The 57671-nt window shown below is 32.2% G+C and carries 50 protein-coding genes (2 of these 50 only partly in view); 37 read left to right on the top strand and 13 right to left on the bottom strand.

Annotated features, from left to right (window positions below; all coding sequences use genetic code 11):
• Positions 1 to 1187, bottom strand: the 5' portion of a protein-coding gene (locus tag M3P09_RS05245) for a sulfatase-like hydrolase/transferase (RefSeq protein WP_249972292.1). Its footprint begins 130 nt before the window's first position; only the first 1187 of its 1317 coding nucleotides appear in the window; its start codon is at positions 1185 to 1187; the stop codon falls past the left edge of the window.
• Between the two features lie 112 nt (positions 1188 to 1299).
• Here M3P09_RS05245 and M3P09_RS05240 point away from each other — a divergent pair, with 112 nt between their 5' ends.
• The 15 genes from M3P09_RS05240 (at position 1300) to M3P09_RS05170 (ending at position 23839) form a co-directional block, all read left to right on the top strand.
• Entirely contained in the window at positions 1300 to 2514 is a 1215-nt protein-coding gene (locus M3P09_RS05240; protein WP_099564260.1) for an RsmB/NOP family class I SAM-dependent RNA methyltransferase, read from the top strand.
• A 319-nt stretch (positions 2515 to 2833) separates the two neighbouring features.
• Positions 2834 to 3226 (top strand): porin family protein, encoded by a 393-nt coding sequence (locus tag M3P09_RS05235; RefSeq protein ID WP_249972291.1) that lies wholly within the window; start codon positions 2834 to 2836, stop codon positions 3224 to 3226.
• Between the two features lie 289 nt (positions 3227 to 3515).
• A complete protein-coding gene (gene purL / locus M3P09_RS05230) occupies positions 3516 to 7178 on the top strand; it encodes a phosphoribosylformylglycinamidine synthase (RefSeq protein ID WP_249972290.1) in 3663 nt (1220 codons plus the stop codon).
• 159 nt (positions 7179 to 7337) lie between these two features.
• A complete protein-coding gene (locus M3P09_RS05225; RefSeq protein WP_249972289.1) occupies positions 7338 to 9182 on the top strand; it encodes a sulfatase family protein in 1845 nt (614 codons plus the stop codon).
• A gap of 14 nt (positions 9183 to 9196) precedes the next feature.
• Entirely contained in the window at positions 9197 to 10762 is a 1566-nt protein-coding gene (locus tag M3P09_RS05220) for a sulfatase family protein (RefSeq protein WP_249972288.1), read from the top strand.
• 71 nt (positions 10763 to 10833) lie between these two features.
• A complete protein-coding gene (locus M3P09_RS05215; protein WP_249972287.1) occupies positions 10834 to 12603 on the top strand; it encodes an AMP-dependent synthetase/ligase in 1770 nt (589 codons plus the stop codon).
• 122 nt (positions 12604 to 12725) lie between these two features.
• Positions 12726 to 13175, top strand: a complete 450-nt coding sequence (locus M3P09_RS05210; protein WP_099564266.1) for a MarR family winged helix-turn-helix transcriptional regulator — start codon at positions 12726 to 12728, stop codon at positions 13173 to 13175.
• A 10-nt stretch (positions 13176 to 13185) separates the two neighbouring features.
• The gene (locus M3P09_RS05205; RefSeq protein WP_249972286.1) at positions 13186 to 15594 is read left to right on the top strand and encodes a 3-hydroxyacyl-CoA dehydrogenase/enoyl-CoA hydratase family protein; all 2409 of its coding nucleotides are present in this window, start codon (positions 13186 to 13188) and stop codon (positions 15592 to 15594) included.
• A 103-nt stretch (positions 15595 to 15697) separates the two neighbouring features.
• Positions 15698 to 16891 (top strand): acetyl-CoA C-acyltransferase, encoded by a 1194-nt coding sequence (locus M3P09_RS05200; RefSeq protein ID WP_249972285.1) that lies wholly within the window; start codon positions 15698 to 15700, stop codon positions 16889 to 16891.
• 26 nt (positions 16892 to 16917) lie between these two features.
• The gene (locus M3P09_RS05195) at positions 16918 to 18726 is read left to right on the top strand and encodes an acyl-CoA dehydrogenase family protein (protein ID WP_249972284.1); all 1809 of its coding nucleotides are present in this window, start codon (positions 16918 to 16920) and stop codon (positions 18724 to 18726) included.
• A 106-nt stretch (positions 18727 to 18832) separates the two neighbouring features.
• Positions 18833 to 19570, top strand: a complete 738-nt coding sequence (locus tag M3P09_RS05190) for a nuclear transport factor 2 family protein (RefSeq protein WP_249972283.1) — start codon at positions 18833 to 18835, stop codon at positions 19568 to 19570.
• Positions 19571 to 19666: 96 nt separating this feature from the next.
• Positions 19667 to 20155 carry a DUF6265 family protein gene (locus M3P09_RS05185; RefSeq protein WP_249972282.1) on the top strand — a complete coding sequence of 163 codons (489 nt, stop codon included), beginning with the start codon at positions 19667 to 19669 and terminating at the stop codon, positions 20153 to 20155.
• 56 nt (positions 20156 to 20211) lie between these two features.
• Positions 20212 to 21546 carry a M28 family peptidase gene (locus M3P09_RS05180; protein ID WP_249972281.1) on the top strand — a complete coding sequence of 445 codons (1335 nt, stop codon included), beginning with the start codon at positions 20212 to 20214 and terminating at the stop codon, positions 21544 to 21546.
• Positions 21547 to 21608: 62 nt separating this feature from the next.
• Positions 21609 to 23261: a M1 family metallopeptidase gene (locus M3P09_RS05175; protein WP_249972280.1), complete on the top strand. Its 1653-nt coding sequence runs from the start codon at positions 21609 to 21611 to the stop codon at positions 23259 to 23261.
• 5 nt (positions 23262 to 23266) lie between these two features.
• The gene (locus M3P09_RS05170; RefSeq protein WP_249972279.1) at positions 23267 to 23839 is read left to right on the top strand and encodes a YdeI/OmpD-associated family protein; all 573 of its coding nucleotides are present in this window, start codon (positions 23267 to 23269) and stop codon (positions 23837 to 23839) included.
• 15 nt (positions 23840 to 23854) lie between these two features.
• Here the strand turns inward: M3P09_RS05170 and M3P09_RS05165 are convergent, their stop codons facing one another.
• On the bottom strand, positions 23855 to 24532 hold the full coding sequence (locus M3P09_RS05165) for a Crp/Fnr family transcriptional regulator (protein WP_099564538.1): 678 nt from the start codon (positions 24530 to 24532) through the stop codon (positions 23855 to 23857).
• 107 nt (positions 24533 to 24639) lie between these two features.
• Between M3P09_RS05165 and M3P09_RS05160 the strand changes: the two genes are divergently transcribed.
• The 8 genes from M3P09_RS05160 (at position 24640) to M3P09_RS05125 (ending at position 33440) form a co-directional block, all read left to right on the top strand.
• The gene (locus M3P09_RS05160; RefSeq protein WP_249972278.1) at positions 24640 to 27015 is read left to right on the top strand and encodes a heavy metal translocating P-type ATPase; all 2376 of its coding nucleotides are present in this window, start codon (positions 24640 to 24642) and stop codon (positions 27013 to 27015) included.
• 195 nt (positions 27016 to 27210) lie between these two features.
• Positions 27211 to 27399, top strand: a complete 189-nt coding sequence (gene ccoS / locus M3P09_RS05155; protein ID WP_099564275.1) for a cbb3-type cytochrome oxidase assembly protein CcoS — start codon at positions 27211 to 27213, stop codon at positions 27397 to 27399.
• 5 nt (positions 27400 to 27404) lie between these two features.
• Complete coding sequence (gene ccoN / locus M3P09_RS05150; protein WP_249972277.1) at positions 27405 to 29588, top strand: cytochrome-c oxidase, cbb3-type subunit I; 2184 nt, start codon at positions 27405 to 27407, stop codon at positions 29586 to 29588.
• 4 nt (positions 29589 to 29592) lie between these two features.
• Entirely contained in the window at positions 29593 to 29778 is a 186-nt protein-coding gene (locus M3P09_RS05145) for a CcoQ/FixQ family Cbb3-type cytochrome c oxidase assembly chaperone (RefSeq protein ID WP_099564277.1), read from the top strand.
• Positions 29775 to 30662: a cbb3-type cytochrome c oxidase N-terminal domain-containing protein gene (locus tag M3P09_RS05140; protein WP_249972276.1), complete on the top strand. Its 888-nt coding sequence runs from the start codon at positions 29775 to 29777 to the stop codon at positions 30660 to 30662. The genes M3P09_RS05145 and M3P09_RS05140 overlap by 4 nt, the downstream gene beginning before the upstream one ends.
• Positions 30663 to 30829: 167 nt before the next feature.
• Entirely contained in the window at positions 30830 to 32254 is a 1425-nt protein-coding gene (gene ccoG, locus M3P09_RS05135) for a cytochrome c oxidase accessory protein CcoG (protein WP_249972275.1), read from the top strand.
• A 26-nt stretch (positions 32255 to 32280) separates the two neighbouring features.
• A complete protein-coding gene (locus M3P09_RS05130) occupies positions 32281 to 32727 on the top strand; it encodes a FixH family protein (protein ID WP_099564279.1) in 447 nt (148 codons plus the stop codon).
• An 11-nt stretch (positions 32728 to 32738) separates the two neighbouring features.
• Positions 32739 to 33440, top strand: coding sequence for a sulfite exporter TauE/SafE family protein (locus M3P09_RS05125; protein WP_249972274.1), 702 nt, complete (start codon positions 32739 to 32741; stop codon positions 33438 to 33440).
• A 71-nt stretch (positions 33441 to 33511) separates the two neighbouring features.
• On the opposite strand, the gene M3P09_RS05120 is transcribed toward M3P09_RS05125, so the two are convergent.
• Both M3P09_RS05120 and hemN read right to left on the bottom strand, forming a co-directional pair.
• Positions 33512 to 34345 (bottom strand): universal stress protein, encoded by an 834-nt coding sequence (locus M3P09_RS05120; RefSeq protein WP_249972273.1) that lies wholly within the window; start codon positions 34343 to 34345, stop codon positions 33512 to 33514.
• Positions 34346 to 34363: 18 nt separating this feature from the next.
• Positions 34364 to 35728, bottom strand: a complete 1365-nt coding sequence (gene hemN, locus M3P09_RS05115; RefSeq protein ID WP_249972272.1) for an oxygen-independent coproporphyrinogen III oxidase — start codon at positions 35726 to 35728, stop codon at positions 34364 to 34366.
• Between the two features lie 125 nt (positions 35729 to 35853).
• Between hemN and M3P09_RS05110 the strand changes: the two genes are divergently transcribed.
• The 10 genes from M3P09_RS05110 (at position 35854) to M3P09_RS05065 (ending at position 45867) form a co-directional block, all read left to right on the top strand.
• Complete coding sequence (locus M3P09_RS05110; RefSeq protein WP_249972271.1) at positions 35854 to 36477, top strand: YceI family protein; 624 nt, start codon at positions 35854 to 35856, stop codon at positions 36475 to 36477.
• An 85-nt stretch (positions 36478 to 36562) separates the two neighbouring features.
• Complete coding sequence (locus M3P09_RS05105) at positions 36563 to 37735, top strand: LETM1-related biofilm-associated protein (protein WP_249972270.1); 1173 nt, start codon at positions 36563 to 36565, stop codon at positions 37733 to 37735.
• Between the two features lie 5 nt (positions 37736 to 37740).
• Entirely contained in the window at positions 37741 to 38307 is a 567-nt protein-coding gene (locus tag M3P09_RS05100) for a Crp/Fnr family transcriptional regulator (protein WP_249972269.1), read from the top strand.
• 98 nt (positions 38308 to 38405) lie between these two features.
• A complete protein-coding gene (locus M3P09_RS05095; protein WP_099564286.1) occupies positions 38406 to 38870 on the top strand; it encodes a carboxymuconolactone decarboxylase family protein in 465 nt (154 codons plus the stop codon).
• Positions 38871 to 38873: 3 nt separating this feature from the next.
• Positions 38874 to 39302 (top strand): DoxX family protein, encoded by a 429-nt coding sequence (locus M3P09_RS05090; protein ID WP_249972268.1) that lies wholly within the window; start codon positions 38874 to 38876, stop codon positions 39300 to 39302.
• Between the two features lie 160 nt (positions 39303 to 39462).
• Positions 39463 to 40455: a UDP-3-O-(3-hydroxymyristoyl)glucosamine N-acyltransferase gene (lpxD, locus tag M3P09_RS05085; protein WP_249972267.1), complete on the top strand. Its 993-nt coding sequence runs from the start codon at positions 39463 to 39465 to the stop codon at positions 40453 to 40455.
• 12 nt (positions 40456 to 40467) lie between these two features.
• Entirely contained in the window at positions 40468 to 41373 is a 906-nt protein-coding gene (locus M3P09_RS05080; protein WP_099564289.1) for a peptidylprolyl isomerase, read from the top strand.
• A gap of 215 nt (positions 41374 to 41588) precedes the next feature.
• Positions 41589 to 43871, top strand: a complete 2283-nt coding sequence (locus tag M3P09_RS05075) for a hypothetical protein (RefSeq protein ID WP_249972266.1) — start codon at positions 41589 to 41591, stop codon at positions 43869 to 43871.
• 178 nt (positions 43872 to 44049) lie between these two features.
• The gene (locus M3P09_RS05070) at positions 44050 to 45024 is read left to right on the top strand and encodes a DUF4365 domain-containing protein (RefSeq protein WP_249972265.1); all 975 of its coding nucleotides are present in this window, start codon (positions 44050 to 44052) and stop codon (positions 45022 to 45024) included.
• Positions 45025 to 45189: 165 nt separating this feature from the next.
• The gene (locus tag M3P09_RS05065) at positions 45190 to 45867 is read left to right on the top strand and encodes a hypothetical protein (protein ID WP_249972264.1); all 678 of its coding nucleotides are present in this window, start codon (positions 45190 to 45192) and stop codon (positions 45865 to 45867) included.
• 24 nt (positions 45868 to 45891) lie between these two features.
• Here the strand turns inward: M3P09_RS05065 and M3P09_RS05060 are convergent, their stop codons facing one another.
• The 6 genes from M3P09_RS05060 to M3P09_RS05035 form a co-directional block, all read right to left on the bottom strand.
• Positions 45892 to 46647, bottom strand: a complete 756-nt coding sequence (locus tag M3P09_RS05060) for a LytR/AlgR family response regulator transcription factor (protein ID WP_099564294.1) — start codon at positions 46645 to 46647, stop codon at positions 45892 to 45894.
• Positions 46648 to 46768: 121 nt separating this feature from the next.
• A complete protein-coding gene (locus M3P09_RS05055) occupies positions 46769 to 47104 on the bottom strand; it encodes a 2TM domain-containing protein (protein WP_099564295.1) in 336 nt (111 codons plus the stop codon).
• Between the two features lie 11 nt (positions 47105 to 47115).
• Positions 47116 to 47418, bottom strand: coding sequence for a 2TM domain-containing protein (locus M3P09_RS05050; protein ID WP_099564296.1), 303 nt, complete (start codon positions 47416 to 47418; stop codon positions 47116 to 47118).
• Between the two features lie 100 nt (positions 47419 to 47518).
• Positions 47519 to 48862: a histidine kinase gene (locus tag M3P09_RS05045; RefSeq protein ID WP_249972263.1), complete on the bottom strand. Its 1344-nt coding sequence runs from the start codon at positions 48860 to 48862 to the stop codon at positions 47519 to 47521.
• Positions 48863 to 48887: 25 nt separating this feature from the next.
• A complete protein-coding gene (locus tag M3P09_RS05040; protein ID WP_249972262.1) occupies positions 48888 to 49511 on the bottom strand; it encodes a 2-hydroxyacyl-CoA dehydratase family protein in 624 nt (207 codons plus the stop codon).
• A gap of 9 nt (positions 49512 to 49520) precedes the next feature.
• Positions 49521 to 49937 (bottom strand): DUF2141 domain-containing protein, encoded by a 417-nt coding sequence (locus tag M3P09_RS05035; protein WP_249972261.1) that lies wholly within the window; start codon positions 49935 to 49937, stop codon positions 49521 to 49523.
• A 163-nt stretch (positions 49938 to 50100) separates the two neighbouring features.
• Here M3P09_RS05035 and M3P09_RS05030 point away from each other — a divergent pair, with 163 nt between their 5' ends.
• Both M3P09_RS05030 and M3P09_RS05025 read left to right on the top strand, forming a co-directional pair.
• The gene (locus tag M3P09_RS05030) at positions 50101 to 51351 is read left to right on the top strand and encodes an alpha/beta hydrolase-fold protein (protein WP_099564300.1); all 1251 of its coding nucleotides are present in this window, start codon (positions 50101 to 50103) and stop codon (positions 51349 to 51351) included.
• A gap of 2 nt (positions 51352 to 51353) precedes the next feature.
• On the top strand, positions 51354 to 51755 hold the full coding sequence (locus M3P09_RS05025) for a hypothetical protein (protein ID WP_249972260.1): 402 nt from the start codon (positions 51354 to 51356) through the stop codon (positions 51753 to 51755).
• A 63-nt stretch (positions 51756 to 51818) separates the two neighbouring features.
• Here M3P09_RS05025 and M3P09_RS05020 read toward each other — a convergent pair whose 3' ends face one another.
• Entirely contained in the window at positions 51819 to 52547 is a 729-nt protein-coding gene (locus M3P09_RS05020; RefSeq protein WP_249972259.1) for an energy transducer TonB, read from the bottom strand.
• A gap of 129 nt (positions 52548 to 52676) precedes the next feature.
• Between M3P09_RS05020 and M3P09_RS05015 the strand changes: the two genes are divergently transcribed.
• Positions 52677 to 54293, top strand: a complete 1617-nt coding sequence (locus tag M3P09_RS05015; RefSeq protein ID WP_249972258.1) for a sulfatase family protein — start codon at positions 52677 to 52679, stop codon at positions 54291 to 54293.
• Positions 54294 to 54295: 2 nt separating this feature from the next.
• Here M3P09_RS05015 and M3P09_RS05010 read toward each other — a convergent pair whose 3' ends face one another.
• Positions 54296 to 56449 carry a TonB-dependent receptor gene (locus M3P09_RS05010; protein ID WP_249972257.1) on the bottom strand — a complete coding sequence of 718 codons (2154 nt, stop codon included), beginning with the start codon at positions 56447 to 56449 and terminating at the stop codon, positions 54296 to 54298.
• A 129-nt stretch (positions 56450 to 56578) separates the two neighbouring features.
• Here M3P09_RS05010 and M3P09_RS05005 point away from each other — a divergent pair, with 129 nt between their 5' ends.
• Positions 56579 to 57247 carry a lysoplasmalogenase gene (locus tag M3P09_RS05005; RefSeq protein WP_249972256.1) on the top strand — a complete coding sequence of 223 codons (669 nt, stop codon included), beginning with the start codon at positions 56579 to 56581 and terminating at the stop codon, positions 57245 to 57247.
• Positions 57248 to 57312: 65 nt separating this feature from the next.
• On the opposite strand, the gene M3P09_RS05000 is transcribed toward M3P09_RS05005, so the two are convergent.
• Positions 57313 to 57671, bottom strand: the 3' end of a protein-coding gene (locus M3P09_RS05000) for an NAD(P)/FAD-dependent oxidoreductase (protein WP_249972255.1). 919 nt of this gene lie beyond the right edge of the window; the window shows 359 of its 1278 coding nt (coding positions 920–1278); its start codon lies off the right edge, out of view — the gene reads right to left on this strand; its stop codon occupies positions 57313 to 57315.

Here is a 57671-nt window from a genome sequence, read left to right as displayed (position 1 = left end):
AAAGCTTCTGAATTATCTGAAAACTTGATATACTTATATATGTTATCTCTTATTGCATAATCTGAAGTGCCATTATTGTGGCCAACCTCAGCATATATATAATCTCTTATATTTTCATTGGAAGCAGATAACATAGGTTTAAAACTTTTACTATCATTCATTTCGGTAGTATTTGTACCTGCTATATCTGCAATAGTTGAAAATAAATCTGTAGTATTTATTAAAGCATCTTCTGTCGCTCCTACCCTTTCTACATTTTTTCCAGAAATTATCATAGGTACATTTACACCTCCTTGATAAATACTTCCTTTAGCTCGCATACTTGGATAAGACTGTACAACTTGATTAGGTGTTCCATTATCTCCAATAAAAATAATTATGGTATTATTTCGCTCTTCCTCGCTTAGTGAGTTTAACAATCTTCCCATTTCTGTATCCATTGCCTCTAGCATAGCCATATAATAAGGCGTTGGATTTGCACTTATACTAGCCTCGTCTGTAGGTAAATTGCCTTGCGAATGCAAATTATTTGGAGGTAGATGAAAAGGCGTGTGTGGCGCATTATAAGCCAACCATAAAAACCAAGGTTCAGTTTGATTATCTATCCAATCAATCGCTAAATCTGTAAATTTTGTTGTTGTATATTCATTAGAATTAGACGTTTGCCCATTTTGAGTCAAGTTCCAATCAGAATAGGATTTTACACCTCCGCTTAAAACACCAGCATAATATCCTACACCCATATCGTTTGCATGATTAACGCTCTTTGATAAATGCCATTTTCCAATAACTGCATGATTATATCCAGAATTATTATTATCTAAATATTTCTGAATAGATGTCTCAGTAGTAGATAATTCGTCATCAACTTTAATAACTTGAGTTCTAAAACCATATTTACCAGTTAAAATACTAGCCCTTGTTGGTGTACATACCGAATAAGACCAAGTGTTAGTAAATCTTATCCCTTCACTAATCATGGACTCTAAATTTGGCATATTTGGTTTTATACTTCCAACATCATAACCTGGTGTAGCGTCTAGCCCCATATCATCAGCAATAACAAGCAGAATATTAGGTTTTGAACTATTAGAAACTTCATCATCAGTTGGACTAGAAATGACTTCAGTTTTGCTACATGAAAAAAGTGTAAATGCAAAAAATAGAATATAATAAGTTAGTTTCATTTTTGGGTGAATTTTATATTTAGACCACAGACCAACGAAAAAGTTTAATCCTTAAGTAATATTTTAAAACAAATAAACTTTTAACGTACCTTTGCGTGCTTAATATTTTACAATGCGATTACACAGAAATTTATGCTTTGCGGTTATTGATGGTTTAACTTTAATTTTTAATGAAGGGAAGTATGCCGATAAAGTTATTCAACAACTTTTAAAACGTGATAAACGTTGGGGTGCAAGAGACAGAGGTTTTGTTGCAGAAACTACATATGACATTGTACGATGGAAACGCTTATATGCAGAAATTGCTGATGTAAAAGAACCATTTGACAGAGACAACCTATGGCGTATGTTTGCTGTTTGGGCAACCTTAAAAGGTATAAAACTACCAGATTGGAAATATTTTGAAGGTACACCATTGCGTAAAATAAAAGGTCGCTTTGATGAGCTATCTAAAATTAGAAAGTTCAAAGAATCTATTCCAGATTGGATGGACGAAATTGGCAGAAAAGAGCTAGGTGATGCTGTTTGGAGTAAAGAAGTAGCAGCTTTAAACGAACAGGCCGATGTTATTTTAAGAGTTAACACACTTAAAACCACTAAAGAAAAACTTCAGGAAGTATTATTTGACTCAAACATTGAAACTGAGTTTTTAGAAAAATACCCTAATGCTTTAAAATTAAGAGAACGTGCTAATGTTTTTGCTACAGAAGCTTTTAAAAAGGGCTGGTTTGAAGTACAAGATGCCTCATCGCAACTAGTAGCTGAGTTTTTAAATGTAAAACCAGGGATGCGTGTAGTAGATACTTGTGCTGGTGCTGGTGGAAAGACTTTACATATTGCATCCTTAATGGAAAACAAAGGGCAAATTATTGCTATGGATATTTATAGTAATAAATTAAATGAATTAAAACGACGCGCTAAACGAAACGGTGCACACAACATTGAAAATCGTGTTATTGAATCGACCAAAGTTATTAAAAAACTTTATGATAAAGCCGATCGCGTTTTAATTGACGCCCCGTGTTCTGGTTTAGGTGTTTTACGAAGAAATCCAGATGCTAAATGGAAATTACAACCCGATTTTATTGAAAAAATAAAAATCACACAACAAGAAATTTTACAACAGTATTCTAGAATGGTTAAAGCTGGCGGGCAACTGGTATATGCAACTTGTTCTGTACTCCCTTCTGAAAACCAAAAACAAGTAAAAACTTTTTTGGCTTCTGAAGCTGGAGAAAATTTTACTTTAGTAAAAGATAAAAAAGTGCTAGCGCATCAATCTGGTTTTGATGGGTTTTATATGGCTCTTTTGGAGCGTAAAGCTTAATTTAAATTTCTAATTACGCTTTTAATTTAAGAATCTCTTATGTTAAAATAAGAAATGGTTCTGATAAAAATGGTTAAAAGTGTTAAAGCGGTTTTAAAAATAATCCTACACATAGAGAAAGTATTTGATTTGTTTTAAATAATCAAAAATTTAAAACAATGAAAAAACTATTACTAGTAACAGCTATCGCCGTTTTTGGGTTAGCACATGTTAACGCACAAGACGTTATATTTGGAATTAAAGGCGGTTTAAATTTCGCCACAATTACAGGAGACAACACCTCAAAAGACCAAACAGTAACCGGTTTTAATTTTGAGTTATGTCCGAAATTAAAATTTCAGAGAAATTCTCTTTTCAACCAGAATTATTATATTCTGGACAAGGTTATGACACAGGCATTAGCACTGAGGGTAATATAGCTCTAAACTATTTAAATATTCCTTTAATAGGAAAGTACTATGTTACAAAAAGATTGAGCCTTGAAGCTGGACCTCAAATTGGTTTTTTACTCTCTACTAAAGGGGGCACCAAAGATTATAAAGATCTTTTTAAAACAACAGATTTTGGTGTAAATTTCGGCCTTGGCTATAAACTAGATAATGGTCTTAATTTTGGAGCACGTTATGTTTTAGGTTTATCTAATATTAACGATGTTGGTAGTTTGAAAAATAAAAACGGAGTATTACAATTAAGTGTAGGTTACTTCTTTTAACACGTTATAATTTTCAATATTAAAAACCGTGGTTAATGAACCTCGGTTTTTTTATTTTGAATATAGAAATTCACTAACAAGTGCGTTAGGGATTGAGGCATTTGTTGAAGCTCCCCGACGTAGGAGGGAGCGACTGCCGAAAGCGCGACCCTTGTGGTAACGCCCAAATAATAAATGAATGTTCAAAACATCGTGAATAACTCTAAAATTAAGTGTGTTTTTTACTAAAAAGATACCACTAAAAAACCTAAATTTGCACTTTGTTAAACACAACACAATCTAAGACATAATGATTCATTTCTTTGGAAACACAAATAGCAAAATTTTTGCTGTTCAAACAACAAAAGAATTATCAACTGAAACCATCTCAAAATTAGTATGGTTATTTGGCAACCAGCCAAAAATAGAACAAGCATCACTAGATGCTTTTTTTGTTGGCCCGCGTGCAGCAATGATAACACCTTGGAGCACGAATGCTGTTGAAATAACCCAAAATATGGGCGTTTCTGATATTATCAGAATTGAAGAGTTTCAGGCAGTTTCAGAAGAGTTCAAAGATTTCGATCCTATGATTTCTGAAAAATTTAATGGATTAAATCAAGACTCATTTACTATTGATATTGAACCAGAACCTATTATAAATATTGAAGATATTTCTGCATACAATAAACAAGAAGGTTTATCATTAAGTGATGAAGAAGTTGAATATTTAGAAGGTGTTGCAAATAAAATTGGAAGGCCATTAACCGATTCTGAAGTATTTGGTTTTTCTCAAGTGAATTCAGAGCATTGTCGACACAAAATTTTTAACGGTACATTTGTAATTGATGGTGAAGAAAAGCCAGAGTCGCTTTTCAAAATGATAAAAGAGACTTCAAAAAAGAATCCAAATGATATTGTTTCTGCTTATAAAGATAATGTAGCCTTTATAAAAGGCCCTAGAGTTGAACAATTTGCTCCAAAAAGAGCAGATGTTCCGGATTATTATACTACAGAAGATTTTGATTCTGTTATTTCGTTAAAAGCAGAAACCCATAATTTCCCTACTACCGTAGAGCCTTTTAACGGCGCCGCTACAGGTTCAGGGGGCGAAATTAGAGATCGCCTTGCTGGTGGAAAAGGATCTTTACCCCTAGCAGGAACAGCAGTTTATATGACATCTTATTCGCGTTTAGAAAAAGATAGACCTTGGGAGCAAAAGTTTGAGGCTAGAGATTGGTTATATCAAACTCCAATTGACATTTTAATTAAAGCCTCTAATGGAGCTTCTGATTTTGGAAACAAATTCGGCCAACCTCTTATCTGTGGATCAGTACTAACTTTTGAACATGAACAAGATGGCAGGAAGTTAGGATACGACAAAGTGATTATGCAAGCTGGCGGAATTGGTTACGGAAAAGCAGACCAAGCTTTAAAAGATACACCTAAAAAAGGTGATAAAGTTGTAATTCTTGGCGGCGAAAATTATCGTATTGGAATGGGGGGAGCTGCTGTATCTTCTGCAGATACTGGAGAATTCGCTTCAGGTATCGAACTTAATGCTGTTCAACGTTCTAATCCAGAAATGCAAAAACGTGCAGCGAATGCTGTTCGTGGCATGGTAGAAAGTGATGAAAATTTTATAGTATCTATTCATGATCATGGTGCTGGAGGCCATTTAAATTGTTTAAGTGAATTGGTTGAAGATACTGGAGGAAAAATAGATTTAGACGCATTACCTGTTGGTGATCCAACACTTTCTGCAAAAGAAATTATTGGTAACGAATCTCAAGAGCGAATGGGATTGGTTATTTCAGAAGAACATATTGAAACCTTAAATAAAATAGCTGATCGTGAACGTTCTCCAATGTATACCGTTGGTGATGTTACTGGAGATGACCGTTTTACTTTTGAATCGAAAACCAAAGGTGACAAGCCTATGGATTTGGCTATGAATGATATGTTTGGTAGTTCTCCAAAAACCATCATGGTAGATTCTGCAATAAAGCGCCCTTACGATAGTGTAACTTATAATACGGATAAATTTTATGATTATCTACATCAACTATTACAGTTAGAAGCTGTGGCTTGTAAAGATTGGCTTACCAATAAAGTAGACCGTTGTGTTGGTGGAAAAGTAGCTAAACAACAATGTGCTGGACCTTTACAATTACCTTTAAATAATGTAGGTGTAATGGCATTAGATTATAAAGGGAAAGAAGGTATAGCAACATCAATTGGACACTCACCAGTTTCAGCTTTAATAAATCCAGCTGCCGGAAGTAGAAATAGTATTACTGAAGCTTTAACCAATATTATTTGGGCCCCTTTAAAAGATGGACTAAAGAGTGTTTCTTTGTCTGCAAACTGGATGTGGCCTTGTAAAAACAAAGGTGAAGATGCTCGTTTATATGATGCTGTAAAAGCCATTTCAGAGTTTTCAATAGATTTAGGTATCAACGTTCCAACAGGAAAAGATTCCTTATCAATGAAGCAAAAATATCCAGATGCAGAAGTGATTGCCCCTGGAACCGTTATTATTTCAGCTGCAGCCAATTGCGATGACATTACAAAAATTATTGAGCCCGTATTCAAAAAGAATCAAGGTAATATTTATTACATCAACTTATCTCAAGACGAATTTAAATTAGGAGGAAGCTCTTTTGCTCAAATAAATAATAAAATAGGAAGCGATACACCAACGGTTAAATCTGCTGAATATGTAAAGAATGTTTTTAACTGCATACAACAACTTATAAGAGACGAACAAATTGTGGCTGGCCATGATGTAGCTTCTGGTGGATTAATTACTACCTTACTAGAGCTTTGTTTTGCAGATAATAACCTAGGAGCCGAATTAGATATTACAGAATTAAATCAAAAAGACTCATTTAAAACTTTATTTTCTGAAAATGCTGGAATTGTAATTCAATCTAAAGATGCTTCAATAGAATCTGCCTTGAATAAAGCTGGAATTTCTTTTAACAACATTGGAAAAGTAACTGAAAGTGATGTTTTAAGTATTATTAATCACGCTGAAGTATTTACAATGACTGTGTCACGTTTACGTGATGTATGGTATAAAACATCTTACTTGTTAGACCAAAAACAAACCGCAAAAGGTTTAGCTGAAGACAGATTCAACAATTATAAAAATCAAACATTACAATATACGTTCCCAAATCAGTTTACTGGAAAACTTCCTGTAATTGATAAAAGCAAGCCAAGACCTAAAGCTGCTATTTTACGTGAAAAAGGAAGCAATTCAGAACGTGAAATGGCAAATGCCATGTATATAGCTGGTTTTGATGTAAAAGATGTACACATGACCGATTTAATTTCTGGTCGTGAGACTCTCGAAGATATTCAATTTTTAGGAGCCGTTGGAGGATTTAGCAACTCTGATGTTTTAGGCTCTGCTAAAGGATGGGCTGGAGCTATTAAATACAATAAAAAGGCGAATAAAGTTATTAATGATTTTTTTAAAAGAGAAGATACTTTATCTGTTGGTATTTGTAATGGGGCTCAATTATGGATGGAGTTAGATTTAGTAAACCCAGAACACGAAGTTCATGGCAAATTAACATATAACGATTCTGGGAAACACGAAAGTGCCTTTACCTCTGTAAAAGTTCAAGATAACAATTCGGTGATGCTTTCAACATTAGCTGGAACTGAATTGGGTGTATGGATTTCTCATGGAGAAGGAAAGTTTGACTTACCATATTCTGAAGACAAGTACGATATTGTTGCCAAATATAGCTACGAAGGTTATCCATCTAATCCTAATGGTTCAGACTTTAGCACTGCTATGATGAGCGATAAAACAGGTCGCCATTTAGTGACTATGCCTCATATTGAGCGTTCTACTTTTCAATGGAATTGGGCTTATTATCCTGAAGGCAGAAAAGATGAAGTCTCTCCTTGGATAGAAGCTTTTGTGAATGCTAAAAATTGGATAGAGAAACAATAAAATAAAACCTTATACAAATGCTCCTTTAGTTAAAATTACTTAAGGAGCTTTTTTTTCTTAAACAAATATGCTTTCTGTAGTATTAGATACGCTATTAGTCTAAAAAAGCATGAAATTAATTTATATTATTTTTAACTTTAATGAGTTACAAAATATTCTATGCAAATTAATTTCACTTCTCTTCTAAATAAAAAAAGCATTAATTTTCTTATTCTATTAATAGGTTTACAGTGCTTTTCTCAAAATAAACCTAATGTTATTATTATATATACAGACGATCAAGGTGCAGTAGATTTAGGTAGTTATGGCGCCTCAGATATTTACAGTCCAAATATTGATAAACTTGCGAAAGAAGGCACACGATTTACTCAAGCTTATGTTGCAGCTCCGGTTTGTGCACCATCTAGAGCTGCTCTACTAACAGGGAAATATCCTCAAAATGCTGGAGTAAATAGCAACACATCTCATGTTCCAGACTCTCATGGTATGCCAAACGATCAATATACACTTGCCGAACTTTTTAAAGATAATGGTTATAAAACTGGGCATATAGGAAAATGGCACTTAGGCATGAGTCAAGAAACATCTCCAAATGCTCAAGGCTTCGATTATTCCTTTGGCCATTTGCGTGGTTGTATCGACAATTATTCTCATTACTTTTTTTGGGCGGGTCCGAATATTCATGATCTTTATGAAAATGGAAAAGAAGTATTTTACGACGGGCAGTATTTTCCTGATTTAGCTTCAGACAGAGCTTTAAAATATGTAGAAGATAATAAAGACGATTCATTCTTTATGTACTACGCCATCAATATGCCTCATTACCCATACCAGCCAACAGATAAATGGAGAGAATTTTATAAAGATGTTGAAAAACCAAGAGGAGATTATGCTGCTTTCATTTCAACTATTGATGAAAGAATAGGCTTTTTAATTGACAAATTAGAAGCATTAGGCATAAGAGATAATACCATAATTGTATACCAATCAGATAATGGATATTCAACTGAAACACGAGCTTTTAACGGAGGTGGAAACTCTGGTCCTTACAGAGGAGCTAAGAGCAGCTTATTTGAAGGAGGAATAAGGCTTCCAACAATTATTAGTTGGAAAAATAGCTTACCTGAAAATATAGTAAACAATAAGTTTTTGGTTAATATAGATTGGCTACCAACTATAGCTAGTCTTTGTGGCATTAATTCTCCAAAAAATATTGATGGGTTAGATATGTCTAAAATGATTAAAGACCCAAACACAAGTTCTCCCAGAACTAGCGCTTATTGGAAATATGGGAATCAATGGGTTGTGAGAAAAGACAATTGGAAACTTATAGGCTATCCAAAAGACACCTCACACAAAGGTGAATTGGATTTAGAAAATGATGCTCTATTTCTATCTAATTTAGATGAAGATATATCAGAAATGAAAAATTTAGCAAGTAAATATCCTAAAATTGTTGAAGAATTAAAAGCTGAATTTTTATTATGGGAACATGGTCATGAAGCAGATATTCCAAAAAAAATGGTTACAATTAATCATCTAGGAAAGCATAAAATGATTAAGTCAACAAAAAAACTTAATAATAGATATAAAAACATTGAAATTCTTACGGACGGAAAGCGTGGCTATGTAGATTATAGCTCCGGTCAATGGATTGGTCAAGAGGGAAAAGATTTAGAATTTGTAATCGATCTCAATTCGAATAAATCAATATCAGAAATAAACCTTGGCTATTTACATAATCCATCCAATTGGGTTTTTTGCCCAAAACTCTTCGAGGCTAGTTTTTCAACTGATGGGTTATCATATAGCCAACCTATTTCTTCAAAGGCATCAACAAGAGTAAATGATAAAAACAATTTTATCGATACCATAAATTTACAGACAAAACAAAAAGCTCAGTTTATAAAAATAAACATAAAAGGCATTAAAAAAATTCCAGAAGGGCACCCTGGTGTTGGTAATCCTGGGTGGATTTTCATTGATGAAATAATAATCAACTAATTAAAACCATTAAAATGAAAAAGAATTTATTTAACCTAACATTTCTTTTTGTTGCATTAACAATACTATCAGCTTGCAAATCAGAAGAAAAACAAGACACAATAAAGCCAAATATTCTTTTTATAATGTCGGATGATCATACCTCACAAGCTTGGGGGATTTATGGTGGTATTTTAAAAGATTATGTTCAAAACAATAACATCCAACGATTAGCAAACGAAGGCATTACACTAAATAATGCTTTCTGTACCAATTCTATTTGTGTGCCAAGTAGAGCCAGTATTCTTACTGGACAATACAGTAATTTAAACGGTGTTTATACACTAAGTGATGCTTTAAACCCTGATAGTCTAAATATTGCCAAAGTGCTAAACAAGAATGGTTACCAAACTGCTATTATTGGTAAATGGCATTTAAAGAAGGAACCAAGTGGTTTTGATTATTATAATATTTTACATGATCAAGGACGTTATTGGGATCCTATTTTAAGAACTTCAGAAAATTTCCATAAACCTTCAGAAGAGTGGGATGTTCATAAAGGATTTTCAACTGACGTAATTACACAATTATCTATAGATTGGCTAAATCAAAGAGATAATGAGAAACCTTTTATGTTAATGACACATTTTAAGGCAACTCACGAACCTTTTGATTTCCCTGAACGTTTTAATGATTTGTATAAGGGTATTGAAATTCCTGAACCAGCTTCACTATTTGAGTTTTCTACAGAAACTTCGGGACGTAGTTTTCCTGGTCAGCAATTAGAAAACTTAAGTTGGCGTTACGAACAGGCGTCAAACGATCCAGATAAATGGTGGTGTAAATATCCAGGATTACCATTTTACACTAAAGATATGGACAGTGTTTCTGCCCGTAAAGCAACTTATCAAAAATTCGTCAAAGATTTTATGCGCTCTGGTGCAGCTATAGATGATAATATTGGTAAGCTTTTAGATTATTTAGAAGTGTCAGGTTTAGCAGAAAACACCGTTGTAATTTACACGGCTGATCAAGGTTACTTTTTAGGCGAACATGGCTTCTTCGATAAACGCTTAATATATGATGAATCGTTACGTATGCCTTTTGTTGTAAGATATCCTAAAGAAGTTCCTGCCGGAAAACGTATAGATGATATTATTTTAAACATTGACTTTCCTGCATTGTTTGCAGACTATGCTGGTATTGAAAAACCAGAATCTTTCCAAGGAGAAAGCTTTAGAGAGAACTTAAAAGGAAATACTCCTAACAACTGGAGACAATCTGCTTACTATAGATATTGGACAAACCATGCAAAAAGACCAGGGCATTTTGGAATTAGAAATAAACAATATAAACTTGCACTTTTCTATGGCCAATCTTTAGATATGACTGGTTCATCAAAAGAAAGCACAAAACCAGCTTGGGAGTTTTATGATTTAGAAAAAGACCCTAATGAAAATCACAATGCTTATAACGATTCTGAGTATTCAGAAATAATCAAGGACATGAAAAAAGAGTTAATAAAGCAGAGGGAAATATACAGAGATACTGATGAAAAATATCCACAGCTTCAAGATATTTTTAAAACCCACTGGAATTAACGCTTTTTTTATTCTATTTGAAAATCACTTTTAATTTCATACTTTGCAAGACTACAAAGTAAAAATACCAAATGGCAGAGATTACAAGAATTTTTGATTTTCCTTATTATCAATTAGAAACATACAATTTAGAAAAGGCATTCACCACAAAATACAATGGGGAATGGAAATCAATTTCAAGTCAAGAATATATAAATAAAGCCAACGCTATAAGCAGAGGATTATTGAAATTAGGCGTACAACCAAATGATAAAGTTGCAGTAATTTCGTCAACCAACAGAACAGAATGGAATGTTTTAGACATTGGTGTTTTACAAGTTGGCGCCCAAAATGTGCCCATCTACCCTACTATCGCTGCAGAGGATTACGAGTATATTTTAAACCATTCTGAAGCTATCTATTGTTTTGTATCAGATTCTGAAATTGTAAAAAAGCTAAATACTATTAAGGAAAACACAAAACTTAAAAATGTATATACTTTTGATGACATTAAGGGTGAAAATAACTGGAATGATGTTTTAAAATTAGGAGAAGACAACACCAATCAAAGTGAAGTTGAATCCAGAAAAAAAGCAGTTAAGCCAAACGATTTAGCAACCTTAATTTATACTTCAGGAACTACAGGAAAACCCAAAGGCGTTATGCTATCCCATAATAATTTAGTATCTAACGTTTTAGATAGTGAAAAAAGAGTGCCATTTGACTATGGCAAATCAAAATCTTTAAGCTTTCTTCCTGTATGCCATGTGTTCGAACGCATGATTTTGTATCTATATCAATATTGTGGTGTAGAAGTATACTTTGCAGAATCCATTGAAGCTATGAGTGATAATCTCAAAGAAATTAAGCCAAATGTTATGACAGCTGTTCCTCGCTTATATGAAAAAGTATATGATAAAATTATTGCAAAAGGAAGCGACTTAACAGGAATAAAAAAGAAACTTTTCTTTTGGGCTGTGGAGTTAGGTTTAAAATATGAGCCTTATGGCAAAAATGGCTGGTGGTACGAAAAACAACTTAAGCTAGCCAGAAAACTTATTTTTAGTAAATGGAAAGAAGGCCTTGGTGGTAATTTAGACTTAATGGTATCTGGTAGTGCCGCTTTGCAAGCAAGATTAACTCGAATATTTGCAGCAGCAGAAATGCCAATTATGGAAGGATATGGATTGACCGAAACATCGCCCGTAATATCGGTAAACGATCAGCGCAATGGTGGATTTAGAATTGGCACTGTTGGAAAAATTATAGATAATGTAGAAGTGAAAATTGCTGAAGACGGTGAAATTTTAGTAAAAGGCCCAAATGTTATGCAAGGCTATTTTAAAGATTCTAAAAAAACAGATGAAGTAATGACTGGTGATTATTTTCATACAGGAGATATAGGAGAAATATGTAACGAAGGTTTTTTAAAAATTACTGACAGGAAAAAAGAAATGTTTAAAACATCTGGTGGAAAATATGTGGCGCCAGCATTAATTGAAAATAGATTCAAACAATCTCGTTTTATTGAGCAAATAATGGTTATCGGTGAAGGTGAAAAAATGCCTGCGGCATTAATTCAATTGAACTTTGAATTTGTCGAAGAATGGGCAAAACGACATAATTTATCTTTTAATTCTAAAAATGAGATAATAATAAATGATAAACTTATTACTCGTATACAAGAAGAAATTGACGAAGCCAATACTCATTTTGGTAAGTGGGAACAAATAAAAAAGTTTGAAATCACACCAGACATTTGGTCTATTGATGCTGGACATTTAACACCAACCATGAAAATGAAACGCAAGGTAATAAAAGAGATATACAAAGATCTTATCGAAAAAATTTATAGACCATAACCTCCAAAACTCCTTAGTTCTTATCAGGGAGTTTTATATTTTTTATCAAAAGTTAAATTTATCAAATTTATTATGCACGCATAATAAATTTTTTATATATTTGAGGCACCAACTTCTCTCAAATGAAAGACAAAACTATTGATTACGTATTAAGAACCACATGGCTTACAGTACAAAAAATGTATAACGAAGAAGCCGCAAAGTTTGAAAGTACTATGGCAACCGGGTTTACTTTATTAAATATTGACCCAGAAAAAGGAACACCATCAACAGCTTTAGGTCCAAAAATGGGAATGGAGGCTACCAGTTTGTCAAGAATATTAAAAACCATGGAAGTTCGTGGTTTAATAGAAAGGAAATCCAATCCAAATGATGGTCGTAGTGTACTTATTCATTTAACCGAATTTGGTAGAGAAAAAAGAGATTTATCTAGAGAAAAAGTACTCAAGTTTAATGATGCTATAAGAAATCATATCTCTACAGAAAAACTAGATCATTTTTATGAAGTAGCTGAATTAATTAATGATATGGTAACGAATAAAAGAATATACAATCAAAACAACGATAAGTAGTTTAAATAAAATGAGCAAACGCAGAATAAAAAAAATAGCCATTATTGGTTCAGGAATTATGGGAAGTGGAATAGCTTGTCATTTTGCCAATATTGGTGTTGATGTTTTATTATTAGACATTATACCAAGAGAACTTAATGATAAAGAAAAAGCGAAAGGATTAACGCTTGAAGATAAAGTTGTACGCAACCGCTTAGTAAATGATGCCTTAACAGCTTCTTTAAAATCTAAGCCATCCCCTATTTATCATCAGTCATTTAAAAATAGAATTACTACTGGTAATTTAGAAGATGATATTGCAAAAGTGGCATCTGTAGATTGGATTATGGAGGTTGTAGTTGAAAGGCTTGATATTAAGCAACAAGTTTTTGAAAAACTAGAACAATATAGAACTCCAGGAACCTTAATTACATCAAATACCTCTGGTATTCCAATTAAATTTATGAGTGAAGGGCGCTCTGAAGATTTTCAAAAACATTTCTGTGGCACGCACTTCTTTAACCCTGCACGTTATTTAAAATTATTTGAAATCATTCCTGGACCTAAAACTGATGCTTCTGTTTTAGAATTTTTAAATGGTTATGGTGAACAATTCCTTGGAAAAACATCTGTAGTAGCTAAAGATACGCCTGCATTTATTGGAAATAGAATTGGAATTTTCAGTATCATGAGTTTATTTCATGCAGTTAAAGATTTAGATTTAACTATCGAAGAAGTTGATAAATTATCTGGACCGGTAATTGGTCGACCTAAATCTGCAACCTTCAGAACTGTAGATGTAGTAGGTTTAGATACGCTAGTGCATGTTGCTAATGGTATTGCTGATAACTGTAAAGAAGATGAACAATTAGAATTATTCAAATTACCAGATTTCATCAATACCATGATGGAAAATAAATGGTTGGGAAGTAAAACTGGACAAGGGTTTTATAAAAAAAATGTTTCGACTGATGGTAAAAAGGAAATCCTATCATTAGATTTAAACACTTTAGAATATAGAGAAAAAAAACGCGCAAAATTTGCCACTTTAGAAATGACAAAAACTATCGACAAAGTTGTTGATCGTTTCAAAGTATTGGTTAAAGGTAAAGATAAAGCTGGCGAATTCTATAGAAAAAGTTTTGCAGCATTATTTGCTTATGTCTCTAATCGTATTCCAGAAATCACAGATGATTTATACAAGATTGATGATGCTATGAAAGCTGGATTTGGCTGGGAACATGGTCCTTTTCAAATTTGGGATGCTATAGGCGTAGAAAAAGGAATTGAAATGATGAAGGCAGAAGGTTTAGAACCTAATGCTTGGGTAAATGAGATGTTGGCTTCAGGAAGTACTTCTTTCTATTCAATTAAAGAAGGTGCTACTTATGCATATGATATTCCGAAGAAAACACAAGAAAAAATTCCTGGACAAGATAGTTTCATCATATTAGATAATATAAGAAAGTCGAATGAGGTCTTCAAAAACTCAGGTGTTGTTGTTGAAGATTTAGGTGATGGAATTTTAAATGTAGAATTCCAATCTAAAATGAATACCATTGGAGGGGATGTTCTTGCAGGATTAAATAAAGCAATAGATTTAGCAGAAAAAGATTATCAGGGATTAATTGTTGGAAACCAAGGCGCCAATTTCTCAGTTGGCGCCAATATTGGTATGATTTTCATGATGGCAGCTGAACAAGAATACGACGAACTTAATATGGCTATAAAGTATTTCCAAGATACTATGATGCGTATGCGTTACTCCTCTATTCCAACTGTTGCTGCTCCTCACGGAATGGCTCTAGGTGGAGGTTGTGAGTTATCTATGCATGCTGATAAAGTTGTTGCAGCTGCTGAAACGTATATTGGACTGGTTGAGTTTGGTGTAGGTGTGATTCCTGGAGGTGGTGGCTCTAAAGAAATGGCTCTAAGAGCTCAAGATACATTCAAAAAAGGAGACGTAGAATTAAATACACTCCAAGAATATTTTTTAACTATTGGAATGGCTAAAGTAGCAACATCAGCTTACGAAGCTTTCGATTTAGGAATTCTTCAAAAAGGAAAAGACGTTGTTGTAGTTAATAAAGACAGGCAAATAGCTGTTGCTAAACAACACGCCAAATTAATAGCTGATATGGGATATACTCAACCTGTAAAGCGTAAAGACATAAAAGTTCTTGGTAAACAAGCTTTAAGTATGTTTTTAGTTGGTACAGATTCTATGGAAGCAAGTAAATATATTAGTGAGCATGATAAGAAAATTGCTAACAAATTAGCCTACGTTATGGCTGGTGGCGATTTATCTGAGCCAACTTTGGTTAATGAACAATACTTGTTGGATTTAGAGCGTGAAGCATTTTTAAGTTTATGTACAGAACGTAAAACTCTAGAAAGAATACAACATATGTTAACCAAAGGAAAACCTTTACGTAATTAAAAAATTACTAAGCTATTTGCCTTTAGCCTTTAACTATTGGCATATTTTAATAAACAATTTAGAGATGCTATAAGCCAAGAGCTAATAGCAAAAAGCATAAAAGATGAAAACAGCATATATAGTAAAAGCATATAGAACGGCCGTTGGGAAAGCACCAAAAGGTGTATTTCGCTTTAAAAGAACAGATGAGTTAGCAGCTGAAACTATTCAGCATATGATGAAGGAATTGCCGAATTTAGACCCAAAACGTATTGATGACGTTATAGTAGGTAACGCTATGCCAGAAGGTTCTCAAGGCCTCAATATGGCACGTTTAATCTCTTTGATGGGGTTAGAAGTTATAGATGTTCCAGGTGTTACAGTTAACCGTTTTTGCTCTTCTGGTGTAGAAACTATAGGTATGGCTACAGCAAAAATTCAAGCAGGTATGGCAGATTGTATCATTGCAGGTGGTGCTGAAAGTATGAGTAGTGTTCCTATGACAGGTTTCAAACCTGAATTAAATTATGACGCTATTGTAAAAGCTGGTCATGAAGATTACTATTGGGGAATGGGAAATACTGCTGAAGCAGTAGCAAATCAATTTAAAGTATCACGTGAGGATCAAGATGAATTTGCATACAATTCTCATATGAAAGCATTAAAAGCACAAGCTGAGAATCGTTTTCAAGACCAAATTGTGCCAATAGAAGTTGAGCAAACATACATAGATGCTAATGGAAAAAAAGCAACTAAAAAATATACAGTTACCAAAGATGAAGGTCCTCGTAAAGGCACCAATAAAGAAGCTTTAGCAAAATTACGTGCAGTATTTGCTCAAGGCGGAAGTGTAACAGCAGGAAATTCATCACAAATGAGTGATGGAGCAGCTTTTGTTATGGTAATGAGTGAAGATATGGTTAAAGAATTAAACCTTGAACCTATAGCAAGAATGGTAAACTATGCAGCAGCTGGAGTTGAACCTCGTATTATGGGAATTGGACCAGTAAAAGCTATCCCTAAAGCATTAAAACAAGCAGGCTTACAACAATCAGATTTAGAGTTAATTGAACTAAATGAAGCTTTTGCTTCACAGTCGTTAGCTGTTATTCGTGAATTAGATTTAAACCCTGATATCATAAATGTGAATGGTGGTGCAATAGCCTTGGGCCATCCTCTTGGATGTACAGGAGCCAAACTCTCTGTGCAATTGTTTGATGAAATGCGTAAACGTGGTATGAAAGGGAAGCATGGAGCAGTAACGATGTGTGTAGGTACTGGTCAAGGTGCTTGTGGAATATTCGAATTTTTAAATTAATAAAAAGAACAAAACAAAATATAGTAATGGAAGCAACAGAAAAAGATCTCTTAAGAGGTGGTCAGTTTTTAGTAAAAGAAACTAACTGCGAAGATGTATTTACTCCTGAAGATTTTTCGGAAGAGCAACAAATGATGAAAGAAGCGGTTATGGAATTTAACGACCGTGAAATTATTCCTCATAAAGATCGATTTGAGGCTAAAGATTACGCTTTAACTGAAGATGTGATGCGTAAAGCTGGTGAGCTAGGGTTTCTTGGTGTTGCAGTACCTGAAGCTTATGGCGGATTAGGAATGGGGTTCGTATCAACATGTTTGACTTGTGATTATATCTCAAGTGGTACTGGTTCTTTTAGTACAGCCTTTGGTGCGCATACAGGAATTGGTACTATGCCAATTACTTTATATGGTACAGAAGAGCAAAAACAAAAATACGTACCTAAGTTAGCAACTGGCGAATGGTTTGGTGCTTACTGTTTAACAGAACCTGGGGCTGGATCTGATGCTAATTCCGGAAAAACTACTGCCGAACTTTCTGCTGATGGTAAATCGTATAAAATAAACGGCCAAAAAATGTGGATATCTAACGCTGGTTTTTGCAGCCTTATGATAGTATTTGCACGTATTGAGGATGATAAAAACATTACTGGCTTTATTGTTGAGTATGATGGGAATAATCCTAATGGAATTACTTTGGGAGAAGAAGAACATAAATTAGGTATTAGAGCAAGTTCTACACGTCAGGTGTTTTTTAACGATACAATTGTACCAGTTGAAAATATGTTGGCTGGTCGTGGCGAAGGGTTTAAAATTGCTATGAATGCCCTAAACGTTGGACGTATTAAACTTGCTGCGGCTTGTTTAGATTCTCAACGTCGTATTTTAACAACTGCAGTAAATTATGCAAATGAGCGTAAGCAATTTAAAACACCTATTGCAAACTTTGGAGCTATAAAAACAAAATTAGCACAAATGGCAACTAGTGCTTATGCAGGAGAGTCTGCTACATACAGAGCAGCAAAGAACATTGAAGATCGTATAGCTATTCGTGAAGCTTCAGGAAACTCACATCAAGAAGCAGAACTTAAAGGCGTAGAAGAATATGCTATTGAATGTTCTATTTTAAAAGTAGCAGTTTCTGAAGATGTACAAAATGCGGCGGATGAAGGGATTCAAATTTTTGGTGGAATGGGATTCTCTGAAGAAACACCTATGGAAGCAGCTTGGAGAGATGCTCGTATTGCTCGTATTTATGAAGGAACTAACGAAATTAACAGAATGCTATCTGTTGGTATGCTAGTTAAAAAAGCTATGCGTGGCCATGTAGATTTATTAGGTCCAGCAATGAAAGTACAAGAAGAATTAACTGGAATTCCTTCATTTGAAACTCCAGACTATTCGGAATTGTTTTCTGAAGAAAAAGCAATGATTGCTAAGCTTAAGAAAATATTTTTAATGGTAGCTGGTGCTGCTGTGCAAAAGTTTGGGCAAGAATTAGAAGAGCATCAACAATTACTAATTGCAGCAGCAGATATATTGATTGAAGTTTATATGGCAGAATCAGCAATCTTAAGAACAGAAAAGAATACAAAACGTCAAGGAGAAGAATCTCAATCTGTTCAAATTGCGATGTCTAAACTATATTTATACAATGCCATAAACATAGTTGAAGATAAAGGTAAAGAAAGTATTATTTCTTTTGCTGAAGGCGATGAACAACGTATGCTATTAATGGGGCTTAAACGTTTTACAAAATATCAAAACTATCCAGACATTGTAGATTTACGCAATGAAATTGCTGAGAAAGTAAAAGCTGAAAACAAATATTGTTTTTAGTTTCTTAAAATATTTAGTGACTAACTCAAATGTGAAAAACGTTTCAGGAATAATCTTCTGAAGCGTTTTTTTATTTTATTATCTTTAGAAAATCAATCACTTTACAATGAAACTAAACCTGTTTATTTTACTCATTTTGCCACTATCTCTTTTTTCGCAATCAAACATTCAAAATAAAAAACTGAATGAAGAAATTGTACAAAAACATATAGAACCTTTTAACAATAGAAATTTAGAAGAATTCTCCAAAGCTTTTGATATTCAAGTTTTAGTTAGTCGATTTCCTAACGACACCATATCGCTAGGGCGTGAAGAGTTGAAAGAAAGCTATGCTCGCTTTTTTAATAAAAACAAAAAATCTAATGTAAAAGTACTAAATAGAATGTCTCTTAAAGATGTAGTCATTGATGAGGAGTTAGGTACTGTAAACTATTCAACTAACAGACATATTACTATTTACAAAGTCGCAAATAATAGTATAAAATCTATGACTTTTATTAATAATGCAAAAGTTACTTCTAACCCAGAAGCTATTGTAAACAAACAGTTAGAAGCTTATAACAAAAGAGATATTGATGCATTTGTTGAAACTTATACTGATAATATAAAATTATACACTTTTCCTAGTAATTTAATTTCTGAAGGTCATAATGCCATTAGAAAGCAGTATGCATCAATGTTTGAAAAAACCTCCGACTTAAACGCTCAAATTGTAAATAGAATGATTTTAGGCAATAAAGTGATTGATAAAGAAATGGTTACTGCTAATGGTAACACCTTTTATGCCATTGCGATTTACGAAGTACAAAATAAAAAAATATCAAAAGTAACCTTCATTCAATAAAATGAAGCGTTAATTCTAATAAAACTAAAAATATGTCCCAGTTATAAATATTACGAACGTCTTAATAGTATACAAACAATTTAAAAACTTAAGATTATGAAAGAATTTATTGTAATTATACTAACGGCCGTTATTTCATTTTTTAGTCTAACATGCAAAGCTCAAACAGAAAAAAAACTCGAACCCAAACTAGAAAATATTGCTTGGATTTCGGGGAGTTGGGAAGGCGAAGCTTTTGGTGGAAAAACTGAAGAGTATTGGGGTAAACCATCAGGTGGGTCTATAATGGGAGCTTTTAAATTAATAGTAAACAATAAAGTTTCCTTCTATGAATTTGTTATTATTAAAGAGGTTAAAGGTTCTTTAATTCTCCAATTAAAACACTTTAATGATGACCTAACTGGTTGGGAAACAAAAGATAAAACTGTAGATTTTCCACTAAAGGAAATAACAACAAAGAAAATAATTTTTGACGGACTATATTTTGAAAAAATTAATGATTTAGAAATGAATATTTATGTAGACATACGTCAAAAAGATGGTTCTGTAGAAACTATAAAGTTTAATTATAAAAAAAATAAATAGCTTTGCTATCCTGAGCTATTATCAGAATCTTATAAACCAAGTAGCATTATCAAAAAATGAAACATTTAATATCTTTTAGTCTTTGCTTTATAACTTTGACCGCTTTTTCTCAAACTAGCCAAAAAATCTATAATATTATAGATGCTGTTTCATCTGATAGAATTCAAAAAGACATACAAACTCTTGTAAACTTCGGAACAAGAAACACGTTTAGCGATACTATTTCTGACACAAGAGGTATTGGAGCTGCAAGGCGTTGGATTAAATCTGAATTTGAAGCCATTTCAAAAAATTGTGGCAATTGCATTGATGTTTTTTACCAAAAAGATTTTGTAACCAAATCTGGCAATCGTAGAGTACCACACGATGCTTGGGTAGTTAATGTAGTGGCAATTCAAAAAGGCACAAAATATCCTAATCGTTATGTTATAATGAGTGGAGATATAGATTCGCGTGCTAGCGATACCATGGATTTTACAACCGATGCTCCTGGAGCTAACGATAACGCTTCAGGAATGGCAGGAACAATTGAAGCAGCTAGAGTTTTATCAAAATATCAATTTGAAAGCAGTATTATATATGTTGGATTATCAGGAGAAGAACAAGGGCTCTTTGGTGGGGCTGGATTAGCAAAATATGCACAAGACAAAAATTGGGATATTATTGGGGTTTTAAATAATGATATGATTGGAAACATCAAAGGCGTAGATGGTATTATAGATAACAGAACCTTTAGAATTTTCTCTGAACCTGTTCCCCCTACCGAAACAGAAAGAGAACGAACTTTAAGACGCTTTTACGGAGGGGAAGTCGATGGAGTTTCACGTCAATTGGCCCGCTATATTTATAAAACTACTAAAGTATATATGCCAGAAATGAACCCCATGATGGTTTATAGGTTAGATAGATTTGGTCGTGGTGGGCATCACAGACCGTTTAACGATTTAGGCTTTTCTGGTATTAGAATTATGGAAGCTCATGAAAACTACACACAACAACATCAAGATATTAGAGAAGAAAACGGTATAAAATATGGAGATGTTATTGAACATGTAAATTTTGATTATGCAAAAAAACTAACCGCAGTAAATGCTATAAATTTAGCAAGTTTAGCTTCTGCTCCGCAACAACCAAAAAATGTTGCTATTGGTGGAATTGTACAACCAGCGGTTAAATTTAAATGGGATAAAGTTGATGATGCCATTGGTTATAAAATTTACTGGCGAGATACAACATCGCCTACTTGGGATAATAGTAGATATGTTGGTGATGTCTCAGAATTTACTCTAGATGGTATTGTTATTGACAACTATTTTTTTGGCATAGCATCAGTTGGGAAAAATGGGTTTGAAAGTGTTGTCGTTTTTCCAAATAAAGTATTTAGAGACTAGCTGGTTAATATTAACATTATCTTATGATTTTTTTTAATTAATTTTAGACAAAATTTATAACAATGCACTTCCGTTTTTACTTACTATTTGCTTTTTTAATATTTCCTTTAATCTCTATTCCTGCTCAAGATTTATTGTCTGAAATAAATCATTTAACAAGACAAGACACCTTGCGAGGTAGTATTACTCCAGAGCGCGCTTGGTGGGATTTAACCTATTATCATTTAGATATTAAAGTTAATCCTGAAGAGAAGTCCATTAAAGGAAAAAACACGATTCAATATAAAGTATTGAAAAATCATTCTGTTATGCAGGTAGATTTACAAGCGCCTTTAAAACTTACAAGAGCCACCCAAAACGGAAAAGATCTAGAAGTAAAGCACGATGGTAATGCCCACTTTATATCACTTCCTGATGAACAAAATATTGGTGATATTAATAATGTAGTTGTTTATTACGAAGGCATTCCAAAGGAAGCTATTCGTGCTCCCTGGGATGGAGGAGTATCTTGGAAAAAGGATAGCAACGGAAATCATTTTATAGCAACCTCATGCCAAGGTTTGGGAGCTAGCGTTTGGTGGCCAAATAAAGATCATATGTATGATGAAGTTGACAGTATGCTTATCAGCGTTAATGTTCCAAAAGACTTAATGAATGTTTCTAACGGCAGATTAAAGCTTGTTGAACAGATTGGTGACACAAAAACTTATCACTGGATTGTAAAAAACCCAATAAATAATTATGGTGTTAATATAAATATTGGCGATTATGTTAACTTTTCAGAGGTTTATGACGGTATGGCGGGAAACTTAAATTTGGATTATTATGTGTTACGAGATAATTTGGATAAAGCCAAAGAACATTTTAAAGATGCTCCAAAAATGATGAAGGCCTTCGAACATTGGTTTGGCCAATATCCTTTTTATGCCGATAGTTTTAAACTTGTAGAAGTTCCTTATTTAGGTATGGAACATCAAAGTTCTGTAACATATGGGAATCAATACAAAAAAGGGTATTTAGGCAATGATTTATCAGGAACTGGCTGGGGTTTAAAGTTTGATTTTATAATTATCCATGAAGCAGGACATGAATGGTTTGCAAACAACATTACCAATGTTGATATTGCAGACATGTGGATTCATGAAAGCTTTACAGCATATTCTGAAAACCTCTTTTTAGACTACCATTATGGTAAAGAAGCTTCTGCCGATTACGTTATTGGAACCCGAAGAAACATAAAAAATGATAAACCTATTATTGGAAAATATTATGGTGTAAATAAAAAAGGTTCTGGAGTAGATATGTATTATAAAGGAGCTAATATGCTACATACTTTACGCCAGCTTATTGAAGATGATGAAAAATGGCGACAGATTTTACGCAAAATGAACTTAGAGTTTTATCATCAAACAGTAACTACTCAGCAAATAGAAAATTTTCTATCTAAGGAAACAGGTATTGATTTAACTGAGTTTTTTAATCAGTATTTAAGAACAACTCAAATTCCAACTATACAATACTCTATTAAAAATAAAGAATTAAAATATCGTTGGACCAACATTGTTGATGGTTTTGATATGCCAATTCAAGTGAAAATTGGAGATAATGAACAATGGATTTTTCCTAACGCTGAATGGAAAACAATGCCTTTAGAATCTAATGACATTTCTTTCATTATTGACAGAGATTTTTATATTGATTCAAAAAAAATATAAGCATTTTGGAAATTCCTGAGCTTTATTTTAAAACTGATATTGAATGGCGTGAATGGTTACATACAAACCACGATAAAACCAAAGGCATCTATTTAATTTTTTATAAAGTAGAAAACAAAGAGCCTTCAATGCGCTGGGGAGATGCTGTAAAAGTAGCCCTTTGTTATGGATGGATTGACTCGACCGTTAAAAGTTTAGGAAATGGAAAACGCAGGCAATACTTCTCCCCTAGAAATCAAAAAAGTGTTTGGAGTGCATTAAACAAAAGATATATTATAGAATTAAAGGCTTCAAATTTAATGCATGAAAGCGGATTAAAAATTATTAAAATTGCAAAAGCAAATGGTAGTTGGACAGCTTTAGATAATGTTGAAAATGAAGTTATCCCAAAAGAACTTCAAAAAGAATTCGATAAAAACAAAGAGGCTTTTAATAATTATAAAAACTTTGCTCCTTCCTACAGAAAAGGTTATTTATATTGGCTAAATCAGGCTAAACGCGAAGCTACTAGAGAGAAACGTATTGCAGAAATTATAAAGCTTTGTAAAGCAAACATAAAAGATAGAGGCGGTTGGTAAATAATGCTTTTAAGCTTATTCAACACGCTTAAGCGCACCTATATTTTCTATTTTTATTTGTTTACCAATGGTAGAAATAAAGCCTTCTTTTTTAAATTGAGATAATACTCGAATAGCAGATTCGGTAGCAGTTCCAACTATATTGGCAAAATCTTCTCTAGAAAGTAAAACACTTAAAGTACCATCTGGGTTAACACCAAAACTATCGTGTATATAAACTAAAGCTTCAGCCAAACGCTGACGTACAGATTTTTGAGCCATATTAACAATTACATCATCAGCTTCTTTTAAATCATGTGCCATTTCTTTTAATACTTCAAAAGAAAATTTTGAGTTCTTTTGTAAGTCTCCAATGATTTCACTTTTAGGAATAAAACAAACTTCCATATCATTTAGCGCTACAGCTTGTAAGTTAGAACTTTCATCAGAAATAAGAGAGCGTTGCCCCAAAAGCTGCCCTTTAACAACCATCTTCACTATCTGATCTTTACCGTTGGCACTCAATTTTGATAGTTTGCAAATTCCATCCTTAACACAATAAACACCATTTAACGTTTCTCCTTCTTCAAAAATAACATCTCCTTTTTTTATAGTCATAGATGTTTTACAACTAGAAATACGTACTAACTCATCGGTAGTTAATGCCTTAAGAGAATTAAACTGTTTTATAATACATTGTTCGCACTTGCCCATAACTAATAATTGGTGGTTTTGTAAAAATAAATAAAACATGACAAATATCATATTTTAAAAGGACATCATTTGTGACTTTTGTTACAGGTATAAATGAGCAAATAATAATGAATAAAAACACATGTTTTCATTGTGGTTTAGATTCTACTTCTTCAAAAATCACATTTGATGATAAACCCTTTTGTTGTAATGGTTGTAAAACTGTTTACGAAATTTTCTCTACAAACGATTTAACTTGCTACTATGATTTACAAGAATCACCTGGTACAACGCCTAAAGAAATAGAAGGGAAATACAATTTTTTAGAAAACAAAAAAATTGTAGAGCAACTATTAGAGTTTAATGATGATGAAATACAAATTATAAACTTATACATCCCGAATGTTCACTGTAGTTCTTGTATTTGGATTCTTGAAAATTTAAATAAACTGAATGCTTCTATAAGCTCATCTATAGTCAACTTTGGGAAAAAGACAGTTAGAGTTACATACAACACTAAAACGTTTACACTAAAAAGCCTAGTAACGTTGTTAAGCAGTATTGGCTATGAACCGTATATAAGCTTAGACGATTATAGCATTGGTAAAAAACAGATTGATAGGTCACTTATTTATAAACTTGGCGTTGCAGGTTTTGCCTTTGGAAATGTAATGTTTCTTTCTTTTCCTGAGTATTTTCAAGTAAGTGGGTTTTGGATTGAACAATATGCTCCAGTTTTTAGGTGGCTTATGTTTGCTTTTTCTTTACCTGTTGTTTTTTATTCTGCACAAGATTATTTTATTTCGGCTTATAAAGGACTTCGTTCTAAAATTTTGAACATAGACGTTCCTATAGTACTTGGGGTATTAGTATTGTTTTTAAGAAGTTCTTTTGAAATAACATTTAACATTGGCACAGGCTTTTTTGATAGCTTAACTGGCTTAATTTTCTTTTTACTACTTGGTAAATTTTTTCAGCAAAAAACCTATTCATTTCTATCTTTTGAACGTGATTATAAATCTTACTTTCCTATCGGAATTACAAAAATAAATGCCGATAAGAAGGAAGAGTCCGTCCAAGTTTACGATATAAAAAAAGGAGATAAACTACTTATTAGAAACGAAGAATTAATTCCTGTTGATTGTATATTAATTAAAGGTAAAGCTCGAATAGATTATAGCTTTGTTACTGGTGAATCTAAAACGGTTTCTAAACAATCTGGTGATAAACTTTTTGCTGGTGGCAAACAACTTAACGGCACTATTGAAGTTGATGTTTTAAAATCTGTAGAGCAAAGTTATTTAACTCAGCTATGGAGCAACGATGTTTTTAAGACTAATAAAGAATTAGCATTTACAAACATAACTAACAGCATTAGTAAGCGTTTTACAATTATCATTTTAACAATAGCTATAATAGCTACTTCGTATTGGTTAATTTATGATTCTAGTAAAGCGTTAAATGTCTTTACATCTGTTTTAATTATTGCCTGCCCATGTGCTATTGCGCTTTCTGCTCCATTTACTTTCGGAAATATTCTGCGCATTTTAGGTAAGAAAAAATTTTACTTAAAAAATGCTAGTGTAATTGAACAGCTAGCAAAAATAAATACCATAATTTTTGACAAAACTGGCACTATAACAGCAAATAAGGAAACCTCTATTAACTATGAAGGAATAAAACTTTCTTTAAAAGAAGAGTCTCTTTTAAAAAGCACATTAAGAGGTTCTAATCATCCTTTAAGCAGGTCGCTATATAACCTTTTAAGTGAACATAATATTGTTTCGTTAGATGCTTTTGAAGAGCATTTAGGTGAGGGTATTGAAGCACAACACAAAGAAGAGCATATAAAAGTAGGCTCTGCTTCTTTTGTAGGCTATACAAATGATACAGCTACGTTAAATACAACCGTACATGTTAGCAGTAATAAACAATATAAAGGGAAATTTACCTTCTATAATGCCTATAGAAAAGGCTTATCTCAATTATTCAATGCATTAAAGAAGGAATATGATTTAGTTATTCTTTCTGGGGATAATTCAGGTGAAAAAGAAAATTTAACCAAATTATTACCAACAAAAACCAAGTTACTATTCAATCAAAAACCTGAAGACAAGCTTGAATATATAAAATACCATCAATCAGAAGGAGCACATGTGTTAATGATTGGTGACGGATTGAATGATGCCGGTGCATTAGCACAAAGCAACGTAGGTATTGCTATTTCAGAAAACGTGAATGTGTTTTCTCCTGCTTGTGATGCCATTTTGGATGCTTCAAAATTTAACCAATTATTTAATTATATAAAGGTTTCTAAATCAGCTATAAAAATTATAAAATGGAGCTTCCTATTATCATTCATTTATAACATTATTGGACTTTATTTTGCGGTAACAGGGCAATTAGCCCCTGTTGTCGCTGCAATTTTAATGCCCTTAAGCTCAATAAGTATTGTAGTATTTACAACTATTACTACAAATGTTTTAGGAAGGAATTTAAAATAGAAATGATAACTAAATTTTGCAAATGGGTGCGTTAGGGATTGCAGCAGCATCCTTTTTTAAGGCACGAAAAAAAGATATAGCGGAAAGCCCGACCCAATAGGGTAACGCCAAAAAGAAAAAACAAATGAAACATGACAAAAATCATGTTTTATAAAAGCATATGAAAGTAATTTTGAACCATAACTTCAAATAGGTATGAGTGTTATATATATTTTATTAAGTATCAGCATTATTGTTGCCATTGGCTTTTTTATTGCTTTTATATATGCCGTAAAAAAAGGACAGTTTGATGACAGCTATACACCTTCTGTTCGTATGCTTTTTGAAGACGAACTTATCAAAGAACAATCAAAACCATCATTAAAAACTAAAAAGACCAATTAATTATTATGGAAGTACAACAGTTTCACTACGATAACAAAATCGTTAAAAATTTCCTCTATGCTACCATGCTTTGGGGAGTTGTAGGTATGCTAGTAGGCTTACTACTAGCCTTTATGTTCTTATTCCCTAACTTAACCGATGGTATTTCATGGTTAAGTTTTGGACGCTTAAGACCATTACACACCAATGCTGTTATTTTTGCCTTTGTTGGTAATGCAATTTTTGCAGGTGTTTATTATTCCTCTCAACGTTTACTTAAAGCCAGAATGTTTAGCGATGCATTAAGTAAAATTAACTTTTGGGGCTGGCAACTTATTATTGTAGGGGCTGCAATTACATTACCTTTAGGCTATACTACATCAAAAGAATATGCCGAATTAGAATGGCCTTTTGATATTGCCATTGCACTCATTTGGGTGGTGTTTGGTTGGAATTTAATTGGTACTATTCTAAAAAGAAGACAACGCCATTTATATGTAGCTATTTGGTTTTATATTGCCACATTTGTAACTGTTGCAGTACTTCATATTTTTAATAGTTTAGAAATGCCTGTTAGTGCCATGAAAAGCTATTCAGTATACGCAGGTGTACAGGATGCTTTAGTTCAATGGTGGTACGGCCATAATGCAGTTGCATTTTTCTTAACAACTCCATTTTTAGGGTTGATGTATTACTTTGTGCCTAAAGCAGCAAACAGACCCGTGTACTCTTACAGGTTATCGATTGTTCACTTTTGGTCATTAATTTTTATATATATTTGGGCTGGACCTCATCACCTTTTATACACAGCATTACCAGAATGGGCACAAAACCTTGGTGTTGCATTTTCTGTAATGTTATTAATGCCTTCTTGGGGAGGGATGATAAATGGACTATTAACGCTTCGTGGTGCATGGGACAAAGTTAGAACAGACCCTGTTTTAAAATTCATGGTAGTTGCTATTACTGGTTATGGTATGGCAACCTTTGAGGGCCCAATGCTATCTCTTAAAAACGTAAATGCCATAGGCCACTTTACAGACTGGATTATTGCACACGTACACGTTGGTGCTTTAGCTTGGAACGGCTTTTTAACTTTTGGAATGATATACTACCTAGTACCAAAGTTATTTAAAACAAAATTATACTCTGTAGGATTAGCAAACTTGCACTTCTGGATTGGAACCTTAGGTATTATTATGTATGCTTTACCAATGTACGTTGCTGGATTTACTCAAGCTAGTATGTGGAAACAATTCAACCCTGATGGCACATTAACTTATGGTAACTTTTTAGAAACAGTTACTGAAATTATTCCAATGTATTGGATGCGTGCTATAGGCGGAACGCTTTTTATTGTAGGAATGTTAATTCTTGTTTACAACATCATTGTAACTATTAAAAATGGTAGTAAGGTGTCAGATGAATTAGCTGAAGCTCCAGCTTTACAAAACGTTTCAAAACGTCGTACAGCTAATGAAGGATGGCATACATGGTTAGAAAGAAAACCAGTTCAATTAACAATATTAGCAACTGTAGCTATTTTAATAGGAGGTATTGTACAAATTGTTCCAACTATAATGGTAAAATCTAATATACCAACAATAAGTAGTGTACAACCTTATACACCTTTAGAACTAGAAGGTCGCGACATTTATATTCGAGAAGGCTGTGTTGGATGTCATTCACAAATGATTAGGCCTTTTAGAAGTGAAGTAGAACGCTATGGAGAATATTCAAAAGCTGGTGAATATGTGTACGACCATCCTTTTCTTTGGGGAAGCAAACGTACAGGCCCAGATTTACATCGTGTAGGTGGAAAATATTCTGACAATTGGCACTTAAATCATATGTATGATCCTCAAAGTACCTCATCAGGTTCTATTATGCCAGCATATCAATGGTTAGTTCGCAATGAATTAGATAAGTCTCAAACTGAAGCTAAAATGAAAGCCATGGTATCCTTAGGTGTTCCATACACTGATGAAGATATTGCAAATGCTCAAAAGGCCATGCTAGATCAAGGTACTCAAATAGAGGAAAACTTATATAGCGATCCCGATTTCGCAGAAACTTACGAAGCAGATAAAACTGCTGGAGGTGCAAATTTTGTTGAGATGCGTAATCGTGAAATTGTAGCAATTATTTCTTATTTACAACGATTAGGAACCGATATTAAAGTAAATAATTTAGAAACCGCTCAAAACTAAAATCATGCTAAAATTTGTAAAAAACCATATGGAGAGCATCACAGGTATCGAGATATACCCAATTATTTCATTACTCATATTCTTCATCTTTTTTGTAGTTCTGTTTTGGTGGGTTTTCACGGCTAAAAAAGACTATATAAAAACAGTAAGTAACATACCATTAGACAACCAAAATCAAACAGAGTTATGAGAAATTTAATTCCATCTTGGGTAAGAGTACCTATTGTATTCTTTATCATCTTCGGACTAGTAGAATATTTTGTAGATTCTGGTGATAAGCCAGCATTTATAGAACAACCAATAGTATTATTATTTTTGTTATTAGTATTGTTAGTTCTTATAGCCATTGAAGCCATAGTTGCCTCTGTTGATAATATCTTATATCATAGCTTAGACGAAGAAGGCAAAGCAAGGTATGATGCCAAAAGAAGCAAAGTACCTGAATTTAAGTGGATAAAAAACACTTATAAAAAATTAGTTGGAGCTAGGCCAATTAAAGAAGAACACGAAATTATTTTAGACCACAATTATGATGGTATAAAAGAATTAGATAATAACCTACCTCCTTGGTGGATATATAGTTTTTACATTTCAATAATATTTGCTGCGGTTTATTTGCTTAGGTTCCACGTTTTTAATGGCGAAAATCAATATAGTGAATTAGAAACCGAATATGCCGAGGCCAAAATTGCAATAGAAAATTATAAAAAAACAGCTAAAGACTTAGTCGATTTTAATACCGTTGAATTATTAACTGAAGCATCTGATTTAAAAGCAGGTCAAACTATTTTCGAAACCAATTGTGTAGCTTGTCATAAAGCTGACGGCGGAGGTGGTATTGGCCCAAACCTAACCGATGAGAATTGGATACTAGGAGGTGGTATCAAAAATGTTTTTAAAACAGTATCTGAAGGCGGTCGTGATGGTAAAGGAATGATTGCTTGGAAACAAAGTTTAAAACCTGCCGAAATTGCTCAAGTATCAAGCTATGTATTACAATTTCAAGGTACAACACCTGCAGAACCAAAAGCAGCTGAAGGTGATATATGGGTAGAAGAAGCAACTAACGAGTAAATACAACTAATCTACAAGGTTTGTAAAAAAACCTTGTAGATTAAAAAAGTAAAACATTTTCAGTTGGAGTGTATAATAAAGAGAATAAATATTAATATCTCTTTTTAGGTACAAATATGTTGAGTGAAATTTTTACTTAGCATGACAAAAAAAATAAAGACAACACTTTGGAAGCACCAGAAAACGAATCGTTTAGAGACTCTATTGGCACTATTAATGAAGAAGGCAAACGTGCTTGGGTATATCCAAAAAAGCCAAGTGGTAAATATTATGAAAAGCGAAAAATAGTAAGTTATATTTTGCTTGTTTTTTTATTTGCTGCACCATTTATAAAAATTAATGGCAACCAGTTCTTAATGTTTAATATTTTAGAACGCCGCTATAACATTTTTAGTTTTCCTTTTTGGCCACAAGATTTCCACTTATTTGTAATCTCAATGATTATAGGTGTTATTTTTATTGCGCTTTTTACTGTTAGCTTTGGGCGTATTTTTTGTGGCTGGATTTGTCCACAAACCATTTTTATGGAAATGGTTTTCCGCAGAATTGAATATTGGATTGATGGAGACAGAAACAAACAACGCAAACTAGATAGGCAAAAATGGGATGCTGAGAAAATTAGAAAACGCCTATTAAAATGGTTTATATTTTTAGTCATATCCTTTCTAATTGCTAATGTATTTCTAGCATATTTAATTGGGAGTGACAAGCTTATAAAATATGTTACAGATGGTCCTTTAGAGCATTTAGGCACCATGTTTCCTCTAATAATCTTTACGGCAGTTTTCTATTTTGTATTTGCCTGGTTTAGAGAACAAGTCTGTATTATTGCCTGTCCTTACGGAAGGTTACAAGGCGTGCTACTTGACAACAAATCAATAGTTGTAGCTTACGATCATAAGCGAGGTGAAGGAGAAAGTGGTAGAAAAAAGTTTAGAAAAAATGAAGACCGAAAAGAACTTGGTCATGGTGATTGTATAGATTGCTTACAATGTGTACATGTATGCCCAACAAATATTGATATTAGAAACGGTACGCAATTAGAGTGTGTAAACTGTACGGCCTGTATAGATGAATGCGACCACATTATGGAAAGCATTAATTTACCAAAAGGATTAATTAGGTATGCAAGTGAAAATGAAATAGAGAAAAAAGAAAAGTTTAAGCTTACCGCCAGAATGAAAGGTTATATCGCTGTTCTTATAATTCTTATAGGAGTTTTAGCTGGTATGTTATCATTAAGAAATGATATAGAAGCTAGGGTATTACGATTACCAGGACAATTATACGAACATAAGGAAGGTACCATTATAAGCAACGTTTTCACTTATAAATTAGTTAATAAAACATCAAAAAATATTGAGAACATTAGCTTCAAACTTAGAAAGTATAAAGGTGAAATTAAATTAGTATCAGCAGCTAATAATTTTGTAGTACCAGAACAGGGTTTAGCAGAAGGTACATTATTTATTGAAATTGATAAAAACGAATTAAAAGGAGATAAAAACAAACTAACCATTGATGTATATAGTGGTGATACACTCATTGAAACCACTACAGTAAACTTTTTAGCACCAAGAAGCTATAATTAGCTGTTAGTTTTTAAAAAATAAAGATTATGAAATTTAATTGGGGAACAGGAATTGTATTAGCTTTTATTGGCTTTATTAGCTTTATCATGTATTTTATTGTTACTATGCATACTGATGCAAAATATGATCATGATTTAGTAACTGAAGATTATTATAAACAAGAATTAGAGTTTCAAAATGATATAGACAAAGAAAAAAACTCTAAAGATTTAACCTCAAATATTACTTGGAAAAAAACCAACGACGGTATATTAATAGTATTTCCTGAAGCACTTAAAGCAGAAAAAATTTCAGGAAAAGTGTTCCTATATAGACCATCCAATAAACAATTTGACTTTGATACTGCTATTTCATTGTCAAACCATAATTTGCTCATACCTGACAAACGTTTATTAGATGGTCGTTGGAACATTAAAGTAGATTGGGAATATAACGGTAAATCGTATTTATTCAAAAAAGAAATTGTGTATTAAAATTTAAAGTAATGCTTTGGTCTGCAATTATATTGGGTCTTTTAGGAAGTTTTCATTGCATTGGTATGTGTGGCCCTATTGCTTTTATGTTACCCGTAGACAGAAGTAATTCTACAAAAAAAATAATACAAATTTCTATCTATCATTTTGGAAGATTATTAGCATATAGCATCATTGGGTTAATTTTTGGTTTCGTTGGCAAAAGCCTTTATATTTTTGGATTGCAACAACAATTATCAATTATAATAGGTGTTATAATGATTGTTGTGATACTAACGCCTCTACACATTTTTAATAAGTACAATTTCTCAAAACCTATCTATAAAATAATTTCTAAAGTAAAGTCTGCACTAGGAAAAGCTCTAAAAAAGAAAACTTCTGACACCTTTTTAACCATCGGTTTTTTAAATGGGTTTTTACCTTGCGGTTTAGTTTATATGGCTGTTTTTGCATCTATAACAACTGCAAATGCCTTTCAAGGCAGTTTGTATATGTTGCTATTTGGCATAGGCACTATTCCACTTATGACGTCGGCCATTTATTTAGGTAAATTTTTAAACGCCACTATTAAACAACGTATCCAAAAAGCTATTCCTGTTTTTGTTGTTGTAATTGGATTGCTATTTATTATTAGAGGCTTAGGATTAGGTATTCCTTACATATCCCCTGCTCCTATTACTGAAATAGCTTCGAGTGCAATTGATTGCCATTAATTATTAAACGCCATAAAAAAAGGGAACAATAGATTTATTATTCCCTAGTTTTCAATAAGATTTTATACTAACTAAATCTTAAAAGTAATTACTGGTAAGGTTGAATGGTTTGCAACATCTTCTCCAACACTACCTTGAAAGAAATGAGACAACCCTTTTCTTCCATGAGTTGGCATAGCAATCAAATCTGCTCCCATTTTTATAGAAAAGTTTAAAATACCATCTTCTACAGTATAATCAGATACATAATGAACATCTTTCATTTTATCTAAATTCCCATCTGCTTTAGTAAAAAAGTTAACCACAAGGCGTTCAATTTCTAATGAATTTTTAAACCTGTCATTAGGTAAGTTTACATAAACCAAATAAACCTTAGACCCCATTTTATCGAATAATTTTGATGCATTTAAATAAGCTTTTATTGACTTTTCAGAGAAATCACAAGCAAAAACTACATCATGAAAATCTATTTGATTTAAATTATTCTTCACAACTAAAACTGGTATATCTGCGTTGCGTACCACTCGCTCTGTGTTTGATCCTATAAAAAATTCTTTTGCTCCGCTTACTCCATGAGACCCCATAACAATAAGGTCTGCATCATGCTTTAGCGCAACATCATTTACTTCGCTAAACACTTTAAAGTGCTTAACTATTGGAGTTATTTTTATATCTTTTAAATAATCTTTATCAAGAAAATCATTAAACTTTTGTTCTGCTAACTTAAAGAAAAACGCAGCTTTTTGATTTTGCAATCCATCTGTTGCATTTAGCATGATATCAGACATTTCTAACATATGTAATATTAACAGTTCAGCATTGTTTTTCTTTGCTAATTTTGCTGAAGCTTTTAAAGCAAATTCTGAATGTTTAGAAAAATCTATGGGCACAATAATTTTTTTCATGGTTTTAGTGTTTTAATGTTAAACAGTCATAGAAAACAACTGTACATCGGGTTGTTTTCGTTGTAATAATACATCAAAAGCCATACAAACATTTCTAACAAATGGTTGTCCTGCTTTAGTTACTTCAATACTATTCGAGCTTATGTTAAGGAGTCCATCAGCTTCCATTTCTTTTAATTGCATTAATGCTTCTGGTATTTCTTTAAAATAAAGATGATTTTCATTCCATGAGGTTTTAAATTGACACATTAAATTAAGAATATGTTTTCTTATAACTAAATCTTCCTCATTTAAAATATGCCCTCTATATACTGGAATTATATTCTCATTTATTAAATGATAATATGCTTCAATTCCTTTTACATTTTGGGCGAAACCATACCAACTATCGCTAATAGAGGATACTCCCAACCCAATCATAGCTTGTGTTTTTGATGCCGTATAACCCATAAAATTTCTATGCAAACCTCCGCTTTGCATAGATAGATAAAGGCTATCTGTAGTTAAAGCAAAATGGTCCATTCCTATTTCCTGGTAACCAACTTTAGCAAGTAGTTCTTTACCTAATTCGTACTGTGCTCTTTTTAATTCTGCCGATGGCAAATCTGTATCTTTAAAACCTCGTTGTCCATTCCCTTTCATCCAAGGTACATGTGCATAGCTATAAAAAGCCAACCTATCAGGAAGCAATTCTTTAGTTTTTAATATGGTTTCTTTTACATGATCTAAAGTTTGAAATGGTAAACCAAAAATAATGTCATGTCCTACAGAAGTATATCCAATTTCCCTTGCAAGTTGTGTTGCTCGTTTTACGTTTTCAAAAGGTTGAATTCTATGTATTGCTTTTTGCACTGTTTCATTATAATCCTGTACACCATAACTTACACGTCTAAAACCAACATCATAAAGTGCTTGTAAGTGTTCTCTCGTGGTATTATTTGGATGTCCTTCAAAACTAAACTCGTAATTTTTTGCAAGTTTGGATGTCTTTAAAATACCGTTAATAAGCCGTTTTAAGTTTTCAGGACTAAAAAAGGTTGGTGTGCCTCCACCAAGATGCATTTCTTTAATTATTGGTTTTTCGTCAAACAGTTCTAAATATAATGACCATTCTTTTAAAACCGCAGTAATATAAGGAGACTCAACACTATGCTGTTTTGTAATACGCTTATTACAACCACAAAATGTACATAAACTTTCGCAAAAAGGCAGATGAATATAAAGACTTATACCTTCATCTAAATTACTTTCATTAAAAGATGTGATTAAAGACGATTTCCATTTTTTTAAAGAAAATGTCTCATTATTCCAATAAGGAACCGTTGGGTAACTTGTATACCGCGGTCCGGCAATATTATACTTGTTTACTAAATTGCTTAACATACCTAACTTTTATAAAACAAAAATACAATACGGCATAGGTTTAAAATATGATATATGTCATGTAGAATATTTGCAATTAGCTAATTATTAACTTAACTTTCGGATAAATAAAAACACTATTAAAAATGAAAAAAATAAGCTTTCTATTAATTGCCATAACACTAGGTTTTTCGGCTTGTAAGAATGAAAAGAAAGAAACCAAATCTGCAGATGAAACAGTAATTGCTGAAAAATTTGTTGTTAAACCAGAAGGAACATCTGTAAAATGGACGGCTTACAAAACTACTGAGAAAAAACCTGTTGGAGGAATCTTTAAAATTTTAAACTTTGAAAACAAAGAAGGTGCTACACCACAAGAGGCTTTAAATAATTTAAGCTTTTCAATTCCTGTTAGCAGTTTATTTACTAATGATGCAACCAATACTCGCGATGCTAAAATAAAAACCTCATTTTTTGGTACGATGCTAAATACTGAGTTCTTAAAAGGAACTATTAAATTTGTTGATAACAACTATGTTGCTTCTATAACTATGAACGATGTCACCAATGATTTACCTCTAACTGTCAGCATAACAGATGAAAGACGTGTAAGTATGACTGGCACCATGAACCTTAAAGACTGGAATGCATTAGCGGCTTTAGATGCATTAAATAAGGTATGCTTTGATTTACATAAAGGACCAGATGGTGTAAGTAAAACTTGGGAAGATGTTGCTATTGAAGTTAATACCTTTCTCCGTAAAAATTAATCGTATATATTTTAAAATATATCAATATTTAAAGCTGCTTATAAGGCAGCTTTTTTATTTTTACACTATAAATTAAAATAACCATATGAATCCGTCGGCTCAAGGTTGGATAAAAAAATTACTAAAGGAAGTTACTCAAAACAATTCTTTTTTAAATTATAAAGAAGATGAGTTTTATAGTGCCTTAAGAACTTGTGGTTTTATTTATGGTAGTAACTTGAGTATAGTTGCACAAGCTTTTAAAAATGCTGATCTCTCTGAAGAAGAGTTATGTAAAACCAATTTATGTTTAACACTTTTATATGCACATAAAAACTCAAACTCTAAACTTTCTTTTGTGGATAGTGTTATTGACTTTTACACCAGCATTAATGAGTATAAAATGTCTTTTTTTCAAGAGCTTATAGGTGGAAAAAAATCAAGTGAACAATTAGAAAAGATAATTCATAAACGAATTCAAATTGATGATAATATTATCACTAAAAACTTCAACTATTTTATTATTAATGCTTTATTATTTGTTGATGTATTAGCGTATCAAGAGTTTTTAAAAAATGAATCTATTTCGAATGAATACATAAAAAATTTAGAAGCAACTATTGAATCTATTTCTTTAGATGTTTTAAAATCTAAATCCACAATAAATCAATATGATGATAGTTTAATAAAGCTTTTTGAGTCTTCGTTAAGGTATCAAAACAACACATATATTAGTTACAACAATGCCATTAACATATTAAAAACGCCTCAAGAAAAACAGTATATTTTAGATTTAGCATGTATGGCAACTTGGAGTGATCGTGCCATTGATAAAGATGAACAACAGTTTCTTATTAAATTGGGTAACGACTTAAATGTAAACACATCTCAGGTTAATCTATCTATAGAATCAGTTAATCAATTTTATACCACCCATAAAGATAATATTGCACTATTAAGTTCTAAAAACATTGTAAAAAGTTTTTACAACAACTCTAGCAAAATGGTTACAAAACTTATTTCTAGAAATAGTAAACGCTTATACCAAGAGTTAAAAGATAGCAAAGAACTTATGGTACTCATTTCTCAATCTACAATAAGAGATTTGAATAAAGACGAACAAAAAAAGGTACAAGAACAACTTTTAGACATTTTTAAATCAATACCAAGTCTCGCTATATTTTTACTTCCAGGTGGTGCTTTACTACTCCCTTTAGTCGTTAAATTTATTCCTAAATTGTTACCCTCGGCTTTTGATGATAACAGAATTGAAGAATAGTTTTTATGAAAACTCAATTACAAAACTATTTAAACAGATACGCTTCTTTTTCTTCTGAAGAAATAGATCGTTTTTATAATTATCTTACACCAAGAACATTTCAGAAAAAAGAATTTCTTTTAAAAGAAGGCGACATTTGTAAAAACAAATTTTTTATTATAGATGGTCTAATACGCCTTTTTAATATTGATAATAAAGGGCATGAAAACATTATTCACTTTGGTATTGAAAATTGGTGGACAACAAGTTTTGAAAGTTTTATTACAGAAAAACCATCTTTGTTGTACATGCAAGCACTAGAAAAAACAACAGTACTTTCAATCAATAAAGAAAATCTAGAAAAAGCATACCAAAATATTCCAAAACTAGAACGTGTTTTTAGAATTACCACAGAGAATATGCTAATTGCGATAGAACGTAAAAACGAATTTTACACAAAAATGAGCAGTAAAGAACGTTATGATTTTTTTATTAAAAAACTCCTTTCTTTTGCTCAGCGGATACCTCAATATATGATTGCTTCATACTTAGATATTACTCCAGAGTATTTAAGTGAACTTAGAAAAGGTTAGTAATTTATTTGAGTGAAATTCACCTCAAAATCCTATTTCTTAAGATATCTTAATTTTTAATAGAATACGTAAATCTAACTTTGTTTCATAATCAAAAAATGATAACAATTATGCAACGTATTAGCTATAACGATATTCCTCACGGAATGTTTGAAAAATTAAGAGACATTGAAGATTTTTTAAAGCAATCGCCTTTAGAAACTCAATTATTAGAACTTTTAAAACTTAGAATTTCTCAAAAAAATGGTTGTGCTTATTGTGTTGATATGCACTACAAAGAATTAAAGCATACTGGTGAAACCGAATTACGTTTATCTTCACTTTGCGTTTGGGAAGAAACCCCTTATTTCTCAAAAAAGGAACGTGTCGTTTTAAAATTTGCTGACACTGTAACCCGATTAAATAGAGCTCCCATTTCTGATGCTGACTACAATCCACTTTTAGAATACTTTAATAAACAAGATATTGCTTACCTAACATTGGCAATTACACAAATAAATACATGGAATAGGTTAATGAAAGTCTTTCAATTTACTCCAGGACATTATAAAATAGCGCAATAAATCATGCAAGAAAAAATCATAAAATTGTTTTTAAGGGCTGCCATAAGTTTAGGTTTCATTTCTGCGGTGGCAGATAGATTAGGCTATTGGCCTAAAGACGCTTCGACTTGGTATAGTTGGGATGTTTTTTTAGAATATACAGCATTAATAAACCCCATTGTCCCAGAATCTTTAATTTCCACATTAGGAACTATAGCTACAGTTCTAGAAGTCGTTTTTGCTTGCTGTCTTATTATTGGTTACAAAACAGAACTATTTGCAAAACTTAGCGGGTTTCTATTATTAAGCTTTGCTTTAACTATGACTTTTTCAACAGGAATAAAAGGTGTGTTTGATTACTCGGTATTAGCTGCTTCTGCTAGTGCTTTTGCCTTAAGCATAATAAAAGATAAATATTTTGAATTGGATGCGCTTTTAAAGAAAAACAACTAAACCTTTAGCCTCATTAATACAATTTAACTTAAAACTCTTTATAAATAATCACAGTAACTATATACAAAGAGTTACTATTTAATAATATATCATTCAATAAAAGGTGGAATTCTGTTTTATTTCCGTTAGATTTACAATCAACTAACCAATAAAACTACAAATGATTTCTTACACAATCAACGAGATTAATGATATTTTAAAAGGCGAATTAATTGGACATACTAACCAACAAATTGATGGGCCAGAACAATTACAAAACGCAAAAATTAATCACATCACTTTTATAGGAAGTCATAAATATGTTAAGTATTGGGGAGATTCAAAGGCTTGTGCCGCCATTGTTAATGATAATTTAAATGTAGAAGCTGGTGAAAATCGTGCATTAATAAAAGTAAAAAATGCAGATTTAGCTATGGCTAAAATATTAGAATTATTTAATCCGTCTCCACCAGAATTTGAAGCTGATATTCATCCTACTGCAGTAATTCATGAAACGGCTACTATAGGTGCTGGTTGTAAAATTGGTGCAAACTGCTACATTGGTAAAAATGTAATTTTAGGAAACGGGGTTATTTTATATCCAAATGTTTGTGTTTTTGATGAAACTACTATTGGAGATAACACTGTAGCTTGGTCTGGAACTGTAATTCGCGAACGTTGTATTATTGGTAGTCACTGTATTTTTCATACCAATGTAAGTATTGGAGCTGATGGCTTTGGATACCGACCAAGTGATGATGGTCGTGGACTAGTTAAAATACCACAAATTGGCAATGTAATTATTGGGCATTATGTAGAAATTGGTGCAAACTCGTGCGTAGATAGAGCTAAATTTAGCGCTACTATTGTTGGCGATGGCTGTAAAATAGATAACCTAGTACAAATAGCACATAATAGTGTTATGGGACGTTTTTGTATTATGGCTGGACACAGTGGTTTAGCGGGTTCTGTAACTTTAGGAGATGGTGTTATTATTGGTGGAAGTGCTTCCATTAAAGACCATACCACTATAGAATCTGGTGCAACTGTAGGGGCAGGTTCCGGCGTTATGAACAATGTAAAAGCTGGACAAACTGTTTTAGGATATCCGGCACAAGAGGCACGAGATATGCTAAAACAATGGGTAGCAATGCGACGGTTAGCAAAAAAATAGATGCAAAAAAGCATGAAAAAAATTATAACCTTCTTCCTTGGGAGTTTATTATTCCTTCTTTTAGGATGTGATAAAAAGATTGAAGAAGGTGTCATGGAAAGTGATCTTACTAAAGATGTTGAGATGATTACAGACTTTGGCAAAATTGTTATTCGTTTATCTGATGACACTCCAAAGCATCAACATAATTTCATCAAATTAGTAAATAATCGTTTTTATGATAGTATTGCATTTCATCGTGTTATTGAAGGTTTTATGATTCAATCTGGAAATCCAACCAGTAAACCTAACACATCTTTTAATCCCGATGGTAACCCAAAACTCTCATACACTTTAGAAGCAGAGTTTAGACCAAATTTATTTCATAAAAGAGGCGCTATAGGTGCAGCAAGAGAAGGTGATATTGCCAACCCAAGTCGTTCTTCCAGTGGATTTCAATTTTATATTGTACAAAGAAGCAAACAAACAGATAGTACTTTAAATAAGGCGTTAGAACGTGTTAATTTTATGTCTGCAAGAAATAATGTGATTAATAGCTCTAAAATAAAACCAGATGTTGATGAGTACATTAGATTAATGAAAAGAAATCAGCTAATAAATGAAGAAGATTTAACTGATGAAGACTCCTTGTTGTTTAATACTTTAAAAAACAAGATTGACTCCTATAACATGGATTCGTTGGCTAAAATTGAATTGAAAAACATAAAACAATATAATTACCCAAAAGCCCATACTGATGTTTATAAAACTATTGGAGGCACACCTCATCTAGATCAAAACTATACCGTTTTTGGTGAAGTAGTTAAAGGAATGAATATTGTTGATAGTATAGCGAAAACCAAAACAGATGAATCTGATAAACCAATTAATGATATTCGAATCTTATCAGTAAAAATGATTAAAAGAAAATCATATTAAATATCGTCAGTTCGACGTAAGATGCTATGTTTTCAAGTATAAAACCTAATAAAAACTGACTACGCTCGATCTGACTGCAAAAGTTAAAACCTTGATAATTAGATAGTAAATTCAACACTGATTTGACTATATAGATTGGCCGTATAGCAATAGATTGTTATTGTCAGAAAAAAGTGATAATTTTAGTTTTAAATTATTTAGATGTTTAAACGCACATGAGGACAGCTTTTTTAGTTGCTATATTATTCACATTAACCATTAATTCTCAAAGCATTGATGTTGTAAAACAGATACAGCATGCATCGCATAACAAAGCTTCCGAATCCATATATTTACAAACGAGTAAAGACATATACGAAACCAGAGAAGATTTATGGTTTAAAGCTTATGTACTAGATTCAAAAAACTTAACGCCATCTAACAAAAGCAAAATTTTATTTGTTCAATTATTGAATAACGAACAAGATATTCCTGTATGGGAAGAAAAGTACGAAATAGAGAATGGCTTTGTAAATGGACATTTATTTTTACAGGACACGTTAAAACCAGGCACATACACACTAACGGCATACAGCGCAAATTCTTTTTACAAAGATTCTGGTGCGTTTAATGCGGTTAGAAAAATTCAAGTATTAAAAAGCATAGCTGACAAACCTCCTCAATCAAATCAGAAAAAACAGGATAGTATATTTCAGTTTGTAACGTTTCCTGAAGGTGGAAATTTAGTAAATGGTATTGAAAGCAGATTAGCTTTTAAAGCGGTAAACTCAAAAGGGCATCCTGTAAATGTATCAGGTGTATTATACGAAAATGATGAGCCTTTAACGCATTTTAAAAGCACACATTTGGGTATGGGAAGCTTTCTATTTATTCCCAATACAAACAAAAGTTATCATATAAAACTCTCAAAAAAAGGAGAGCAAGAAACCTATTCTATTCCTAAAATTTATAGTCAAGGGAAAGTGATGCGATTAATTTCTCAAACAAAAGAAAACCTAATTTTTAAGGTTTCTCAAAACCCTAGTTTAAAAAAGGAAACCGTACATATAAGAGTGCAATCAAGAGGTATTGCGTACAATTTAGCAACAGCAGTATTAGAAAAAAACTTAAAAATAAAAATTCCTATTACAGATTTACCCCAAGGGATAGCAGAGGTAACATTATTTAATAAAAATTTTGAGCCAATATGCGAACGCTTAATTTATGTTAATCCGGATAGAAAACTTAATATAAAAACAAGTTTGCTTAAAAGTGAATATAAAACTAGAGATAAAGGCACTTTAAAAATACAGGTTACAGACGAGAATGGAAACCCAGTAATGGCGCATTTAAGCTTAAGTATTTTTGACCGTATTTATAAAAATAAGCAAGACTCAAAAACCATAGAGAGTCATTATTTTTTATCTACACAGCTAAAAGGGAAACTTTATAATCCTGCCTACTATTTTGATGAGCAAAATAAAGACCGAAAAGAAAATTTAGATTTACTTTTATTAACCCAAGGTTGGAGGCGTTATGTATGGTCTGAAACCAATTTAGAAGCTTTAAAACACAAAAAACAAGTAGTTTTTGATGATATTACTGGTAAAGCAACTAATAAAGAAAAGAAGAAAAATAAAGATTCTAAACTACTAGGTACACCAGTAATTAATGTTTCTAATTCTGAGCTTAAAAACCCAAGTGAGTTTATTCTTTTAGACTCATTGGGTATGTTTAAAGTTAAACCTAATCATTTAAAACTAGGAGAGCGCAACTATGTTTACTTTAAACTTATGATTTCGCCACAACAGAAATACTTATATACGATTAACAACAATTGGTTTAAATCAATTAATACGACTAGAAAAACGAAGTCCATCTACTACCCAGAATACCATCCTAAAAACTTAGAAGAAGAGCAGGTTATACCTTTTAAACTTTATGCAGATATAAAAGAGTTGGATGAAGTGGTGCTTAAAACAAAAAAGAAGCGGGTGTCTCGTGATAAATATTTGGGAAAACTAGATAGTATTTTAAGATTAGAAATTATAGATTGGATAGCAGAGCCCTGCAAAACATTAAACTGCCCGTTTCATCCTTATGAGCCAGGAAACGAATTACCTGTTGAGGGGCAAACATACTCTAGATATGTAAGCGAGTATTACGAAAATAATCAGCGTAAAGAAATACGCGAAACAGTAGTATATAAAAAACGTAAAATAACGGATGAGTATTTAATGTCTAGATTTAACCTTATTAGAATAAAAGGCTATTATGGCAAGCGGGAATTTTACCAACCGGTTTATGATGAAGAAACTATAAATGATCCCTTCCCTGATTATAGAAATACCCTGTTTTGGAAACCAGATATTATTACTAACAAACAAGGCGAAGCCATTATAGAGTTTTATTGCTCTGATATTAATACCACGTTTTTAGGCGAAATAGAAGGTGTAAGTGGCGATGGATTATTAGGTGCAGCTAATTTAGAATTTGCAGTTCGTAAACGGAAAAATTAAATATCTATTTTAAAAAATGCAAGGCTAATGTTTGTATGCTTTTCTTATTGACTTTGTCAGAAAAATTAGCTAACTTCGTTTAACGTCGGATATAAGTCACATGTGCTGAATTTATTTCAGTATTAAAACGACGCATATCCGTAAAAAACATTAGGCATAATTTAAAGAAACATACAAATTGACATTCAACAAAGAAGAAAGGATAGGAGTGTTTTCTGTAGCCAAAATTTTTGTAGAAGATTTTGAATGGATTTTTCGCGAACAACCTGTAAATGATTTTGGGATTGATGCATTTGTAGAGATTACATCAAGAATCCATCCATTAGTTAAAAATATAGTCCCTACAGGTCGTTTAATAGGTGTTCAAATAAAATCTGGTGAAAGTTTTTTTAGTGAAGAAAAGGATGCAGATTTTATTTATAGAGGCAGTAAGAAACATTTAAGTTACTGGTCAAGCCATTCTATTCCTGTTATTTTAATTTTATATGATAAATCAACTAATTCGGCCTATTGGCAAGAAATAAGTAAAAGCTCTGTAACACTTACTAAGAAAGCGTTTAAGTTATCCGTACCAAAGTCTAATCTTTTAACTACTAAATTTTATGAGAAGCTAGAAGATATAGGATATTATAAGAATGAGTATGGATATCGACTTTGGCAATTGAGACGTTCTATTGAAGCAATGAAAATAGCTACAACAAGAAAATGCTTCCTTTACATTCAATTATCAGAAAATTATTATACAAAAGACTATCACGTTGAAATTTTAATGAGCCCTGAAGATGATGATTTTATAGCAAAAGTTTTTCACAAACTCTTCCATTCAAACTTTGAAGTTTTTTATTCATTTCACTTAAAAAATAACAATAGTTTAACTGATGGGATTAAAGAAACAATTCCTTGGGTTGATTTGTTTTATAAGGGTGTACCCTTTTCAGATGAGATTTTTCAAAAAAATGTAATTACTGACACAAATGAGTTTTCAAAAACTTGGAGAATAAAGCCAGATTTAACAGATGAGAAATCAATTTATGCAATTGCTTGCGAAATGACTGGTGATTATTACTTTAAATTAGAAGTAAGTCCGAATGAGCTCGCTTCAAACTTTATAGCAATTAATGAATTCTTAACCAAAAAGCCAGAAGTTGAATAGAGTATTTTCTAATAAAAAAACTATGTCTAACAACGTGTATAATTAATTGCGGCTGAATTTCCTCTCGGAAATTCAATCTTATTAATTATCTTTCGGTTACGGCGGAAAATGACTCGCGTCCTTTTCCGCAACTAATCATACACGAACACGTTAAACGAACCTTCAATGAAAAAATACTTTCTAACAACTAAGCTCATTTTATTACTAATTGCATCAAATATTTACGGACAAGAATATTTTGAAGGTCAATTAAACTATAAAATAGAATACCAACCTCTAAATGCTAACATTCCTGCTGAATATTTAGCAAAGGAATTCGGAGATTCTTTTACTGCTTATGTAAGGGAAGATAGATATGCAATGATTTATCATGCCAAGGGAGAGCTTGGATGGATGAAAGTTATTGTTAGGCTTGATGAAGGATATTCCTATACTGAATTTGAAAAAGTAGATACCATTTCAAAAACTAAATTTGGACTTGAAAAGAATAAACTTATTGAATTAAAAAGAAATACTAATGATAGTAAAGAAGTATTGGGAGAAATGTGTGAGTCCATAACTTTGAATTACGAGCCTTCTAATCCTGAATCTTTTTTTCAAAGCTTTAGGGGCAAATATTATTTTAATCCAAAATATAAATTAAACGCAAATTTATATCAGAATTATACGGACGGATTTTGGAATCTGTTTGTTAAAGAGTCTGAATCAATTAGTATACGAAATGAAACTGAGTTTTATCCATTATTTAAGGCTATTCAAGAAGCCTCCTCAATTGAAATCAAGACTATACCATTAGAAATGTTTGAGCCGAATAGCTCAAAGATAATATCGGAAAAATTATAAAACCATTAAACGAACCTTCAAAATTTACTCCAACCACGCTTTAAAATCTTTAACTCGCTCGCGAGCTACTATTACATCTTGCTCGTTATATGAGTTTAGTTTAATTTGTAAACGCGAATTGGTATAACTTACCATATCTTTTATAGCATTTATATTTACAAAAAACTTACGGTTAATGCGGTAAAAGGTTTGTGGTTCTAGCTCGTCTTCCAAATGCTCTAAAGTGGTGTCTAACAAATAATTTCGCCCTGCAGTTGTATACAAATAAGTGCCTTTGTTTTCGCTATAAAAACATTCAATCTCATCAATATTAATAAGTTTTAAATGTTGACCTACTTTTACTGAGAAACGCTTTTTATATTCTCTATCGATGGGGTTTACAAGCAATTTTTTAATATCGTTAAAATCTAAAGTTACGGCTTGCTTCTGTGGCGCACGTTCTTGATATTTTTTTACGGCTATAGCTAAATCGTCCTCATCAATAGGTTTTAATAAGTAATCGATACTATTAAGCTTAAAGGCTTGTAGTGCATACTCATCATAAGCTGTGGTAAAAATGATGGCAGACTTTATATCGATAGTTTCAAATATTTCGAACGATAAGCCATCACTTAATTGAATGTCTAAAAATATTAAATCTGGATGCGTGTTGTTTTGAAACCATGCGATAGATTCTTCAACGGAATGCAACATGGTTTCGGCTTCTAAATTTAATTTTTGTAGCATACGTTGTAAACGTCGTGCTGATGGTTTTTCGTCTTCTATAATTATTACGTTCATTTCTTATTAGTTCTTGTTTGCGTTAGTGATTGAAATCCTTCGATTGCGCTAGGACAAACTCATCCTTTTTTGAGTCACGAAAAAAAGATGCGGTGGAAAGCACGACCTAAAAAGGAACGCCCTAATTCCATTGTTTTTTATCTTTATCCATATATTCTTTTACTTTGCGTTCGTGCCAGTTTTTAGAGAAAAACAAGTCTTTACCAAATATACTTAAGGCATGAAAGCCTAAACCTAAGCCCCAGAAAAAAGCTGTAGTAAATGTTCCGAAATGCCAAAAATCCTGATTATTTGAATTGATTGCCACCATAGTTATAATAAAAACGTTTACTACAACATACCAGAAGGCATGCCAATAAAAACCTTTGAGCTCTTTTACACGCTTTTTGGCGCGCAAGTAAGCTTGCTCTTTTTGATAACTTTTATTTTCGTATTGTTCTAATTTATAATTTTCCATAATCTTAATGGTTAATCCCACTTATTTTCTTCTTTACGCATTAATTCTTCAATTTTGCGTTCTTCCCACTGGCGCCCAAATACTCCTTTTTGAACAAAAACAGTGAATCCATGTATTATTAAACCTATACCCCAACCTATAATTGAAAACCAGAACCATTTATAATCCCAATAGGTTTTATAGTTAATAAAAATTGTAAACGGAGTAAATAAACAATATGCTAGGAGGTGCTGATAAAAGCCTTTTATATCTTCGATACGTTTGCGAGCTTTTATCGCTTTTTTGTTGGTTTCAAAATCTGGTAATCTTTTCATGTGTTTTTACTTATTATTTTTCATCGGTCACATGCTACATCCATTTAATCGTTTTTTTGAGTATCAAGTTTTAGTTATGGATGTTTCTACATTGTTAATTTTAGTCCCAGTTATTTTTTTCATCATTCATATATTCTTCCATTTTACGCTTTTCCCAATTTCTGCCAAAGGCACCATCGTTTACAAAAACCCTAAAGGCTTGAATTGCTAAACCAATACCCCAGCCAAACATTGGGAACCAAAACCATTGGAATCCCCAAAAAGTTCTGTAATTGATGAATATTAAAAATGGAATGACTAAGCAGTACGATATTAGGCTATAATAAAATCCTTTAAGCTCGTCAACGTGATTAAGTGCCCGCATATAGCTGTCGTCTAATCTTGTTGGTGTTTGTTCTGTTCTCATGACTGATATTTGTTTTGTAAGCATTGGTATGGCTACTGCAAACCTATTTGCTTGTTTGTTTATATTTATTTTTCGGTTGGTTAGTAAATCGTAACGTTGCATAATATTGCTTAAACCTACACCACTACTCTTTTTTACGATTTGTTTAGGTTGTAAATTGTTTTCGACTACTAAATTGTTTTGGTCTTCGTAAATTTTAATATGCAACGGCTTACTTGAGGTTACCATATTGTGTTTTACAGCATTTTCTAAAAGCAATTGTAGCGATAACGGTACTACTTTGCTTTCTGGATTTAATGCTTTTTCTGGCATGGTAAAAACAATGCTGTCTTCAAATCTCATTTTTAGCAAAGACATATAGGTTTTAGCAAATTGCAACTCTTCATCAACCGTTACTAGTTCTTTATTTTTTTGTTCTAAAACATAGCGATATACTTTTGATAGCGACGTTGTGAATTTTTGTGCTTGATCTGGGTTTTCTTCAATTAAACTGGTTAATACATTTAAACTATTAAAAAGAAAATGTGGGTCTAACTGATTTTTTAAAGCGTCAAACTTAGCACTCGCTGTTCCTGCAATTACTTTTTGCTCTTTTATTTTGTTTTGCTGGTACTTATTATAGTAATAAACAACATGAAAGATGATTACAATGGTTAAGGTTATCCATAATCCAAACTTATAAGGCCTCCATGTTTCGTTTTCTATAAACTGATTAAATGATTCGCCTTCTAAACTTAAAGACGTAAGCATGCGCAATAAGAATAAGCCAATTAATGTAATAACAGTAGAGCCTATAATACCTAAAACAAAGCGCTTTACTGTATCTCCTTTTTTCCAATTAATCTTATTATTGAAATAATCGAAAAAATACATATTAGAGTATCCTAAAACAAAAGAATACAACTGATAGAAAACAAATTCAATTAAAAACTCGTTAGCGCTTTCAAACCTAAATCCGTCTGAAATTACATTGCCAACTACAAAGACCAAGCACCCTATAATGAATGTGATTAATATATTTTTAACTGATTTTGTCATGCTATTAGTTTATAGATATTAACTCTTACTTTTTACAAGATTTTAATACTTGCGCCGCACGTTCTTTACCCCAATTAGGATGAAAAGGTGTTTCTGGCTTAAAGTTAGCAAAAAGTTCTAAGGCTAGTTCTAAATCTTTGCAAAATGGTGTAGTATCTTGCCCAAAGTAACTCGCTCCACCAATATCCCACTCTGCTTTACAATATACTACCCGTGGATTTTTTGGTGCAATTTGCTTTGCTTTTGCATATAACTCAACCACTTTGCCAGAAAGCGTCATGCCGTAAGTTGCACCATCATAAGCTACCCAAGCCGTATGCAACAAAGCTTGAAGCACTAAAATTTCTGGGTTATCTTTAGATATTGCTGTGGCGTCGTTTATTAAATCTTGTGCTTTTTTAAGTTGTGCAGAAAGCTTTTCTTCGTCCTTTTCTCCAAAACTATTCACAATATTTATTTGTGCTGCATAATATGAAGGCAACCAATTATCGGGCTCTGCATTGGCTATACGTTCAAATAAGTTTATTGCTTCTGTAGGTTTGTTGCTGCCCCAAAGCTCAAAAGCCTTTTGCATTCCTTTTTCATAATTAGTTTGAGAATTTATAACTCCTGATACTAAAAGTGTTGCGATGATGATTAAATGTTTCATTTTTCTATTTTAAAGTTTAATATTTAATGTAATTGACTTGCCTTTGATTATAAACTTGGCATCTTCCCATTTTGGAGGTCCAAATCTAGCTGGCGCGTTGTTAGATGTTCCTGTATCTTCTTTTGGAATTCCTAAGAAATTAGTTTCTAATTTTCCATTATTGTCTTCATCATGAAAAACAGAAATAGCATAAATGCCATCTGGAATATTTTTAAATGTTACCGTACTGGTTTTATTTTCAATAACTCCTATCATTCCTTTTTTTACTGTTTTTAAAAAGGTGTCTTCAGAGTCGTAAAGAGCAACCATAATTTTACCTTCATTAGAATCAAAATTCGAAATGTTAACAATAATATCTTGAGTGTCAGTTTGAGCACTTACAAAGCTTGTTATGGTTAGTAATAGACCAAAGATTAATTGTTTCATATTTGTGTTTTTAGGTTTTAATTATGCAACAAATATCTAGTAGATGGCTTGTTTTAAAAAAAATGACTTACCGAATTGTTATTTTTTGTTGATGAAATGTTAAACTGCGATTGTTCACCATCAATAATTATTAAATTGAAGAAAATTTAACTCTTCTCGAATTATGAAAAAACAGCTAATATTTATTTTCTGCACGTTCTTCGTCATATCAATTATAAAAGTTGAAGCGCAACAAGTAGAACATAAAAAAATAACCATAGGAATAGTTGATAGTATTAAATCAAACGCGCTACATGAGCTTAGAAAAATATGGGTGCATTTACCGGATGGAAATGTTAACTCTAATGAAAAATATCCTGTAGTTTATTTATTAGATGGTAATGCACATTTTTCTTCAGTAACAGGTATGATTCATCAATTAAGCTCTGTAAATGGTAATACTATTGTTCCAAAAATGATAGTTGTTGGAATACCAAATACAAATCGTATGAGAGACTTAACACCAACTCCAGAAAATAATTTAAACTCTGGTGAGATAAATAATAACGGCCCTGGAGGAGGTAACAATTTTATGGATTTTATAGAAAAAGAACTTATTCCGTATATAGATAGCAAATACCCGACATCGCCATACCGAACATATATAGGCCATTCTTTAGGAGGGTTAACAGTAATAAACACATTATTAAAACGTCCAGGAATATTTAATAGCTATGTGGCTATAGACCCAAGTCTATGGTGGGCAGATTCAGCAACTTTAGAAGAAGCGAAAACTGTATTGAATAACAAAAATTTATCAAAAGAAAGCCTGTTTGTAGGTATAGCAAACACTATGGGTCCTGATAAGGAAATAAGCACCGTAATGCAAGATACAACTGGAACAACTCAACATATACGCGACATCTTAGAGTTTTCTAAAAAGGTGGTACCAAATTCTTCTAGTCAATTGGATTTTGGTTATAAATATTACGAAAATGATTCTCACGGATCTGTACCATTAATAACTACTTATGATGCGCTCCATTTTATTTTTTCATGGTATGATATTGGAAATGATTTAATTCCTAAGATAATGAGTCCAGATATTTCTGCAGATATTGTTATTTCTGATGTAACTAAACATTATGAAAATGTTTCAACAAAAATGGGGTACTCAATTTTACCTCCCGAAGATTTAATAAATCAAATGGGATATGGCTCCATGAATCAGAAAATGAACAAAAAAGCATTAGCATTTTTTAAAATGAATGTAAAAAATTATCCTAATAAATCTAATGTTTATGATTCTTTAGGAGATTATTACTCATCTGTAAAAGAAACCAAAAAAGCTATTAAGGCATATGAGAAAGCCTTAAGCACTGGCGGCGGAAATAACTACTCTAAAGAAAAACTAGACAAGCTTAAAAACCAATAATCATGAAAAAAATTATTCTTTTTATTTTACTTATTTCTGGTTACTCAGGTATAGGTCAACAATCAAATCATATTTCAATGATAGATTATGTGCAAGTTTTAAATGAAAATAAAGCAGAAGCTCTTTTTTATTATCAAAACAATTGGCAGCAGCTACGCATAAAAGCCATTGAAAAAAATTATATTGAATCTTATCAGCTCTTAGAAACTATCCCAACGGCTGAAACACCTTATACTTTTATGCTTATAACAACATATAAAAATATAAAGCAATATAAAGCTAGTGAGAAAAACTTTAGAAAATTGATTGATGCCAGTGATGGATTAAAATTACTAAACAATAAAAAACCAACCGAATTTAGAAAAGTTATTTTACATAATGATGCAATAAAACATTGGAATTAAAAAGGCAATCTAAATTCTTAGATTGCCTTTTTTCACATTGATTAAAACCATTTACAAAACCAATTAACCTTCTTGGTATTTGAAGAAAATGGGTATAGCATAGCTTACTTTTACGGGCTTATCTCGCTGCTTACCTGGTATCATTTTGGGTAACAGGCCAATAATTCTTTCTGCTTCTTTTTCTAAAATTCTATCTGGTCCTCTAGATCTTACTTTAGTAGTAATTCCGTTAGAATCTATCACAAATATTACAGATACTCGTCCTTGAATTCCTAAATCTATAGCTGTTTGTGGGTACCTAAAGTTTGTAACTACATGCTCTTGTATTTTTTTCTGAAAACAATCTTTCATTTCTTTTCTAGATTTGCCCTCACAACCAGGAAAAACTGGTACATCTTCAATAGCTGCAAACGGAACTTCTACTTCTTCTTCTACCTCATCAACATCAACATCACTTACAGATACTACCCGTTCCTCTATAGCATCATCTAGTGCAGTTTCTGTGCTTTCAATAACTGTTTCTTCAACTTCTTCAGCATCTTCAACTATTTCAATAGTTTCAGTTATTGCTACTGGTGGCGGTGGCGGTGGCGGAGTATTTATATTTATAACAGGAATTTCCTCTTCAACTTCTTCATCTACTTCAACAATATCTATACTTGCTATTTCTTTATCGTAAGTTTTATACTCTAAAGCTTGCCATGACATAAATAACATTAAATTTAAACCTATAGCAAAATATAGGCTGCTATTTCGTCCTATTTCTATTTCTGGGTTCTTTTTTGGTTTCATGACTCATACATTTTATACCATTAAAATTATTAAGAATCAAACTGAATAACTATGACATTTATCATATATGATTTTCATATAATTAATTTCTAAGTTTTACTATCTTAGATGCTTAATTTTATTTTAAATATGAGTTTAGCAAAAACTAACTACGCGTTTACCCTTTTTTTAATTGGACTTTTAACTTTAAGTTCTTGTTCTAAAAAAGAAAAAACCACTCCGCAACGACCAAATATTCTTTTTATCATGTCTGATGATCATGCTTATCAGGCCATTAGCGCATATTCAGACAAGCTAATAAAGACTCCAAATATTGATAGAATTGCAAACGAGGGCATGTTGTTTACTAATGCTTGTGTTACAAATTCTATTTGTGCACCTTCAAGAGCTACAATTCTTACTGGGAAACACACTCATATAAATGGGAAGATTAATAATTTAATGCCTTTTGATACTACTCAAGTTACGTTCCCTCAACTTTTTCAAAAAGCGGGTTACGAAACTGCTATGTATGGAAAATTACATTTTGGTAACAACCCTAAAGGCGTAGATGATTTTATGATTTTACCAGGGCAAGGCAATTATTTAAACCCAAAATTTATAACTAAAGAAGGAGACACTACCATTACAGGTTATGTAACCGATATTATCACAGATTTTACTATTAATTGGCTAGACAAAAAACGAAACAAGGAAAAGCCTTTTATGATGATGTATTTACATAAAGCTCCTCACAGACCATGGTGGCCAAATCCAGAAAAATTTAAGGAGTTTGCTAAAAAAACATTCCCAGAACCAGAGACGCTTTTTGATGATTATTCCAATAGAGGAACAGCAGCAAAAACAGCAGAGATGAACTTGTTAACTCATATGAAATATGGTCATGACTCAAAAATAAGTCCCAAAACGATTGATGAAATGGGTGGCGTAGAACCAGAAGTGCCTTCTATTAATGGGTTTAACCGTGCTTACAGTAGGTTTAATGAAGAACAAAGAAAATTATACGACCCCGTTATAGATTCTATTAACACATGGTTTAAAAACAATTGGCCTACGCTTAATGATAAGGAAAAAATGCAATGGAAATATCAACGTTATATGCAAGACTATCTAGGTTGCATTTCATCTGTTGATGATAATGTTGGTCGTGTTTTAGATTATTTAGACGAAAGTGGTTTAGCTAAAAACACTATAGTAGTTTATACATCAGATCAAGGTTTCTATCTTGGGGAACATGGTTGGTTTGATAAACGCTTTATATACGATGAATCGTTTAAAACACCGTTGTTAATTCGTTGGCCAAATCAAATAAAACCTGGAACAACAAACGATGAAATGGTACAAAATCTAGACTTTGCTCAAACCTTTCTGGAAGCCGCACTAATTGATGCTCCTGAAGACATGCAAGGCGAAAGTATAATTCCTTTACTAAAAGGTGAAAATGAAAAATGGACTCGCGATGCTGTTTATTATCATTACTATGAATATCCTGGAGAACATACGGTTAAAAGGCATTATGGTATAGTCAATAAGGAATATAAATTAGTACATTTTTATCATGATATAAATGAATGGGAGCTTTATGATCGTTTAAAAGATCCACAAGAGATGAATAACGTATACAACAATCCTGATTATGCCGACAAAGTAAAAGAGCTAAAAATAGAACTTGAGGCATTACGAGTAAAGTATAAAGACTCCAAAGCACTTGATCAAAAATATATAAACATGTCGGTTAAGGAATAGGTCTATAAATTATCCAATTGGTTGCTTTTTTTGTCCTCACTAATCGTCCAAAAGAAGCCAACAAAAAAGAATTGATCTGCTGCAGGCTGTAACGTACGTCTTGCAAAATCGCCATTTATATTTGGAGTATTTGCATATTGATAACCGTTAACATTTTTAAAACCTAATACATTGTTTACCGAAGCATATAGTATTTTTTGCGGACTTATTAAATATGCCCAATTCACACTTAAGCTGTTATAGGCTTTTGTTTTGTTATTTAAAAACCCAGGTTTGTTAGGATTGGTATATGTTCTTCCAGAAGCAAAACCGTAACTAAATCCTACTTGACTGCGCCAATCATTAATCCAATATTTACCAACTACCGAAAGGTTATGCGTATTCGCAAAGTTTGGTTGTGCCTCAGTTTGATAATTTCTGTAATCTCGTTTGGTATCTAAAAATGAATAGCTTAACCAATAATCAAAATTCTTGATACTTTTACTATCTCTCCAAAAGAAATCAATACCTTTTGCAAAACCATTACCTTCATTATTATAAGTGCTATTAAAATCTGGAAACTCATCATTAAACTTAACTAAATTATCATACTTCTTGTAATAAGCTTCAGCCCTAAATATTTTTCTATCAGCATTATATTGATAGTTAAAAATATAATGTGATGTATTCTGTGGTTTTAAATTTTGATTAAACTTCAAAATATAGCTTGATGGATTTTGATAAAAATTACCATATGCTAATGATAATTGACTTTTGCCTGAAGTTTTATAAGCCAATGATAATCTTGGGGCTAAAGTAAAGTCTTTAAAAAGCTCACTATATTCTGCACGTACTCCTGTTTTAAAAGCTAGCTTTTTAGACACAAAAATATCTGCCTCTGCAAATGCAGCTGCAATATTATCGTTATAACCATAGGTTACCGGGTTAACTATATCATCACTATAGGTTTCGTCAAAATCTGTTGCAAAATACTCAGCTCCAAAGTAAAGCTTAAAGCGGTTGCTTATTCTATTTTTAAATTTAAGTTTTGCGTGTACTGAGTTTTCTGAATCTTTAATATCACTATCCATTATATTGATATTGTTATTTCCGTGAGTATAGCTTAAACCTCCAAATAAAGTCCAATTTTCATTCAAGACACCTTGATATGAACCATTAAAATATAGGTTTTTGTTTTTTAGTTTAAAATCTAAACCCTCACTATAATTAATATCTTCTTGAGTTAATTCAAAATTTGTAGTGTCAAAAGCACCATAAAGTTTAAATAACCCTGAATCGGTTTTCTTTCTATATACGGCTTCTCCAGAAAGTGTTTCAAAAGGCTTTTTCCAATCATTCCTATCTGGAAACAAAGCAATATAAGGCGCTAAATTTATATAAGATGCATTAACACTTAGCGAGCTTTTATCCCATTTTTGAGTGTTTCCAAGTGTTGCACCAACACTCATAATACCTATATCTGTTTTTTCTTGATCTGGCTCATCAATAGTATTTAATAACAAAACACTTGATAGTGCTTGACCAAACTCAGCTGAATATCCACCCGTAGAAAATGTAATGCCATCAAACAAAAATGGTGAATACCTACCACGAGTTGGTGTATTATTAGTTGTTGGTGAATAGGGTGTAAACACACGAATACCGTCTATAAATATTTGAGTTTCTTCGGCTTCTCCACCACGAACAAATAATCGCCCGTCTTCGGCCACTGTGGTTGTACCAGGTAATGTTTGTAAAGCACCAACAAAATCGCCCAAAGCACTTGCTGTAGTTACAACATCTAAAGGCTTTAGCACATTTACTTTACTATTATCGCCAGCTGCAAATGTCCCTGCAGATAAAACCACAGCATCCAAAGTACCAATGTTTTCTCTAAGTTTAATAGTTAAATCTTTCATATATGAAACGTCACCAACCATTGTAAATGTCTCATAAGACAGAAAAGATACAATTAAGGTTTGAGTGCTTGTTTCTTCTGTTTTAAAAGAAAATAAACCATTCTCATCGGTTGTACTACCATCGTAAGTAGCATCTAAATAAACATTTGCTCCTGTGATTGGTAAACCTTTGTTATCGGTAACTTTTCCATTAATAACACTTTGGGCAAAAAACTGACTTGAAATAATTAAACTTAAAATTAATAATAGATTTTTCATTTGGTAAATGGTTTGTTCGTTTTTAATTGATGAAGCAAAATTGAAGCATATACCGTTTTGAAAAAACTAATACTAACTGAATTGTAAAATTTTAATGATGAATTGAATATATTTGATAAAATCATTTGTATGCTTTCCAAAACTGAAAAAACATTCTCATTAATTTTCTTAATTATTGTTATTGCTGAATTAGTTTGTGATAATATTGAAACCTTAACAACATTTCATTATTTAACCAAACCACTTATTTTAATATCGCTTATTTTTTTCTTTTGGAATTATGGAAAGCACCTCGATAATAAAACTAGGCTGTTTACTTTTTTAGCATTAATATTATCTCTTTTTGGAGATGTGCTTTTAATTTTTGCAGATGCATCTACTACCTTTTTTATAGGCGGATTAGTATCCTTTTTATTAGCTCATATTATGTATGTCTTTACTTTTTTAAAAAAGAAAAACAACTTAAATAATACGGTATTATTAACCATTATATTACTCGTTTATGCAGCTGGATTATTTTACTTTTTAAAAGATGGTTTAGGGGATTTATTAGTACCAGTTATCATTTATATGATTGTAATTTTATCAATGGTAATAACAGCTTTTTTACGAAAGGGTAGTGTTCCAAAAAGTAGTTACTTTTTTGTTTTTTTAGGTGCACTTTTTTTTATAACTTCGGATAGTTTATTGGCCTTAAATAAATTTTATGAACCTTTACCTTTTTCTGGCATTAGCATTATGCTTACCTACTCAATTGCCCAATTATTTATCGTTTTAGGTATTAAAAAACAGCAATAGACAAAATCTATTATAAAGTGTTAATTTATTATTAATCAGATAATTGATTGACTAAATTTAAAGTATCAATTTAATTTATGGAATGGACGTATAATTAGGCGCGCTGCTTTATCAAAATTGATGTAATTGTAGCACCAATTAAAGAAAACGACTACTCTATTTCTAAAACCAACCAACGCCATAAGATGAATAAACATCCAAACAAACCAAGCAAAAAATCCTGCAAACTTATAATGTTTTAAATCGACAACTGCTTTATTTCTACCAACGGTAGCCATCGATCCTTTATCTCTATATTTAAATTTTTTAAGAGGTTTTCCTTCAATTAATTTTATCAAATTTTTTCCTAAAAGTTCACCTTGCTGAATAGCAGGTTGAGCAACTTGAGGGTGTCCTTTTGGATAGTCTTCAGTTTGCATCAAAG

Source organism: Jejuia spongiicola, from assembly GCF_023502325.1.
GTDB lineage: Bacteria > Bacteroidota > Bacteroidia > Flavobacteriales > Flavobacteriaceae > Wocania_A > Wocania_A spongiicola.
The sequence above is the reverse complement of the archived record's forward strand: the minus strand, read 5'-3'. Positions and strand labels throughout refer to the sequence as shown.

Coding starts and splice junctions, on each gene's coding strand:
- M3P09_RS05005 (WP_249972256.1), top strand. CDS start 56,579: ATGCTTTCCAAAACTGAAAAAACATTCTCATTAATTTTCTTAATTATT.
- M3P09_RS05185 (WP_249972282.1), top strand. CDS start 19,667: ATGAAAGAATTTATTGTAATTATACTAACGGCCGTTATTTCATTTTTT.
- M3P09_RS05020 (WP_249972259.1), bottom strand. CDS start 52,547: ATGAAACCAAAAAAGAACCCAGAAATAGAAATAGGACGAAATAGCAGC.
- M3P09_RS05030 (WP_099564300.1), top strand. CDS start 50,101: ATGAAAAAACAGCTAATATTTATTTTCTGCACGTTCTTCGTCATATCA.
- M3P09_RS05120 (WP_249972273.1), bottom strand. CDS start 34,345: ATGAAAAAAATTATTGTGCCCATAGATTTTTCTAAACATTCAGAATTT.
- M3P09_RS05225 (WP_249972289.1), top strand. CDS start 7,338: ATGCAAATTAATTTCACTTCTCTTCTAAATAAAAAAAGCATTAATTTT.
- M3P09_RS05095 (WP_099564286.1), top strand. CDS start 38,406: ATGATAACAATTATGCAACGTATTAGCTATAACGATATTCCTCACGGA.
- M3P09_RS05015 (WP_249972258.1), top strand. CDS start 52,677: ATGAGTTTAGCAAAAACTAACTACGCGTTTACCCTTTTTTTAATTGGA.
- M3P09_RS05165 (WP_099564538.1), bottom strand. CDS start 24,532: ATGGGCAAGTGCGAACAATGTATTATAAAACAGTTTAATTCTCTTAAG.
- M3P09_RS05035 (WP_249972261.1), bottom strand. CDS start 49,937: ATGAAACAATTAATCTTTGGTCTATTACTAACCATAACAAGCTTTGTA.
- M3P09_RS05215 (WP_249972287.1), top strand. CDS start 10,834: ATGGCAGAGATTACAAGAATTTTTGATTTTCCTTATTATCAATTAGAA.
- M3P09_RS05220 (WP_249972288.1), top strand. CDS start 9,197: ATGAAAAAGAATTTATTTAACCTAACATTTCTTTTTGTTGCATTAACA.
- M3P09_RS05090 (WP_249972268.1), top strand. CDS start 38,874: ATGCAAGAAAAAATCATAAAATTGTTTTTAAGGGCTGCCATAAGTTTA.
- M3P09_RS05040 (WP_249972262.1), bottom strand. CDS start 49,511: ATGAAACATTTAATCATCATCGCAACACTTTTAGTATCAGGAGTTATA.
- M3P09_RS05145 (WP_099564277.1), top strand. CDS start 29,593: ATGCTAAAATTTGTAAAAAACCATATGGAGAGCATCACAGGTATCGAG.
- M3P09_RS05195 (WP_249972284.1), top strand. CDS start 16,918: ATGGAAGCAACAGAAAAAGATCTCTTAAGAGGTGGTCAGTTTTTAGTA.
- M3P09_RS05200 (WP_249972285.1), top strand. CDS start 15,698: ATGAAAACAGCATATATAGTAAAAGCATATAGAACGGCCGTTGGGAAA.
- M3P09_RS05080 (WP_099564289.1), top strand. CDS start 40,468: ATGAAAAAAATTATAACCTTCTTCCTTGGGAGTTTATTATTCCTTCTT.
- M3P09_RS05075 (WP_249972266.1), top strand. CDS start 41,589: ATGAGGACAGCTTTTTTAGTTGCTATATTATTCACATTAACCATTAAT.
- hemN (WP_249972272.1), bottom strand. CDS start 35,728: ATGTTAAGCAATTTAGTAAACAAGTATAATATTGCCGGACCGCGGTAT.
- M3P09_RS05210 (WP_099564266.1), top strand. CDS start 12,726: ATGAAAGACAAAACTATTGATTACGTATTAAGAACCACATGGCTTACA.
- M3P09_RS05025 (WP_249972260.1), top strand. CDS start 51,354: ATGAAAAAAATTATTCTTTTTATTTTACTTATTTCTGGTTACTCAGGT.
- M3P09_RS05010 (WP_249972257.1), bottom strand. CDS start 56,449: ATGAAAAATCTATTATTAATTTTAAGTTTAATTATTTCAAGTCAGTTT.
- M3P09_RS05105 (WP_249972270.1), top strand. CDS start 36,563: ATGAATCCGTCGGCTCAAGGTTGGATAAAAAAATTACTAAAGGAAGTT.
- lpxD (WP_249972267.1), top strand. CDS start 39,463: ATGATTTCTTACACAATCAACGAGATTAATGATATTTTAAAAGGCGAA.
- M3P09_RS05045 (WP_249972263.1), bottom strand. CDS start 48,862: ATGACAAAATCAGTTAAAAATATATTAATCACATTCATTATAGGGTGC.
- ccoS (WP_099564275.1), top strand. CDS start 27,211: ATGAGTGTTATATATATTTTATTAAGTATCAGCATTATTGTTGCCATT.
- M3P09_RS05180 (WP_249972281.1), top strand. CDS start 20,212: ATGAAACATTTAATATCTTTTAGTCTTTGCTTTATAACTTTGACCGCT.
- M3P09_RS05235 (WP_249972291.1), top strand. CDS start 2,834: ATGTCCGAAATTAAAATTTCAGAGAAATTCTCTTTTCAACCAGAATTA.
- M3P09_RS05055 (WP_099564295.1), bottom strand. CDS start 47,104: ATGGAAAATTATAAATTAGAACAATACGAAAATAAAAGTTATCAAAAA.
- M3P09_RS05125 (WP_249972274.1), top strand. CDS start 32,739: ATGCTTTGGTCTGCAATTATATTGGGTCTTTTAGGAAGTTTTCATTGC.
- ccoN (WP_249972277.1), top strand. CDS start 27,405: ATGGAAGTACAACAGTTTCACTACGATAACAAAATCGTTAAAAATTTC.
- M3P09_RS05240 (WP_099564260.1), top strand. CDS start 1,300: ATGCGATTACACAGAAATTTATGCTTTGCGGTTATTGATGGTTTAACT.
- M3P09_RS05205 (WP_249972286.1), top strand. CDS start 13,186: ATGAGCAAACGCAGAATAAAAAAAATAGCCATTATTGGTTCAGGAATT.
- M3P09_RS05130 (WP_099564279.1), top strand. CDS start 32,281: ATGAAATTTAATTGGGGAACAGGAATTGTATTAGCTTTTATTGGCTTT.
- M3P09_RS05100 (WP_249972269.1), top strand. CDS start 37,741: ATGAAAACTCAATTACAAAACTATTTAAACAGATACGCTTCTTTTTCT.
- M3P09_RS05060 (WP_099564294.1), bottom strand. CDS start 46,647: ATGAACGTAATAATTATAGAAGACGAAAAACCATCAGCACGACGTTTA.
- M3P09_RS05175 (WP_249972280.1), top strand. CDS start 21,609: ATGCACTTCCGTTTTTACTTACTATTTGCTTTTTTAATATTTCCTTTA.
- M3P09_RS05190 (WP_249972283.1), top strand. CDS start 18,833: ATGAAACTAAACCTGTTTATTTTACTCATTTTGCCACTATCTCTTTTT.
- M3P09_RS05160 (WP_249972278.1), top strand. CDS start 24,640: ATGAATAAAAACACATGTTTTCATTGTGGTTTAGATTCTACTTCTTCA.
- M3P09_RS05110 (WP_249972271.1), top strand. CDS start 35,854: ATGAAAAAAATAAGCTTTCTATTAATTGCCATAACACTAGGTTTTTCG.
- M3P09_RS05140 (WP_249972276.1), top strand. CDS start 29,775: ATGAGAAATTTAATTCCATCTTGGGTAAGAGTACCTATTGTATTCTTT.
- M3P09_RS05065 (WP_249972264.1), top strand. CDS start 45,190: ATGAAAAAATACTTTCTAACAACTAAGCTCATTTTATTACTAATTGCA.
- purL (WP_249972290.1), top strand. CDS start 3,516: ATGATTCATTTCTTTGGAAACACAAATAGCAAAATTTTTGCTGTTCAA.
- M3P09_RS05050 (WP_099564296.1), bottom strand. CDS start 47,418: ATGAAAAGATTACCAGATTTTGAAACCAACAAAAAAGCGATAAAAGCT.